Origin of the sequence: Bifidobacterium sp. UBA4282, assembly GCF_002394995.1 — a bacterium.
Lineage (GTDB): Bacteria > Actinomycetota > Actinomycetes > Actinomycetales > Bifidobacteriaceae > Bifidobacterium > Bifidobacterium pullorum_B.
The window spans coordinates 1-57,671 of sequence record NZ_DGVO01000017.1 but is presented as its reverse complement, the minus strand read 5'-3'; the positions used below and the strand labels follow the sequence as shown (position 1 = coordinate 57,671).

The 57,671-nt window shown below is 64.2% G+C and carries 45 protein-coding genes, 3 tRNA genes and 1 pseudogene (1 of these 49 running past the window's edge); 18 read left to right on the top strand and 31 right to left on the bottom strand.

Annotated features, from left to right (window positions below; all coding sequences use genetic code 11):
- The 9 genes from B4C31_RS02220 to B4C31_RS02180 all read right to left on the bottom strand — a co-directional run.
- Nucleotides 1-1,453: the 5' portion of an MFS transporter gene (locus B4C31_RS02220; protein ID WP_291531154.1), read on the bottom strand. Its footprint begins 107 nt before the window's first position; the window shows 1,453 of its 1,560 coding nt (coding positions 1-1,453); the start codon lies at nucleotides 1,451-1,453; its stop codon lies beyond the left edge, outside the window.
- 236 nt (nucleotides 1,454-1,689) lie between these two features.
- Nucleotides 1,690-3,252 carry an MFS transporter gene (locus B4C31_RS02215; protein ID WP_291531153.1) on the bottom strand — a complete coding sequence of 521 codons (1,563 nt, stop codon included), beginning with the start codon at nucleotides 3,250-3,252 and terminating at the stop codon, nucleotides 1,690-1,692.
- Nucleotides 3,253-3,444: 192 nt separating this feature from the next.
- Nucleotides 3,445-4,959: a sucrose phosphorylase gene (gene gtfA, locus B4C31_RS02210; protein ID WP_291531152.1), complete on the bottom strand. Its 1,515-nt coding sequence runs from the start codon at nucleotides 4,957-4,959 to the stop codon at nucleotides 3,445-3,447.
- A 162-nt stretch (nucleotides 4,960-5,121) separates the two neighbouring features.
- Nucleotides 5,122-6,276 carry a LacI family DNA-binding transcriptional regulator gene (locus tag B4C31_RS02205; protein ID WP_291531151.1) on the bottom strand — a complete coding sequence of 385 codons (1,155 nt, stop codon included), beginning with the start codon at nucleotides 6,274-6,276 and terminating at the stop codon, nucleotides 5,122-5,124.
- Nucleotides 6,277-6,501: 225 nt separating this feature from the next.
- Complete coding sequence (locus tag B4C31_RS02200; RefSeq protein ID WP_291531150.1) at nucleotides 6,502-6,873, bottom strand: fluoride efflux transporter FluC; 372 nt, start codon at nucleotides 6,871-6,873, stop codon at nucleotides 6,502-6,504.
- Nucleotides 6,870-7,697: a fluoride efflux transporter FluC gene (locus tag B4C31_RS02195; protein WP_291531149.1), complete on the bottom strand. Its 828-nt coding sequence runs from the start codon at nucleotides 7,695-7,697 to the stop codon at nucleotides 6,870-6,872. Before B4C31_RS02195 ends, B4C31_RS02200 begins: the two co-directional genes overlap by 4 nt.
- A gap of 130 nt (nucleotides 7,698-7,827) precedes the next feature.
- On the bottom strand, nucleotides 7,828-9,129 hold the full coding sequence (locus tag B4C31_RS02190; RefSeq protein ID WP_291531148.1) for an adenylosuccinate synthase: 1,302 nt from the start codon (nucleotides 9,127-9,129) through the stop codon (nucleotides 7,828-7,830).
- A 199-nt stretch (nucleotides 9,130-9,328) separates the two neighbouring features.
- Nucleotides 9,329-10,417: a class II fructose-bisphosphate aldolase gene (gene fbaA, locus B4C31_RS02185; RefSeq protein WP_291531147.1), complete on the bottom strand. Its 1,089-nt coding sequence runs from the start codon at nucleotides 10,415-10,417 to the stop codon at nucleotides 9,329-9,331.
- A gap of 171 nt (nucleotides 10,418-10,588) precedes the next feature.
- Nucleotides 10,589-11,023, bottom strand: coding sequence for a hypothetical protein (locus B4C31_RS02180; protein ID WP_291531146.1), 435 nt, complete (start codon nucleotides 11,021-11,023; stop codon nucleotides 10,589-10,591).
- Between the two features lie 449 nt (nucleotides 11,024-11,472).
- Between B4C31_RS02180 and B4C31_RS02175 the strand changes: the two are divergent.
- A pseudogene (locus tag B4C31_RS02175) lies at nucleotides 11,473-11,640 on the top strand (polysaccharide deacetylase family protein); the annotation flags it as partial.
- 74 nt (nucleotides 11,641-11,714) lie between these two features.
- Here the strand turns inward: B4C31_RS02175 and B4C31_RS02170 are convergent.
- The 5 genes from B4C31_RS02170 to B4C31_RS02150 all read right to left on the bottom strand — a co-directional run bounded on the left by B4C31_RS02170 (nucleotide 11,715) and on the right by B4C31_RS02150 (nucleotide 19,286).
- A tRNA-Gly gene (locus tag B4C31_RS02170) sits at nucleotides 11,715-11,788 on the bottom strand.
- Nucleotides 11,789-11,859: 71 nt separating this feature from the next.
- Nucleotides 11,860-12,816, bottom strand: coding sequence for a zinc metalloprotease HtpX (gene htpX / locus B4C31_RS02165; protein ID WP_291531144.1), 957 nt, complete (start codon nucleotides 12,814-12,816; stop codon nucleotides 11,860-11,862).
- Nucleotides 12,817-12,997: 181 nt separating this feature from the next.
- Nucleotides 12,998-14,443 carry an FAD-dependent oxidoreductase gene (locus B4C31_RS02160; RefSeq protein WP_033508912.1) on the bottom strand — a complete coding sequence of 482 codons (1,446 nt, stop codon included), beginning with the start codon at nucleotides 14,441-14,443 and terminating at the stop codon, nucleotides 12,998-13,000.
- Nucleotides 14,444-14,678: 235 nt separating this feature from the next.
- The gene (locus B4C31_RS02155; protein WP_291531143.1) at nucleotides 14,679-17,057 is read right to left on the bottom strand and encodes a heavy metal translocating P-type ATPase; all 2,379 of its coding nucleotides are present in this window, start codon (nucleotides 17,055-17,057) and stop codon (nucleotides 14,679-14,681) included.
- Nucleotides 17,058-17,435: 378 nt separating this feature from the next.
- Nucleotides 17,436-19,286 carry a S1C family serine protease gene (locus B4C31_RS02150; protein WP_291531142.1) on the bottom strand — a complete coding sequence of 617 codons (1,851 nt, stop codon included), beginning with the start codon at nucleotides 19,284-19,286 and terminating at the stop codon, nucleotides 17,436-17,438.
- Nucleotides 19,287-19,630: 344 nt separating this feature from the next.
- On the opposite strand from B4C31_RS02150, the gene tgt reads away from it, so the two are divergent.
- The 3 genes from tgt to B4C31_RS02135 all read left to right on the top strand — a co-directional run bounded on the left by tgt (nucleotide 19,631) and on the right by B4C31_RS02135 (nucleotide 22,095).
- Nucleotides 19,631-20,932 carry a tRNA guanosine(34) transglycosylase Tgt gene (tgt, locus tag B4C31_RS02145; protein WP_291531141.1) on the top strand — a complete coding sequence of 434 codons (1,302 nt, stop codon included), beginning with the start codon at nucleotides 19,631-19,633 and terminating at the stop codon, nucleotides 20,930-20,932.
- Nucleotides 20,933-21,028: 96 nt separating this feature from the next.
- Nucleotides 21,029-21,904 carry a nitroreductase family protein gene (locus B4C31_RS02140; protein ID WP_291531140.1) on the top strand — a complete coding sequence of 292 codons (876 nt, stop codon included), beginning with the start codon at nucleotides 21,029-21,031 and terminating at the stop codon, nucleotides 21,902-21,904.
- Nucleotides 21,905-22,009: 105 nt separating this feature from the next.
- Nucleotides 22,010-22,095 (top strand) — tRNA-Leu (locus B4C31_RS02135).
- A gap of 147 nt (nucleotides 22,096-22,242) precedes the next feature.
- Here B4C31_RS02135 and B4C31_RS02130 read toward each other — a convergent pair.
- On the bottom strand, nucleotides 22,243-23,007 hold the full coding sequence (locus tag B4C31_RS02130) for a hypothetical protein (RefSeq protein ID WP_291531139.1): 765 nt from the start codon (nucleotides 23,005-23,007) through the stop codon (nucleotides 22,243-22,245).
- Nucleotides 23,008-23,046: 39 nt separating this feature from the next.
- A tRNA-Ile gene (locus B4C31_RS02125) sits at nucleotides 23,047-23,120 on the bottom strand.
- Nucleotides 23,121-23,236: 116 nt separating this feature from the next.
- On the opposite strand from B4C31_RS02125, the gene B4C31_RS02120 reads away from it, so the two are divergent.
- The 3 genes from B4C31_RS02120 (at nucleotide 23,237) to B4C31_RS02110 (ending at nucleotide 26,981) form a co-directional block, all read left to right on the top strand.
- The gene (locus B4C31_RS02120; RefSeq protein ID WP_291531138.1) at nucleotides 23,237-23,746 is read left to right on the top strand and encodes a GNAT family N-acetyltransferase; all 510 of its coding nucleotides are present in this window, start codon (nucleotides 23,237-23,239) and stop codon (nucleotides 23,744-23,746) included.
- Between the two features lie 260 nt (nucleotides 23,747-24,006).
- Nucleotides 24,007-25,335 carry an ATP-binding protein gene (locus B4C31_RS02115; RefSeq protein WP_291531137.1) on the top strand — a complete coding sequence of 443 codons (1,329 nt, stop codon included), beginning with the start codon at nucleotides 24,007-24,009 and terminating at the stop codon, nucleotides 25,333-25,335.
- A 404-nt stretch (nucleotides 25,336-25,739) separates the two neighbouring features.
- Nucleotides 25,740-26,981 (top strand): Nramp family divalent metal transporter, encoded by a 1,242-nt coding sequence (locus tag B4C31_RS02110; RefSeq protein WP_414631828.1) that lies wholly within the window; start codon nucleotides 25,740-25,742, stop codon nucleotides 26,979-26,981.
- 70 nt (nucleotides 26,982-27,051) lie between these two features.
- Here B4C31_RS02110 and B4C31_RS02105 read toward each other — a convergent pair whose 3' ends face one another.
- From B4C31_RS02105 to B4C31_RS02075, 7 genes are all read right to left on the bottom strand, one after another.
- Nucleotides 27,052-27,954 (bottom strand): DMT family transporter, encoded by a 903-nt coding sequence (locus tag B4C31_RS02105; protein ID WP_291531136.1) that lies wholly within the window; start codon nucleotides 27,952-27,954, stop codon nucleotides 27,052-27,054.
- A gap of 136 nt (nucleotides 27,955-28,090) precedes the next feature.
- Nucleotides 28,091-28,762 (bottom strand): response regulator transcription factor, encoded by a 672-nt coding sequence (locus B4C31_RS02100; RefSeq protein ID WP_291531135.1) that lies wholly within the window; start codon nucleotides 28,760-28,762, stop codon nucleotides 28,091-28,093.
- A 55-nt stretch (nucleotides 28,763-28,817) separates the two neighbouring features.
- The gene (locus B4C31_RS02095) at nucleotides 28,818-29,204 is read right to left on the bottom strand and encodes a hypothetical protein (RefSeq protein ID WP_291531134.1); all 387 of its coding nucleotides are present in this window, start codon (nucleotides 29,202-29,204) and stop codon (nucleotides 28,818-28,820) included.
- 71 nt (nucleotides 29,205-29,275) lie between these two features.
- Nucleotides 29,276-30,226 (bottom strand): hypothetical protein, encoded by a 951-nt coding sequence (locus B4C31_RS02090; RefSeq protein WP_291531133.1) that lies wholly within the window; start codon nucleotides 30,224-30,226, stop codon nucleotides 29,276-29,278.
- The gene (locus B4C31_RS02085; RefSeq protein ID WP_291531132.1) at nucleotides 30,223-31,305 is read right to left on the bottom strand and encodes a HAMP domain-containing sensor histidine kinase; all 1,083 of its coding nucleotides are present in this window, start codon (nucleotides 31,303-31,305) and stop codon (nucleotides 30,223-30,225) included. Before B4C31_RS02085 ends, B4C31_RS02090 begins: the two co-directional genes overlap by 4 nt.
- Before the next feature lie 102 nt (nucleotides 31,306-31,407).
- Nucleotides 31,408-31,785, bottom strand: coding sequence for a hypothetical protein (locus B4C31_RS02080; protein WP_291531131.1), 378 nt, complete (start codon nucleotides 31,783-31,785; stop codon nucleotides 31,408-31,410).
- Between the two features lie 41 nt (nucleotides 31,786-31,826).
- A complete protein-coding gene (locus B4C31_RS02075; protein ID WP_291531130.1) occupies nucleotides 31,827-32,009 on the bottom strand; it encodes a hypothetical protein in 183 nt (60 codons plus the stop codon).
- 126 nt (nucleotides 32,010-32,135) lie between these two features.
- On the opposite strand from B4C31_RS02075, the gene B4C31_RS02070 reads away from it, so the two are divergent.
- Nucleotides 32,136-32,855 (top strand): LytR/AlgR family response regulator transcription factor, encoded by a 720-nt coding sequence (locus B4C31_RS02070; protein WP_291531129.1) that lies wholly within the window; start codon nucleotides 32,136-32,138, stop codon nucleotides 32,853-32,855.
- Nucleotide 32,856: 1 nt separating this feature from the next.
- Entirely contained in the window at nucleotides 32,857-34,203 is a 1,347-nt protein-coding gene (locus tag B4C31_RS02065) for an ATP-binding protein (RefSeq protein ID WP_291531128.1), read from the top strand.
- A gap of 164 nt (nucleotides 34,204-34,367) precedes the next feature.
- On the opposite strand, the gene B4C31_RS02060 is transcribed toward B4C31_RS02065, so the two are convergent.
- The 5 genes from B4C31_RS02060 to B4C31_RS02040 form a co-directional block, all read right to left on the bottom strand.
- On the bottom strand, nucleotides 34,368-37,361 hold the full coding sequence (locus B4C31_RS02060; protein WP_291531127.1) for a glycoside hydrolase family 3 protein: 2,994 nt from the start codon (nucleotides 37,359-37,361) through the stop codon (nucleotides 34,368-34,370).
- A gap of 42 nt (nucleotides 37,362-37,403) precedes the next feature.
- On the bottom strand, nucleotides 37,404-38,039 hold the full coding sequence (locus tag B4C31_RS02055) for a hypothetical protein (protein ID WP_291531126.1): 636 nt from the start codon (nucleotides 38,037-38,039) through the stop codon (nucleotides 37,404-37,406).
- 115 nt (nucleotides 38,040-38,154) lie between these two features.
- Nucleotides 38,155-39,675: a family 43 glycosylhydrolase gene (locus tag B4C31_RS02050; protein ID WP_291531125.1), complete on the bottom strand. Its 1,521-nt coding sequence runs from the start codon at nucleotides 39,673-39,675 to the stop codon at nucleotides 38,155-38,157.
- Nucleotides 39,676-39,856: 181 nt separating this feature from the next.
- Nucleotides 39,857-40,918, bottom strand: a complete 1,062-nt coding sequence (locus B4C31_RS02045) for an alpha/beta fold hydrolase (protein WP_414631827.1) — start codon at nucleotides 40,916-40,918, stop codon at nucleotides 39,857-39,859.
- Between the two features lie 17 nt (nucleotides 40,919-40,935).
- Entirely contained in the window at nucleotides 40,936-43,494 is a 2,559-nt protein-coding gene (locus B4C31_RS02040; RefSeq protein WP_291531124.1) for a prolyl oligopeptidase family serine peptidase, read from the bottom strand.
- A gap of 179 nt (nucleotides 43,495-43,673) precedes the next feature.
- Here B4C31_RS02040 and B4C31_RS02035 point away from each other — a divergent pair, with 179 nt between their 5' ends.
- The 7 genes from B4C31_RS02035 to pknB are packed head-to-tail and all read left to right on the top strand — an operon-like array spanning nucleotide 43,674 to nucleotide 52,477.
- Entirely contained in the window at nucleotides 43,674-44,372 is a 699-nt protein-coding gene (locus B4C31_RS02035) for an FhaA domain-containing protein (protein WP_291531123.1), read from the top strand.
- A gap of 28 nt (nucleotides 44,373-44,400) precedes the next feature.
- On the top strand, nucleotides 44,401-44,916 hold the full coding sequence (locus tag B4C31_RS02030) for an FHA domain-containing protein FhaB/FipA (RefSeq protein WP_291531122.1): 516 nt from the start codon (nucleotides 44,401-44,403) through the stop codon (nucleotides 44,914-44,916).
- 5 nt (nucleotides 44,917-44,921) lie between these two features.
- Entirely contained in the window at nucleotides 44,922-46,529 is a 1,608-nt protein-coding gene (locus B4C31_RS02025; RefSeq protein WP_291531121.1) for a BofC C-terminal domain-containing protein, read from the top strand.
- A complete protein-coding gene (locus B4C31_RS02020; protein ID WP_291531120.1) occupies nucleotides 46,526-47,953 on the top strand; it encodes an FtsW/RodA/SpoVE family cell cycle protein in 1,428 nt (475 codons plus the stop codon). Before B4C31_RS02025 ends, B4C31_RS02020 begins: the two co-directional genes overlap by 4 nt.
- The gene (locus B4C31_RS02015; protein WP_291531119.1) at nucleotides 47,950-49,416 is read left to right on the top strand and encodes a peptidoglycan D,D-transpeptidase FtsI family protein; all 1,467 of its coding nucleotides are present in this window, start codon (nucleotides 47,950-47,952) and stop codon (nucleotides 49,414-49,416) included. The genes B4C31_RS02020 and B4C31_RS02015 overlap by 4 nt, the downstream gene beginning before the upstream one ends.
- Entirely contained in the window at nucleotides 49,413-50,438 is a 1,026-nt protein-coding gene (locus B4C31_RS02010) for a serine/threonine-protein kinase (protein ID WP_081883163.1), read from the top strand. The genes B4C31_RS02015 and B4C31_RS02010 overlap by 4 nt, the downstream gene beginning before the upstream one ends.
- A complete protein-coding gene (pknB, locus tag B4C31_RS02005; RefSeq protein ID WP_291531118.1) occupies nucleotides 50,435-52,477 on the top strand; it encodes a Stk1 family PASTA domain-containing Ser/Thr kinase in 2,043 nt (680 codons plus the stop codon). Before B4C31_RS02010 ends, pknB begins: the two co-directional genes overlap by 4 nt.
- Nucleotides 52,478-52,646: 169 nt before the next feature.
- Here the strand turns inward: pknB and B4C31_RS02000 are convergent, their stop codons facing one another.
- A complete protein-coding gene (locus B4C31_RS02000; RefSeq protein ID WP_291531117.1) occupies nucleotides 52,647-53,762 on the bottom strand; it encodes a class E sortase in 1,116 nt (371 codons plus the stop codon).
- The gene (locus B4C31_RS01995) at nucleotides 53,759-54,511 is read right to left on the bottom strand and encodes a DUF881 domain-containing protein (protein ID WP_291531116.1); all 753 of its coding nucleotides are present in this window, start codon (nucleotides 54,509-54,511) and stop codon (nucleotides 53,759-53,761) included. Before B4C31_RS01995 ends, B4C31_RS02000 begins: the two co-directional genes overlap by 4 nt.
- A 79-nt stretch (nucleotides 54,512-54,590) precedes the next feature.
- On the opposite strand from B4C31_RS01995, the gene crgA reads away from it, so the two are divergent.
- Nucleotides 54,591-55,085, top strand: a complete 495-nt coding sequence (gene crgA, locus B4C31_RS01990; protein WP_291531115.1) for a cell division protein CrgA — start codon at nucleotides 54,591-54,593, stop codon at nucleotides 55,083-55,085.
- Between the two features lie 680 nt (nucleotides 55,086-55,765).
- Here crgA and B4C31_RS01985 read toward each other — a convergent pair.
- Entirely contained in the window at nucleotides 55,766-56,083 is a 318-nt protein-coding gene (locus B4C31_RS01985) for a hypothetical protein (RefSeq protein ID WP_278802989.1), read from the bottom strand.
- Nucleotides 56,084-56,197: 114 nt separating this feature from the next.
- Between B4C31_RS01985 and B4C31_RS01980 the strand changes: the two genes are divergently transcribed.
- Entirely contained in the window at nucleotides 56,198-57,559 is a 1,362-nt protein-coding gene (locus B4C31_RS01980) for a class I SAM-dependent methyltransferase (RefSeq protein WP_291531114.1), read from the top strand.
- Nucleotides 57,560-57,671 lie beyond the last annotated feature (112 nt).

The following is a 57,671-nucleotide window of genomic DNA, read 5'->3' as shown; positions in this document are numbered from 1 at the left end:
CCAGCGCGCCCAGCAACGCGCCGACAATGACGCCGACCTGCGAGGCCAGGTTCAGCACGGCCAGATTTCGGCCCGCCATACGGATGTCCGGCAGCACCGCAGCCGCCTGACGCTGGCTGATGCCGTCGAAGATCACATAGGCGCATCCGGAAAGCAACGCATACGCGATCACGCCGGCCGCCGACGGCGCCACGCACGGCACCGCCAGACCTACGACATACAGCCCGCAAGCCAGCACCGACGGGATACGGCCGTCCTCCCAATGGTCCGCCACCGGCCCCAGCACCAGCGTGGCGATCAGTCCGCCGACGAACGAGGCGACCGCCACAGCCGCCATCACCGGCACCGCGGCATCGACGTCGCCGCCGTTGACCGCATACAGCACGATGTACCACAGGAACACGCCCGTCAGCGAAACACCGACGGTCATGACCAGACGCGCAACGAGCACACGAACGAAATTCGGCGCGCCCTTCGGCATCTGGTAGTGGGAAAAGAACTCATGCTGTTCGATGGCTCGCGAGCGCAGCTCCACGCTGGAACGCTCGCGCGGCAGCACCAACACCACAACCACAGCGGCCACAACGAAGCAGGCCGCGCACAGCCGGATCGCCACGGACGGTGTCCGGATCAGCAGCACGGCGACCACGGCGCCCAGCAACTGTCCCACGGTCAGCCCGATGCCGCGATATGCGTCCGCACGGGATCGGAACTTGTCCGGAATGCGTTCGCCGAAGGCGGCGGCGATCGGCGTGGACAGCATCACGTATCCGATCTGCACCAGGCACCACACCAGGGTAAGAAGCACCACGTTCGTGGCCGCCCCCAACGGCAGCGTGAACAACGCGGCCACGGCGCCGCCGCCGAGGATCCATGGCGTGCGCCGTCCGATTTCCATCCGCGTATGGTCGGACAGCACGGCGACCACGGCATTGGACAGCACCGACACCACTACGCCGACCGCGACCAGCAGCGCGAGCGGCAGGGTACGGCCGGCACCGGCGAGCCGGTCGACGAGCACCGGGACGAGCACCGTGTTCAGTGCGCCCAGCGGCGCGGCGCACAGCACCGCGCCCAAGGCGAAGCCGATGTTCATGCGCGTCATCTCCGCGGCGGAGGGACGATAGCCGTCGGCGTCCACCATCGGGTCGCGCAGGTCCAGGAACGAGGACTCCAGGTTCGGCACGGCCGTATCGATGCGCGCCGCCGCGGCCATCGGCGCGCCCTCCGCGCTCATCTGCGCGGCCTGCACCTCAGGCCGGTCGCCGGACGCCTCGGGCTGACGGGGGTTCTGCCTGACCGTCAGGCGCGCGAGCGCGGCCTTGTCCTCCGGGGTCAGCGCCTTGTCGAGATCGGGACGGTCGTCGATGCCCGGACGCACGAAGATCTGCCCGGGCAGGGGCGGCGGTGTGGGCGTCGGATTGTCATGGTGGTTCTGCGGTTCGTCGTTCATCTCTCGTCTTTCCCTCACGGTATCAGCGGCACGTGTGCCGGCATCCGCCGAATTCCACGCGCGTCGAGTCCGTTTCCAGCGTACTCATGGCGGTCAACGAGAGACGGCATACGCGTGTGCCGGGGCGTCCCGCCGATCGGCACGGCGGACGCCCCGGCACAGCGCGGAGAGCGACCAAGCAGACGAGCCCTCACATTCGACGGAACCGGCGAACCCGAGGGAACCGACGCAGTCGGTCAGCGCACGCCGCGGATGCGCATGATCAGCGCGGCGGCGACGAGCACGACGACGATGCACACCGGGAACACGAGCTGGTAGTTGTCGGTCAGGGCCACGACCGTGGAGGTCAGGGCCGAGCCGATGACCGAGCTCAGCGTGTTCGCCATATTCAGCACGCCCAGGTCCTTGCCGGCTTCCTTCGGGTTCGGCAGAATCGAGACGTTAAGCGCCTGGTCGATGGCGTTGTAGGTGCCGTAGCCGAAGCCTGCGATGGCCGCGAACAGGTACATGCCCATCGGGCTGTGCAGGATCCACGGCATGGCCGCACCGACGGCGAACAGGCAGCTGGCGAGCGCAACCGGGATCTTGCGCATGGCCAGCCGGTCGGAGATCGGACCGGAGACCAGCGCGGCCAACAGCGAGGCCACCATCGTGATCACGGACATCACGGCGATCACGCCGGCGGCCGCCTCCGACAGTCCAGCCGCGTCCAGACCGGAGTCGGAGAAGACATAGTACTTGACGATGTACAGCTGGTAGCCGGTGATCATCTGGTAGCCGGCCACCATCATCATGCGGCCGAGCAGCGCGTAGTAGAAGTTGCCGGAGCCTTTGCCGTGCGGCGGCACGAAGGCGCGCAGCACGTTGCGCAGGTTGAGCGGGACGCGCTGTTCGTCCAGGTTGGAGGCCTCGCGGGGCCAGATGCCGACGACGATGATGCCGACCAGGCCGAAGCCGAGGGCGCCCAGGCTGAAGCCGAGCGGGATGTCGTTGATGAGCATCGAGCCGACGAGCGCGCCGGCGGTCTGGCCGAGCACGCCGCCGCCGCCCATGAACGAGGAGACGGTGCCGCGGAACTTGTCGGGCACGCGGTCGGCCATCGTGGCCACGAACGGGGCGTTCATCCAGTTGTAGAACAGCTGGATGCCGCACCACAGCAGCAGGATCATCGGCAGCGAATCGGCCACCGTCAGGCCGAACACGCACAGGCCGCACAGCACGCCGCCGCTGGCGATCCACAGCGTACGCTTGCCGAAGCGGGAGCGGGTCAGGTCGGAGAACGTGCCGAACACGATGTTCGCCACCAGCGCGATGACCGAGCCGACGGCGTTGATCAGGCCGATGAACGAGGCACGCTGGTCGGGGGCGATCTGGTCGACCAACTGCGGCACGAGGATCGACGAGAGCGCGGTCCACACGATGCCGGTGAGGATCAGACTGAACGTGAAGCCGGCCCCGAGACGGACGACATCCTTGATGCTGACGCGTTCGCCGTTGGCGGCGACCATCGGGTCGCGCATGTCCAGGAACGCCGAGCCGGGGTCCGGCAGTTCGATGCGGTTGCCGCCGATCATGTTTTCGGCGATTTTGGCGGACTGGACGCCTGCGTCCGTGGCGTACGGGTCGGCGGCGATCGTCTCGGTGTCCTTGGGGACCGCCAGACGGGCCACGGCCGCCTTGTCGGCGTCGCTCAGGACCTTGTCGTAGTCCGGCCGGTCGTCGATGCCTGGTCGAACGAAATGTTGCCCCGGGATCGGCGGCGGGGTCTGCGCCCCGTCGTTATGCTGTTCGTCGCTCATATGAATTCCCTCTCTCTTGTCATGCGCGATGACGTCGCGCAGTGGTATCGGTCGGGGCGGTCGCAGCACGAGATCGCTTTAGTTTTGCGGCACGGACGACCGTCATGACGAGGCCCGTCCCCGGGACGATCCGGAAGAACGGGCGAACGCGTAGATCCGCGACGCCGGCGGACGGCATCGCGGATCTTGGTCTCAGGCGACGACCGGCGGGTTGTTCAGCAGGTCGTCGGTGGCGTGCGCGCCCTCGTCATCGGTCCAGACCAACGAGGCGACCGGAGTGGCGTTGTCCGCGCCGAGACCGCGACCGGGTTCGAAGGTGAGCGAGGCGGACGAGGTCCGTCCCCGCCAGCGGAAGGTGATCGACGTGTCGCCGTCCGTCTCGTGGGAGAACTCGCCGTCGAAAGCGTCGAGCGTGTTGCGCAGGCGGCATAGCGCGTTCAGGGCCTTGACCACCGGACGTTCAAGGTTCTCGTCGATCTCGGCGACCGTGTAGTAGTGGCGGTTGATGTCACGACCGACGTGGGTGCGGTTGAGCAGATCCATGTCGTTGCCGCCGGCCAGCGCGCCGACGTAGTAGACCTGAGGCACGCCCGGCAGGAAGAACTGCACGGCGCGGGCTGCCAGATAGTGCTGGTCGTTGCAGCCGAGCGCGGAGTAATACGTGCTGTTGACCTGGTACAGGTCCAGGTTCGAGGCGGCGGCGCCGGTGGCGGCCGCGGATTCGCCGTGCGTGTTGGCGTGGATCGTGTTGACCAGGGCGTCCACGTCCTCGTCCGGGATCAGGCCCTTGAGGCTGCGGTCCAGCTGGTCAGAGCCGATGTCGATGACGCCGATGCCGTCATGGGTGTCGAGCACGGTGACGGCGTTGTTCGGGCGGACGGCCGTCCAGTGGGCGACGGGCTCGACGTGGCCGGTGAACAGGCTGTGCAGGAGCAGCGGCGGCAGCGCGAAGTCGTACACGCGGTCGACCTTCGAGGCGATTTCGATCTGCTTCCTGTAATACGAATGCACCTCGATGAGGATCTCCAGGCCGCGCTTGGCGCCCTCCTCGCGCAGCCGACCGATGAGTTCGAAGGTCTTCGGAGTCATGAAGCACGAGGAGTCGGCTTCCTTGGCGCCGTAGCCCACCGCGTCGAGGCGGATGTAGCTGACGTGCGAGGCGGCCATCCGGTCAAAGATCGACATCAGGTACGCCCAGCCCTGCTCGGAGTCGGTGTCGATGTCGACCTGCTGCGGGGTGAACGTGGTCCACACCAGACGGGTCTTCCCGCCGCAGGTGTAGTGGGTGAACGGCAAGCCCGGACGCGGGCGGTAGATGCCGGCCAGCTCCTCCTCGGTGGCGCCGTCCGGATAGACGGTGCTCATCATCAGGAACATCGGGAAGTACTTGGATTCCTCGCCCTTGGCGAGCACGTCCTGGAACTGGCTGGATTCCCAGCTCATATGGTTCACGATCGCGTCGACCATGATGCCGTGGGTCCGGGCCAGCTCGGCCACGTCGTCCCAGTCGCCCAGACGGGGATCCACCGCGGTGTGGTCGATCGGGTCGAAGCCCGCGTCGGCACCGTCGAACGGCGTGAAGAACGGCAGGATGTGCACCCCTTCGTACACCCCGTCGAACCGCGTGCGCAGGATGTCGGTCATCGAGACCAGCGTGCCCGCCCCCAGACGATCGGCATACGTGATGAGTTGGACCTTGTTTTTCATTGACAACTCCTTGAACAGTGATGATGCCGGCCGGACGCCCCTTGCGTCGAACCGGTTCGACCCAGTGTAACGGCAGGGCAGGCGCACGGCAACAGGCATCGCAATGGCGTGTCGAACCGGTTCGACGCCATAGCCGGGGTATCATTCGTGCACGCCGGACCGTCAGCGCGTGGTCTCGCCCGGCACCAACGCAACCGGCACCAGGTCATCGATCATCCGCAGCACGCTGGCCACCACGTCCGCCCCGGCATCAGCCTCATCGACGTCAGTCCCGCCTCCTACCGCATCGCCCGCGGCGCCATCGCCAGCAGGCCCCGCGGCTCCATAACCCCCGGCGATTGCATCGTCCATCCGCCCCGCAATCGTATCGGCGATCGCATCGAAGTCCTGACGGACCGCGGTCACGCGCAGACCCGCGGCTTGCGCCAGGTACGTCCCGTCATACGCAACAATCTGGAGATCCTCCGGAATACGCAGCCCGAGTCGCAGAGCCTCCTGCACGCAGAACGCCGCACCGACATCCGAGCTGACGATCGCATCGACCTGCCCCTCGGCCGCACGCGCGCACACCACCCGTGCGGCCTGCGCGTAAGCCTGCATGTCATGCACCTCCCCGGCCTCCAGGTATTCGTGCACCGTTCCGGCGGCGCGCAGCTCACGTTCCAGGGTCAAGTGGTAGCGCGCGGTCGGGAAGGTGCTGGCGGGCCCGTCGCCTCCCCCGATCGCGGCGTGCTCGGCCATCCATCGCTGCAGATCATGGAACTGGGCCCGCGGACCGCCCAATGTCACCACATGCCGCGTCCCCGTCCGCACAAGCAGATCGGCGACCAGCCTGCCTCCCTGTTCGTGGTCGGAACCGACCGAAGCAATGCCCTCGCCCAGATACCGGTCGAACGCAACGACCGGCCGGCCGATCGATGTCCAATAGCCCGGGGCGTGCGAGGTATGCGCACCCATCACGATGCCATCCATCATGCGGCGGCGCAGCATGTCGACGTACTCCACCTCACCGCCTTCGGCGTCCGCCGTCGAGCACAGCATCGTACGCAAGCCGCGGGCCGCGAACGCGCGCTGCAGCGACGCCGTCAGCGTCGAGAAGAACGGGTGGCGGATCGTCGGCACGATGACGCCGATCAGCGACGTCCGCCCGCTGTACAGGTTGCGGGCCAGCTCATTGGGAATGTAATCCAGCTCCCGCATCGCCGCCTCCACACGCCCGCGCATCTCGGCGGACACGTACCCGGTCCCATTCACGACCAGCGAGACGGTGCTCAGCGATACGCCGGCCTTCCTCGCCACATCGCGCATTCCGACCATGACGCACTGCTCCTTATCCTTGTATCCGGCACCGCGCACCATCCGTCACCGCTGAGCCGAATGGTGCGCGACGCGGCTCGTCACATATGCGTTCGAGTTTAACCGCGTGAACATACCTCGACAACCACCGCCCTCGAGGCACGGCGGAGGGTCGCACCGAGGACGGGGACACGCCCTTCGGCACGCGACGTCGCCCCAGGGTACGGCAACGCCCGCTCGGCCGGTTCAACGACCGAGCGAACCGACCATCCAACCCAATGCCACACAGACGACCGGCACCACCACCGTGGCCACTAGGTACCAGCCGGCCATCGCGAACCTGCCGCCGCGCGTCAACGACACCACCTCGTTGATCGCGGTCGAGAACGTGGAGAACCCGCCGAGGAAGCCGGTCACGAACAGCAGGTAGGTGGACTGCTCCACCACCATGTTCGTGTAAGCCGCTGCAGCCACACCCGCACAGAACGTGGCGATCACATTGATGATAAACGTGGACAGAGGGAACACACGATCCCACCAGCGCTGAATCGACGTGTTCAGCACGAACCGAGCCACGGCGCCCAACCCACCGCACAAACACACCAGCAGGACGGTCATCCTCGCACCTCCCCGGTGAACGGATCCGATACCAGCGGAATCTCCGCCGTATCGGGTTCGGGCTCGATCATCGACGTGGACGTGGTAGGCACCGGCGTCCCAGCCGCCGCAGCGGTCGATTCAGTGACGCCCGCCGACTCCGGAACCGGCACCACAACAGGCGAGTCCACCGTAATCGGGGTGTTCTCCACAGCGGTCACGATGGCGAACGGCAACGCCGCATGTCTGCCGCCGGACTGCGTGGAGGCGAACGCCGCGGCCACCACCTTGGCCTGGCGTTTGGCGCTGGCCGCCAATCCCAGCCGCACACCGAACCACGACACCAGCAGGCCGGCCACGAACGACGTCAACATATAGATCAGGAAGCCCGCAATATGCCCCTGCTGCAACGAGGTCAGCTCCTCGATCACCATGGCGGACAACGTGGAGAACCCGCCGCACATGCCCATGCCGACGCCGCGGCTGGTGAGTTGACGGACGCGCTTGCGGATCCACGACGCCTGGGCGACATACGTGGTCAGCGCGGCGTAGATGAAACACGCCGCCATATTCGCCAGGAATGTGGCCAGATGGAAACTTGAGGCGATCGCGTCGGACTCCGCCACCGGAATCAACTGGCCCAGCCCGTAGCGCATGCCGGTGCCGATGCAGCCGCCGACGAACACCACCACATAGATCATCACGTCGGCCAACGGGTTGAACCGTGGATGCACGGCCTTGATCGGGGCCAACGGAATCCGCGGGGGTACGGGGTCCGACGCGGGTGCGGTGACGGTGGCCACATCGCCACCGGCCACAGCGCCCGGCTGCCGTTCCTCGGACATCGTCGCCTCCTTCCTGCTCACTCACCGCGCGTCACCCTCAGCCGCGCGCCATTGACGGCGGTCGCGACGCTCATGAACCACTCCCAAGCCCCGCGCACACCGCAGCGGAGCCTTGTGGGCAATCGTCATATCAGTCGAGCAGCGAGTGCACCGAGATGATGTGGTCACGCTGCGGGCCGGTGCCGATCACCGAGATGCGGCAGCCGGACAGCTCCTCCAGACGCTTGACGTAATCCTGCGTGGCCTGGGGCAGGTCCTCGAATGCGTGCACCTGGGAGATGTCCTCGGTCCAGCCGGGCATCATCTCATAGATCGGCTTGACGGCGGCGAATGCAGCCTGGTCGCACGGCATGTCGTCGTAGCGGGTGTGCGTGCCGTCCGGGTTCTCCACGTCGTAGGCCACGCAGATCGGGATCTCCTTGAGGCCGGTCAGCACGTCAAGCTTGGTCAGCACGATGTCGGTCAGGCCGTTGACCTGCACGGCGTACCGGTTCACCACCGCGTCGAACCAACCGCAGCGGCGGGCACGGCCGGTGGTCACGCCGAACTCGTGGCCCTGCTGCTGCAGCCACTTGCCCTGCTCGTCGAACAGCTCGGTGGGGAACGGGCCCTCGCCCACGCGGGTCACATAGGCCTTGGAGACGCCGATCACACGGCTGATCTTGGTCGGGCCGACGCCGGTGCCGGTGCAGGCGCCGCCGGCGGTCGGGTTGGAGCTGGTCACGAATGGGTAGGTGCCGTGGTCCACGTCCAGCATGGTGGCCTGGCCGCCCTCGAACAGCACCGTCTTGCCGGCGTCGAGCGCCCGGTTCAGCACCAGGCTCGTATTGGCCACGTACGGCTTCAGGCGTTCGCCGAGCTTGAGCAGCTCGTCGGTGGTACGGTCCACGTCGATGGCGCGGCGGTTGTACAGCTTGACCAGCATCTGGTTCTTCTGGTGCAGGCTGGCCTCCACCTTGTCATGCAGGTGCTCGGCGTTGAACAGGTCATGCACGCGGATGCCGACGCGGTTGATCTTGTCCGCGTAGGCCGGGCCGATGCCGCGGCCGGTGGTGCCGATCTTGCGCTTGCCCAGGAAGCGTTCGGAGACCTTGTCGATCACGCGATGGTATGGGGCGATGATCTGAGCCGATTCGCTCACCAGCAGGCGGGAACAGTCCAGGCCGCGGGATTCCAGGCCGTCGATCTCCTCGAAGAGCACCTCCGGATCCACCACCACGCCGTTGCCGATCACCGGCGTGACGTTCGGGTTGATGATGCCGCTGGGCAGCAGGTGCAGCGCATACGACTCGTCGCCGACCACCACCGTGTGGCCCGCGTTGTTGCCGCCGTTGAAGCGGGCGACGTAATCGACCTTGGTGCCGATCAGATCGGTCACCTTGCCCTTGCCTTCGTCGCCCCACTGAGCGCCGATCAACACGATTCCAGGCATTCCGCACCTCCTTATGCACCCGCGATCCCGTCCGGTGCCGCGCCCTCATGCACGCTTGCATGCGTGGTACGCCTCCCGAACATCGGCGCGCTCGGCATGTCCGGCACACCCTGACATGTCTGGCACGCTTTGGCGGATACAGCCACATTTTCGCCACAAGTAGCGTACCCTGAGCCCTATACCGGGCGGGGGCGGGGCGCTACTTCAGCGCGCGGCCGGCGGAGCCGAGCTGCACGCAGGCCTCCACCACGCGGGCGGCCATGGCGTCTTCGGCCTCGCGGCCCCAGGAGCGCGGGTCGTACAGCTTCTTGTTGCCCACCTCGCCATCGACCTTGAGCACCGCATCGTAGTTGCGGAACATGTGACCGGCGATCGCTCGGGAGAACGCGTACTGGGTGTCGGTGTCGATGTTCATCTTGACCACGCCGTAGGAGACGGCCGCGGCGATCTCCTCGGGCGAGGAGCCGGAACCGCCATGGAACACGAGCGCGAACGGCTTGCCCTCCGGCAGGTCGGGAATCGTACAGGAGGACACGCTTGAGGCCCCCAGGCTGCCGAGACGCCCGTCATGCGTGGCGTTCCACACCTCGGTCTGGATGTCGCGCAGCAGCTCGGGACGCAGCTTGACCACGCCCGGCTTGTATGCGCCATGCACGTTGCCGAACGTGAACGCGGCCATGTACCGGCCATGCTCGCCCAGGCCGAGGCGTTCGGCCACACGCAGGCCGTCGGCGGGCGTGGAGTACAGCTTCTCGTTGATTTCGGCGGAATGACCATCCTCCTCGCCACCGACCGCGCCGATCTCGATCTCGAGCACGGTCTGCGCGCGCACCGACTTCTCCAGCAGTTCGGCGGCGATATCAAGGTTCTCCTCAAGCGGCACGGTAGAGCCGTCCCACATGTGCGATTGGAACGTCGGTTCCTGGCCGTGGCGGACCTGGTCGATCTCATGGTCGAGCAACGGCCGCACCCATTCGTCCAGGTACTGCTTGGCGCAATGGTCGGTGTGCAGGGCGATGGTGATGTTCGGGTATTGCGCGGCCACCTCGTGCGCGAACGCCGCGAATGCCAGCGATCCGACGACACGGTCGTGCACGGTTTTGCCGGAGAAATAGGCCGAACCGCCGACCGACACCTGGATGATGCCGTCGGATTCCGCTTCGGCGAATCCCTGCAGCGCCGCGTTGAGCGTCTGCGAGCTGGTCACGTTGATCGCCGGATACGCGTACCCCCCATGGCGCGCGGCGTCCAGCATTTCGGCATATCGTTCGGGAGTTGCAATGGTCATACTGCCATTATCCCGCGCCGTAACGGGCACCGGGCCGCGCTCCGGCGAAATTCACTGTGTGTTCGCTCACACTACCGGCACCCATCGCATACCAGAACCCTGCCGCACGCATGCATCCGCCCCGTATCGTCGGCATTGCCTGGCACGAGGCGGGTGCAGTCCGCCACTCGCCTATTGCCTAACGACGACGATATCGCCGGCGTGCACCTGTTCCCGGGACACCCCGCGCAGCATCAGCCCCACCATATCGCCCTGCCGCGCCACGTCGACGCGCTTGCGGAACGCCTCGATGCCCACGATCGTGGTCTCGCCCACCACTGACGCGCCGTCCGCTCCCACGATGATTGCGGCAGCACCGCTCCGGCACGCCCCGGACGCCACCTGTCCGACGACGACCACGCCTCTGCCGGCGATAGTGAACACGTCCGCGATCGGCAACCGGAACTCCCCGGTCGCACTCCCCGCCGCACCGGTCGCACCGACCGCGCCAGCCGCCTGCGCCGTCCCCGAAGGTCCGGCCGCGCCTGCGGAACGTGCGTCAACCGCCCCATCCATGCTGACCTGCCCCGTGTTCTTGGGCTTCCTGAATCGGTCGAACAGTCCCATACCATCCTCCTTGGCGGCTTTGCCTGGCGTCTGCGCACGATCGCGCACAACCAGACTATCAGCCATCGACCTGCCCCAAACACCGTCGTCCACCCCCATACCGGTCCGCGCACAAAGTCCACCCGCTCGTATCATGGTGTGGACACCCAGTGGAGCGAGGGGATTATGGAACGAATCGAGGAACTGTCGTTCGATGGCATTGCGCGCGGAGTACCGCATCACGGCAATGACGCTCCGCGCCGTCCACGCCGCCGGTGGCCAATCGTTCTGACGATCGCCCTGACGACATTGCTGTTGGCGTGCGGCGGCGCGTGGGCGTATTGGATGTGGGATCACCACTGGCGGCTGGTCCCGGTCCGAGTGAACGACGCGACGTTCAAGGTCCGCGTCGATACGACGTTGGGCGCGTTGCTGGCCGACAACAACGACTTCGGCCATAAGCCGGGGCGATCGTCAAGACGGTGCTCGACAACGCGCACAACGGCGCGATCGTACTCATGCATGACGGCGGCGGCGACCGCTCGCAGGATATCGAGGCGCTGCCGGATATCATCGACGGACTGCGCGAACAGGGCTACGAGTTCGTGACCGTCGAGCAGTTGGCGGCAATGGCGTAAACGCCGGCTGCGGAATGCAACCAGCATTCATATGATACGTAAACAGTGATATTTGCAACAATGACAATAGACAGTGGAGCGGGCGACGGGAGTCGAACCCGCCTCTAAAGCTTGGGAAGCTTTCATTCTACCGATGAACTACGCCCGCAAGTCGGCCCGCTTGTGGCAGGCACAAAACCATAGCGTACCACGAATCCCCGAACAGGTGAAACGCGACATTCAGTAACGGATCTGTGCACCGCCCGCACCAGAACCCGCGTCGATGCCGGCGCCCCGCATCTCCTGCGCCATCTGCATCAGACGGGCGATGCGCTCGTCGGTCGGCGGATGGGTGGAGAACAGCTTGCTGAACCCGACCGCGGAGAACGGGTTGGCGATCATCATCGACGAGACGGCCTGCGTGGCCGCGGTCTTCGGCATGCGATTGGCCTGCGCGCCGTAGGAGATCTTGTTCAGCGCCGAGGCGAGGGCCTCCGGGTCGCCAGTCAGCGCGCTGCCGTCCTCGTCGGCGTCAAACTCGCGGGTGCGGGAGATCGCCATCTGGATCAACGAGGCGGCGATGGGCGCCAGGATGGCGCTCAGCAGCACGCCGATCAGACCGAACGCGCCGGAGCCGCCGTTGTCCCGGTCGTCGTCGTACCGCTGCGCGCCGCCGAAGTACATCAGCGAATACCCGAGGTAGGTGATGACGGTGGCCATGGCGGAGGCGATGGCGGAGGTCAGGATGTCGTGGTTGTAGACGTGCATGAGCTCGTGGCCGAGCACGCCGCGAATCTCCCGTTCGTTGAGGATCTGCAGGATGCCCTGCGTGCAGCAGACCGCCGCGTGCCGTTCGTTGCGGCCGGTGGCGAAGGCGTTGGGGCTCATGGTGGGGGCGATGTAGATGCGGGGCATCGGCTTGCCCGCTTTAGCGGACAGTTCGCGCACGATCTTGTACAGCATCGGGGCCTCCTGTTCGGAGACCTCACGCGCATGCATCGAGGCGATGGCGAGTTTGTCGGAGAACCAGTAGGACCCGAACGTGGTCGCCAACCCGATGACGATATAAATGCCCAACGTGCCGCGACTGCCGCCGGTCAACCACCAGATCAGCATGATCACGGCCCACATCAGCGCGAACAACATCGTTGTTTTCAGGCCATTGTAATGGCCGCGCACCCGCAGATTGCCTTCCATACGGCTCAGCCTAAATTTATTGGCTGGATATTTGCTGGACGTACGCTCCGAACAAAAAACGCCCACCGCCGCTTGACGGCAGCCAAGCGACGGTGAGCGTCCATACATTCACGCACAGCCCGCACGTCATCCCGTTCAGTGGATAGCCCGCCGAACGGCCCAACGGCCCAACGGCCCAGACTCAGGCGTGGGCCAGTTCGCGCATCTGGTCGGGGTCGATGACCTTCTTGTGCTCGCGGCCTTCCTTCGCGCCCTCGGCACGCTCGAACGCATCGATCTTCTTCCAACCGGCGAAGTCGATCGGCTTGACGCCGCGCTCGGCCAGCAGACGGTCGATCGACTCCGGATCACGGTCCGGCGCCACGCAACCGCCCTCGGCAGCCTTGGAGAGATCCTCCAGCATGTTGGTCACGATCATCAGCGCATCGGACTTGGTCGAGCCGATCAGGCCCACCGGGCCGCGCTTGGCCCAGCCGGTGGCGTACAGGCGCTCACGCACCTCGCCGCCCTCGGCCTCGGTGGTGATGCGGCCGTCGCCGTTCGCGTTCGCCAGGTGGGCGCGACGCTGGTCGTAGGCGATGCCCGGGGCCGATGCCGGCTGGTAGCCGATCGCATGGTACACGGCCTGTACCGGGTAGTCCTCGAACTCGCCGGTGCGGTGCATCCTGCCGTCAGCGCCGGTTTCGGTGCGCTCCACGCGGATCGCCACAACCTTGCCGTCCTCGCCCAGCACCTCGGTCGGCGCGGAGTTGAAATGGATGTAGTACTTGCGGTCGGCCGGGTTGCCCTCGAAGTCGACGTCGCCGTCGTCCTCCATGTCTTCGGCCATCTCACGGATGGCGAACAGCTCCTCCACCATCTGGCGAGTGAGCTTATCCTTGCCGGCCTCCTCGATCGTATCGTCATCGAGCTCGAAGTCGTCCTCGTTGATGATCAGCTGTACGCCGGGCAGCTTCTCCATCTCGCGCAGCTCCTGCACCGAGAACTTGGCCTGAGCCACGCCACGGCGGATGAACAGGTGCAGCACGCGAGCCTTGTTGGCCTTGATACCCTCATACACGTTGTCGGGAATGTCGGTGCGGGCCTTGAGATCATCGGCGTTGCGCATGAGCTCGCGCGCCACGTCCATGGCCACGTTGCCGCCGCCGATCACGGCGACCTCCTCGGCTTCCAGCGGCCAGGTGCGGGCACCGGTCGGATAGCCGTCGTACCATTCTACAAACTTGGCGGCGCCGTACACGCCATCCAAGTCGGCGCCGGGCAGGCCCAGCGGCTTGTCCTCCACGGCGCCGGTGGCGAACAGCACGGCGTCGTAGCGGGCGAGCAGCTCGTCCAGCGTCACGTCCTTGCCGAACTCCACATCGCAGTACAGGTGGATGTTCGGGTTGTCGAGCGTCTTCTCCAACGCGTCGGCGATGAACTTGATGGACGGATGGTCGGGGGCCACGCCGTAGCGGACCAGGCCGAACGGCACCGGCAGCTTCTCGAACAGATCGATGCGGGCGTTCTCGCCCAATCCCAGCTCGGCACCGGTCTTCTTGAGCTGGCGCAGGAAGATATCGGAGGAATAGACGCCGGCCGGGCCGGCGCCGATCACAGCAATGCGAAGTTCATTGTTCTCAGTCACGCGACCAGCCTAGCGCAACACCTCGAATCGCACTAGGCCTAGACCGCATGACATTCAACGAATCCTCACGAGCCGCACTCAGTTGGGGATTTTCCCGTTCAGTTGGAAACCTACTCCCGTTTCGGCCGCCAGGAGGACCACTATTGTCGTCGTTCCGCCGGCTTGCGCTCCGGAAAGTTCCCAACTGAATACCACAATCCCCAACTGAATGGAATCAGCGGCTGGGCAATGGCATTCAGTCCTTATCGATGAGCGCGGTGAGCGCCCACAGGATCGACACCACGTCGATGGCCTCCTGCATCAGTGCACCGATCACCACCGGGATCAGGTTGAACGCGGCGGCGATCATGCCGACCAGCGCCAGTCCGAGCCCCAGGCACACGGCCTGGATCATCACGCGCTTGGTGCGCCGGGAGATGGCCACGGCCCGCGGCACGGCGGCGATGTCATCATTCATGATCACCACCTGCGCGGATTCGGAGGCGGCGGTCGAGGTGCCGTCGGTGATGGCCATGCCGATATCGGCGGCCGCCAGCACCGGGGCGTCGTTCACGCCGTCGCCCACCATCATCGTGATGGACCGCGTGGTCGATTCGCCCACGAACCGCGCGATCAGCTTGTCCCACCACGGCTGACGCTTCGGGTTCTCCCGCTTCGCGTCAACGATGGCCTGCACCTTGCCCTCCGGGAACAGCTCGGCATGCACGTCATTGATGCCGACCTCCGAGGCGATGATGTCCGCGGAGGCGCGCTTGTCGCCGGTCAGCATGGTCAGGCGCTCCACACCCATGCCACGCAGCTTGTCCAGGGACTCCTTGGCATTGGCGCGCGGCACGTCCTTGAGCACGATGCGTGCCGCCAGTTCGCCGTCGACCGCCACATAGGTAGCCATCTCGTCGGGAGCGAGCTCGCCGAACATCTGCGCCACGGTGAGCTTGCGCGCGGCCAGGGCCGACGCCTTGGCCTCCTGACGCCTGCGCGCGGCGTCAACGGTGGCCCGGAAACCGCCAGCGTTCGCGGCGCCACCCGCCGCATCCGGCGTCGCCGCGTCCTGTGCCGCGCCCGCTCCGTCTTCCGCCGCGGTCACGAACGCGAACCGTCCGACGCGGATCCGATGCCCATTGACCTCGCCGCTGACGCCGTTGCCGGCGTCCTCGGTCACACCGCGCACCACCGGGTAGCTGCGGGCATCCACCAGCCATTCGTCCTCCGCAGCCGGCGCCTCGCCGTTCGCGGCGCGTTCCTTGAGCCGGTCCATGACGGCCGTGCCGCCCGTGGTGATGCCCTTGGCCAGGATGTGCACCGAGTACGATTCCACAACGCCGGCGTACATCAGGATATGGTCGGCGTCCAGCCCCGTATACGGCCAACGCCCGGATCGCGCGGAGGCGACCGAACCGTCCGCTGCCGGCGACGCCGTGTCAGACGATTCCGCGCCGGCGATCTCCACGCGCACGACCTGCGGCTTCTTGACGGTCAGCGTGCCGGTTTTGTCGAAGAACACATGCGAGACGTGGCCGAGGTTCTCCAGCACCTCCTGCGTCTTGATGATGATGCCGGCCTTGGCGAGCCGACCGGTGCCGGCGATGTAGGCCACGGGTGCCGCGATAAGCAGCGGGCACGGGGTGGCGAGCACGAGCACCTGCGCGAATCGGGTCGGATCGGCGGACACGATCCAGGCGGCGCAGGCGATGACGAAGGAAATCACCGTGAACGGCACGGCCATCAGGTCGGCGGTTTTGACCACGGTGGCGCGCGATTCCTGCGCGGACGAGACGAGTTCGATGATGCGCTGGTACTGCGAATCGCGGGCGAGCTCGGTGGCGCGCATGGTCAGCGTGGCCGAACCGTTGATGGCGCCGGACATCACGCGCGCACCGGCGAACACCTCGCGCGGCACCGGTTCGCCGTTGATGTTGCTCAGGTCCAGCGTGGCCGAGCCGCTGAGCAGTTCGCCGTCGACGGGCACAGTCTCGCCGGGCAGTACGATGAGCACGTCGCCCAGCCGCACCTGGTCCACGGGCACGGTACGGTACGGGGCGTGGGCGATATCCGCACCGGCGTCCCCCGTCGTCCGCGCGTCCGGTTCCGGAGCGTCGGCGGCCATCACCCGGTCGATGCGGGACATCGTCCGTGCATCGTCGTCGGATCCGGACGCGCCTTGCGCGCCGGAACCCACCCCTGGCAGGTCGGCGACGTGCGCGATCTGCGGCGCGGCCTCCATCAGCGCGGTCAGGTTGTTCTTGGCCTTGTCCTCGGCGTACGCCTCGATGGCGGAACCGGAGAACACCATCAGCACCACAACCCAGCTGGCCCAGTATTCTTCCACCGCCAGTGTGGACAGCAGCGCGACCACCGCCAGGATGTCGACGCCGACGTGACCGTGGCGGATGTCGTCGATCATGCCGCGCAACGTATCGATGACGGTATAGGCGACCAGCACGATCACGATCCACTGACCGATGCTCGGATCGACGAACCAGAACGGCTTATTCCACGGACGGAAATCCCACAACAGGACAATGGGCAGAGCCGACACAATCACAATCGGCAGCATGGGAACGAGCTTGCACACGTTGAGTATCTTGTGCAACACAGCGATGAATATCTTCATCGTCTCTCCTTACGTCGGTATCGACCGTACGGACGTTCCGCACAGCCGGTGCTTGATTCACGCCTTGTTAGCCCATCGACGACATGAATCGCACGACACACGGCGTAAAGATCAACAATTCATCTTCAGTTATTGAGGTTGCGGCCCGCCCCTGCGAGCGCATGTATGAGCGTACCAGCAGATCGCCGCGACTCCAACTCACGCGCCCCGCCAGCGTGTCAGCCACACGCCCTCCAAGCCACGAACCGCACGAAAGTCGTGCCGTCGCCTTGCAACCAAAACGGCACCCCGGCCGCCGAACCGGTTCTCACCGGTCGTTGGTCGGGGTGCCGTTCCGAGGTGGGCGCGGGACGTCACATCGTGACGCCCGCGTGCGGTTTACCAGAAACCGAACGGATCGAACAGGCCACCGTCATCGTACCCGTTGCCGTTCTGGTCCTGCTGACCGTTCTGGTCCTGCTGGTTCTGCTGATCCTGCTGATCGGAGCCGTTGTTCTGCTCGGTGCGGTTGCTGCCGTTGACGGCCTCCTCCTGCTGGTCGAGCGTCACGTCCACGTCCATGGTCTTGCCGCCGCGCACGATGGTGAGGGTCGCCGTGTCGCCAAGCGACGCAGCGCGCACGAAGCCGAGCAGCGAATAGTTGTTATTCACCGCGTTGCCGTTGAACGCCACGATCGTGTCGTTGGCCTGCAGACCGGCCTTGTCCGCCGGGCTGCCGGACACCACGGCCTTGCCGCCGGTGCTCGGCGTGGTGATGCGGGCGCCGCCGCGGACCACGCCGTCAGCCTCGACCGTGTCGCTGGTGATGGTCACGCCCAGCGCCACATGCGTGGCCTGGCCGTTCTGGATGATCTCGTCGGAGACGCGCTTGACCAGGTTCGACGGGATGGCGAAGCCGATGCCGATGGAACCGGCCTCGCTGCTGGAGCTGGCTGTGGAGGCGATCGACGAGTTGATGCCGATGACCTGTCCGGCCGCGTTGAACGTCGGGCCGCCCGAGTTGCCGGGGTTGATGGCGGCGTCGATCTGTACGGCATTGGTCACGATCTGCGAGTTGTTGTCGTCCATCACGCTGACCGGGCGGTTCAGTGCGGAGACGATGCCGGTGGTCGCCGTGTCGTCGTAGCCCAGCGGGTTGCCGATGGCCATGACCGGCTCGCCGACCGCAAGCGTATCCGAATCGGCGAATTCGACCGGAACCAGCCCGTCGGGGGCGTCATCCAGCTGGATGACCGCCAGATCGGTGGTGGTGTCGGTGCCGGTGACCTGCGCGGTGTACATCTGGCCGTTCGAGAGCGTGACCTGGATGTTCTGCGCACCGGAGATCACGTGATTGTTGGTCACGATGTGGCCCTGCTCGTCGATGATCGCGCCGGAGCCGGCCGCCGTGCCGTTCTGCAGCGTGGTCTGGATCGAGACCACCGACTGGGAGACCTTGTCCGCCACGGCGGCCCAATCCACGGCCTCGCCATTGGTGATCGGCGCGCTACCGTCGCCGGACTTGCCGGAGTCGATGTTCTGCATCGAGCTGGTCGTCGGCACCTTGACCCAGCCTTCGGTGATCGCCATGTAGCCGACGCCCAGGCACAGCGCCGCGCTGACCAGGGCCGCCACCACGGCGATGATCACGCCGCTGACCGTACGGCTGCCGCCGGGGGTCGGCTTCGGTGCGCCGGAGCCCGGCACGGGCGGGAAGATCGACCCCTGCGGATTGTTCGGCCCGTTACCGTTATCCTGCGGGCCGTTGACCGGGGCCATGAACGGATTGGTCGGGGCGTTGTTCGGCGCGGTGCCGCCCTGTTCCTGATTGGCCGGACCGTTGTTGCCGTTCTGGAACGGGTTGCCGGTCAGATACGGGTTGCGGTTGTTCTGCGGCGGCATCTGCTGGGTCGGTGCGGACTGCGGATGCTGCTGCACGGCCGGCTGCGTGGGAGTGGGACCGTATGCACCGTATTCAGGTGCGGGGCGATACGGCGACTGAGGGGCCGGGGCTGCGGCCGGTGCCTGGCCTGCCGACGCCGCGCTCGATGCGGATTCAGCCGCCGCCGGTGCCGCAGTCGGGATTGTCTCCGTGGGCTGCTCGGCGTTCGTGGCCTCGCCGCCGGTGGTCATGGTGAACTGGTCGCCCTCCACGATCTGCGGGGTCTGGTTCGGCTGTTCGTTGTGCGGCTGTTCGCTGGATTGCGGCGTCTGCTGGTTCGGCCAGCTGCCGTTGTTCTCTTCAGCCATTGCTGCTCCTTGGTTTCGTTCTGTTCCTTATGCCGTTATACAAGCGGCGGTCAACCTGCTCGGCTCACCGCCGTCTCGGAATCGCTATCTATGAGTTAAGGGAGCGCTTCTGGAAGTTTTCTGAATGTTGGTTGGAAGCTTTGCGCTAACCAGCATGGTATTCGTTGACACCCGGGCCGCACGGAGTCGACCGAGCCGGCGTCTTGCGCTCGAATTGCCCATATACCAACGATTCCGACCGATTCCCGACAGCCACGCGTCCACATCGCCCATCGCCCCTCCCTCCCCCGATGTGACGCAGCTCACCGCCGGCTTTCGGCAGTGCTTCGCCTAGAGTGAACGGTATGACCAGTCTGCTTGAGCATCCCCGCGGCGCGGAACCCGGCAAGCCCGGCGACCGCGGCGCGTTCTCGTTCGAAACCATCACCCGGCTGCCCGACTCCCCCGACGGCAAGGGCCGCGGCGGCGCACGCTACGGCCGCACCGGCATCATCCACACCCCGCACGGCGACATCCGCACGCCCGCGTTCGTGCCGGTGGCCACCCAAGCCGCGATGAAGGCGGTGCTGCCGGAGACGATGAAGGATCTGGGCGCGCAGTGCCTGCTGTCGAACGCGTTCCACCTGTACGAGCGTCCGGGCGAGGATGTTCTGGACGCGGCGGGCGGTCTCGGCCGGTTCATGAACTGGGACGGGCCGACGTTCACCGATTCGGGCGGGTTCCAGGTGCTCTCGCTGGGCGCCGGGTTCAAGAAGACGCTGGCGATGGACGTGACCGGCATGAAGTCGGATGACGTGATCGCCGAAGGCAAGGAGCGTCTGGCGTTCGTGGATGAGGACGGCGTGACGTTCAAGTCGCCGCTCAACGGCTCGTTGCACCGCTTCAGCGCCGAGATCTCGATGGGCATCCAGCACAAGATCGGTGCCGACATCATGTTCGCGTTCGACGAACTGACCACGCTGATGAACACGCGCGGCTACCAGGAACGGTCGGTGGAGCGCACGTTCCGTTGGGCGCAACGCTGCGTGGCCGAACACCAGCGGCTCACCGAATCACGTCTGGGCAAGCCGTACCAGGCGCTGTACGGCGTGGTGCAGGGCGCGAACTACGAGGATCTGCGGCGGCGGGCCGCATCGCAGATCGCCTCGCTCGACTTCGACGGCGTCGGCATCGGCGGTGCGATGGAGAAACGCATCATCGGCGACATCTGCGCGTGGATCTGCGACGAGATGCCGGAGAACAGACCGCGCCACGTCCTCGGCATCGCCGCGGTCGACGACATCTTCGCCTGCGTGGAGAACGGCGGCGACACGTTCGACTGCGTGGCCCCCGCCCGCTGCGGGCGCAACGGCGCGATCTTCACACGCGACGGCCGGTACAACGTCAAACGTGCCGAGTTCAAAACCGACTTCGGGCCGCTGGAGGAGGGCTGCGACTGCTACACCTGCCAGCACTACTCGCGTGCCTACGTGGACCATCTGCTGCGCGCCCGCGAGTTCAACGGGTTCACGCTGGCCACCATCCACAACGAACGGTTCTTCGTCAAGCTGCTCGACGACATCCGCGCCTCGATCGACGGCGGATACTTCGACGAGTTCCGCGACGCGACGCTGACCCGGTTCTACGCCAACGGTTCACGCGGCTGAGCCGAGCCGATGGGCCGAAGCGATAATTCGAGCCGATAATCCGAATCGATAGTCCGAAGCTACTCGACAATCCGAAGCGACAGGGAGGACTGCATCATGAACCTGCTCGAAGCGATGGAACAGCGACACGCCATCCGCGCCTACACCGATGAACCGGTCGACCAGGCGATTCTGGACATCCTGCGGGCCGAAATCGACGCGTGCAATCAGGAGAGCGGCCTGCACATCCAGATGGCCGCCGGACTCGACGACGCGTTCCTCGGATTGAAGACGCACTACGGGCGGTTCACCGGCGTGCACAACGCCATCGCCCTGATCGGGCGGCCGGTGCGCGACGGTGCGGCGAGCAAGCACGACGCAGCAACCGAAACCGCAACAGGTACGGCCGAGCCCGGCGCAACGACCGACACGATGCCGAACGGTGCCGCGGCCGCATGGCACAAGGCCGCCGCCGCGGATGAGGCAGCCACCGACCTTGGCGAGATCGCATTGCAGGAGCGGGTCGGCTACTACGGAGAGCGACTGGCGCTGCGCGCCGTACAGCTGGGATTGGAGACCAGCTGGGCCGTGCTGGACGATGCGGACACGGCGGAACACCCGTGGTGGTGCCTGCACCCCGGGGAGAAGATCGTATGGGTGCTGGCGTTCGGCCATGGTGCACGGCCGGGCGGGCGACGCCGCAGCAAGCCGATCGAGGAGCTGTGCCGAATTCCGGACGGCATGGCGATGCCCGACTGGTTCCGCGCCGGCATGGAGGCCGCGATGCTCGCGCCGACGTCGCTGAGCCAGCAGCCGTTCCTGTTCACGCTGCACGAGGACGGCACGGTCAGCGCCGAGGCGACAGAGGGCCTGTTCGCGCACGTGGGGCTGGGCTGTGCGAAGTACCACTTTGAAGTTGGCGCAGGGCGTGAGAACGTTCGTTGGCGCGATGCTGCATCCGCCGGCGAAGGAGCTGTCAACGCGGCCGACTAGCGAACGGAGAGACCGCCTTTGCTTACGAGCAAGATCTCCTGCGACACATCGCGACACGCCGATTTGTGCATTCCGGCAATCAAGTGGTAAGTTAATCACTTGTCTGCGAGTGTGGCGGAATGGTAGACGCGCTGTCTTCAGGTGGCAGTGAGTGTATGCTCGTGGGGGTTCAAGTCCCCCCACTCGCACCAGCGAAAAGGGCTGGAACCCAAGGGTTCCGGCCCTTTTGCTTTCTCGGAACACGGTGCCGACATGGCATATTCCGCACAGCCGGCAGCGGCCGCTGTTGCGCAGGATCACGAACCGCGGGTACGGCAGCGACAACCCGTTCCTTGGTCTCATAGTCCCCGGTGTCCGGTCATGTCGGGCAGCCGGTCGATGTCATGCAGGCGGTCGATGTCGTGCAGCCGGTCGGCGGTCACGCCATCCTCGTGCATGGTGTCGCTGTATATGACCACCGGCCCCTCGGGCGGGTCCGCGACGAACCGGCGGACGCATGCCCACTGGCGGCGGCTGATCCCACGGAACGCGAGCGGGTTGACCAGCAGCATGGGCCCCGCGCCCTCATGCCCGTGCAGCATCAACGCGTTCGCGACCGACGCCTCCTCGTCGTCGACCCACACGATCGGACGAGGGCTCCCGCCCGCATCCGCGACGCGCAACTGACGAATCACCTCATCCACGACCGCGTGCAGCTTGCCACCCATACGCCCCCTGCCGGTGAGCGGATCATACCAGTGCGTGTTATGCACCACATCCGGATCCCAGCCCAGCAGGCCGTCCAGGACATGCACGTACGGCTGCCACGTGCTCAGCCAGCGCAGGTCGATCACACCGGACTCGGCCAGTTCGTACAGGTTCGCGGCCAGCTCGCGCGACCAATGCAGATGCCACGTGCCGCCCCTGCGGCCCAACCGCACGGTCTCCACACCATCCAAACGGAACGCCCGCTCCGGACCGAAATCGTCGGTCATACGCCCCCGGCACTCGACCACGGGCGCCACACCCACGTCCTCATACCTGACGCCGATCGCATCCGGGAACGCGTTAAGCACCCCATCAAAATCCAACAACACAATCGGCGCCGACGAATCATCCACCATCGGATCCTCCTTCAACCATGCAATCGAACAACATACAAGTACCCCCGACGGGACTTGAACCCGTGACCAACGACTTATAAGATCGCTGCTCTAACCCACTGAGCTACAGGGGCGCGGAAAAGAGTTTTTCAAGAACGGAAACGAGCAACCAACCCGCTTCGGCACGATGCGATGACAATCTCAGCTATCGTATTCGACCGTTCGGTCGCCACGCCCACGACAAAGGCGCATGGTGAACGGACACGACGGAAAACGGCATCCGGGCGTGCAAGCGCACGGCGCTGGCCGTCATCATTGCGAACATCGCGACGCCGCGCTCGTCAGCGACTTGGTCGCGGTGTGGGAGCGGTCGGTTCGCGCGACGCATACGTTTCTGACCGACGATGAGAGCAATCGCATCAAGCAATACGTACCGCAAGCCATCGCCGAAGTACCGGAGTTGGTCGTCATGTACCCTGACGGCGACAGCTCGGACCAGACGCCCCTCGCGTTCATGGGCGTCGCCGATGGACGGCTCGAAATGCTGTTCGTCGACCCCGATCATCGTGGACACGGCATCGGCAAGCAGCTGCTTGAACACGGCATCGCCCATCACAACGTCAGCGAACTCACTGTGAATGAGCAGAACCCGCAGGCGATCGGGTTCTACCAGCACATGGGATTCGTCACATACCGGCGCACCGAGCAGGACGAAGAGGGTGGCCCCTACCCGTTGCTCTACATGCGTCTCCACCAGTAGATTCGCCCTTACGAAGAACCGATTCCCGCGAATCCTTTCAAGCATTCCCTGAGTACGCGATTCTGGCACGTGCCACGAACAGCAGCACCGTCCACAGTCACGTAGTATCGCTTCCCCAAACGGCCAGAATCCGACTTTGTGTGCAAAAGAAGGTTCTCGAAATCTATCTTTATGTAAAAAACAGGTTGTATGGAATTCGACTTTGTGCAGAAACAAGCTAAAATGAAATGCATCTTTTTGCAGCACGAAGGATGGGGCACATGAAACGAAAAGCATACGACGAGTTACTCGCCTGGAAATCAGGCAAGACGAGGCAGGCACTTCTTGTGACCGGAGCCCGTCAGGTAGGCAAGACGTATATTGTCCGCGAGTTCGGACGAACGGAATACGAACAGCTTATTGAATTCAATCTGGCGCTCGATGACGCAACGAGAGAATCGTTCCTATCCGCGCGGAACCCCGAAGACCTTCTGCTCCGCATCTCCATCGCCGCGCACGGTCCCCTGATTCCGGGGAAGACATTGATCTTCATTGACGAAATCCAGCACTGTCCGAACATCATCACCTTCATCAAAGCACTGGTGGACCAAGGCACGTATGACTATGTGCTTTCCGGCTCCCTGCTTGGTGTTGAATTGGAGAACATACGTTCATACCCGGTTGGCTACATGACCGAACTACTCATGTTCCCCATGGATTTCGAGGAGTTCTGTTGGAGTATGGGTCTCACGGAACAAGCGTTCGATGTACTACGCAACTCCCTACAGGAAGAGCAACCCGTCCCCGACTACTTGCACGAGCGCATGTCCGGGCTATTCCATAGATACCTATTCACCGGAGGCATGCCGGATGCGGTCAGCGCCTTCATCCGAGACAGGACCATCGACAATGTACGTCGCGTACAATCCGACATCCGACGTTTTTACAATCGGGATATCACGCAGTACGCACCTAAAGATCGCAGACTCGTCATTCAGGAGATTTATCAACTGATTCCCAGCGAGCTCAACAACTCGACTAGACGATTCAAAATCGGAGATATTTCTGATGTAAAACGCTTCAGCCAGATCAAAGACGAATTCCTCTGGTTGTCACGGGCAAACGTTGCTCTGCCCGTATACAACGTCGAAGAGCCGCGAAGCCCGCTGCTTGCTTCCAAAAGACGCAAGCTGCTCAAATTGTTCTATTCCGACGTAGGTCTACTGACAAGTACATACGACAAACAGTCAACCCTCGGCATACTCGACGGTCTTGGCGCAGAAGGACGCATGAATTATGGCGGAGTCTATGAGAATGTAATCGCACAGGAGCTGACCGCCCATGGGTTCACGCCATACTATTTCACCAGCAAGTCTATGGGGGAGCTGGATTTCCTCATTGAAGACGCGGCAGGCAAAGTGCTGGTATTGGAAATCAAATCCGGCAGCAGGTTCCATTCGCATGCAGCCTTGGACAAGGCTCTCAATACTCCCGGATACGCCATCGACAGCGCATACGTTCTCGCGGAAACCAACGTGGAGCGTGATGGCAAGATCCTGTATCTGCCTGTGTATATGGCCAGTCTGCTGCAACGGCCACGGTTGGTATAAAGGGCGGGTTCGCACCACCTCGGGGATTCGCATTCGCAGGCCCGGTTTTTCAACCCTCCTGATTGCGTAACGCGAGATAGCGCGAACCGCCCCTAGGGCATCGACCGATAGAACGCGTCCAGCTGACGGTGATTACGGATGATCACGGTCCTGTCCGGCCAGCGGTCGCGAATGGCCCGCAGCGCCTCACGGTGGGAGCGGCTCCATCCCGCACGGCCGCGCCGCCGTGTGACCTCGCTCACAACTGGTTTTACGCACAGCGAACAACCCCGCCCTGCCCGCCGGGAATTCCCAGCATTACCAAGGCATCGCGACGCCGTTCGACCATCGGCGCCCCAGCCCCAGCCGTCGCGGCGATTCATGTTTACTTGACGGAGGTATGACAAATCGTGGAGGTGATGCCGATGGACACCCGAACCGCGCCGCAGGGTACGGCGATGCCCACGCCCCGACGTACCCTCATCGGCATGCTCGGCCCGGCATTCGTGGCGGCCGTCGCGTATGTGGATCCAGGCAATATGGCGGCGAACATCACGGCGGGAGCCCGGTACGGCTATCTGCTGGTGTGGGTGCTGGCGCTGGCAAACATGATGTCGGTCCTCATCCAATACCAGTCCGCCAAACTCGGCATCGTCACCGGCAAATCGCTGCCGCAGCTGCTCGGCGAGCGGATGGGCGACGCGGGTCGGTTCCTGTTCTTCGCCCAGGCCGAGGTCATCGCCATCGCCACCGATCTGGCCGAACTGATCGGCGGAGCGATCGCGTTGCACCTGCTGTTCGGACTGCCGTTGTTCATCGGAGGTTGCATCATCGGCGCGGTCTCCACGCTGCTGTTGCGATTCCAGGGCGGACGCACGCATCGGTTGTTCGAACGGATCGTCATCGGCCTGCTGCTGGTCATCACGCTCGGTTTCATGGCCGGTCTGCTGGTCGATCCGCCGAAGCCGGCCGCGGTCGCGCAGGGACTGGTGCCACGGTTCACGACCACCGACTCGGTGCTCACGGCCACGTCGATGCTGGGCGCGACGGTGATGCCACACGCGATCTATCTGCACTCGACGCTGGTCAACGACCATTACGCCGACGGACGCATCAGACCCGACACACGCACGCTGCTGCGCGGTTCAAAAATCGACGTGCTGTGGGCGCTGCTGCTGGCCGGCACCGTGAACCTCAGCCTGCTGGTGCTGGCCGCGCACTCGCTGCACGGCACGGCCGGAACCGATTCAATCGAAGGCGCGCAACAGGCGATCGCGGCCGCGCTCGGTCCTGTGGTCGGCACGATCTTCTCGATCGGACTCTTGGCATCCTCGCTGAGCTCCACTTCGGTGGGTACCTACGCCGGAGCCGAGATCATGCGCGGGCTCCTGCGTCTCACCCCTCCGATGTGGGCGTGTCGGATCGTCACCCTGGTGCCGGGCCTGGCCGTGCTGTGGTTCGCGCCGAATCCCACGCAGGCGCTGGTGGTCGGTCAGGTGATTCTGTCGATCGGCATCCCGTTCGCGATCATCCCGCTGCTGCGCTACACCCACGATCGCACGCTGATGGGCGAATACTCCGATGGTCCGGTCAAGCATGCGGTGTTCATCGCCGTCACGGGGCTGATCATCGCGCTGAACGTGGCACTGATCTTCCTCACGCTGTAAGACGGTTTACCCGTTTGCCCCTCACCATTATGCGAGCCGGGACGCCAGCCTGTGCCGGGGCCGACCCAGGCTACCGCACTAGGAACACCATGGCCAGGATCATCGCGAAACCGACCAGATCCGCCGGGGTGAACACCGCGCCGGTCAGCAGCACGGCGGAAATGGTGGCCAGCACCGGCTCGCTGGTGCCGAGCATCGTGGCGCGCACGGCCCCGATGCGCATCACGCCGGACATGTACAACCAGTAGGCGCCGAAGGTGCCTCCGACCACGGTGAACACCATCAGCCCGACGCCCAGCGCATCCAGCTGCGGCGCGTGCGCCCACGGCCGCACGACCGCGCACAGAATCACCCCCGAGATCAGGAACATCAGACCATTGACGGTGAAGTTGCCGTACCGTCCCATCACCTTGACCGGAAGGATCGACATCGTGGCCGTGGCCAACGCGTCTCCCAGCCCCCACATCAGGCCGGTGAGCGGCAGGGTCAGCGTGGTCAGGTCGCCGCCGGTGGCGATCAGCACGGTGCCCATGAATGCGAGCGCCACGCCCAGCGTCTCCCGTTTGCCGGGCAGGCGGCGTCCGCGCAGGCACACCCACGCGAGCACGAACAGCAGGTTCAGGATCTGCAGCACGGTGGCGGTGCCGGAGTTGGTCCATTTGATGGCGTTCAGGTAGGTGATCTGCGTGGCCATCACGCATACGAGCGCGCCGAGCAGATAGACGGGGTAGGAGCGCACGTCGCGTACGGCATCGGACAGCAGTTTCGGTTTGGTCGCGCCCGCGGCTACCAGGAACAGCATGCCTGCGCAGACCTGACGGATGCTGGCGATCCACAGCGGGTCGGCCCCGTATTCGGACATGAGGATCTTCGACACCGTTGCGTTGATGCCCCACAGCGCACCGCCCAGCAGGGTTACGCCGATGCCGATGAGCAGCGATTTCGGGGTTCGTTCGAACGTCGCACGACGCATCGCAGGTTTCCTTCTTCTCACGATCCGTAAAACTCCGCGTGCGATTCTACCGCCGTCCGCGTCACGCCGCGCCCATACCGGCGGAAGCCTCAGCGTCAGCAGACTTGTCGCTGACAACGCCCTGTCGATAAGGCGATTAACGCGGCACTGCCTTATATCCAAGCCCGTGGATGGTCACGATATCGAAATCGTCGCAGTCGGCGAGTTTCCGCCGCAAATTGGCGATGTGCACGTCCACCGCCCGTGGGCTGGATTCGTCACTGTCATCCCAGAACTCCTCCATAAGCTGTGCTCGGGAGAACGCCTGCTTGGGGTAGCTGAGCAGGTGATGGAGGATTTTGAATTCGCGGACGGTCAGGGGGATCTCCCTGCCATCGAGTGTGGCCGATGCTTGATCGACATCCATGGTGAACTTGCCGATAGACAGATGGCTGTCCTCCAGAATACGTGAACGCCGCAGCAGCGCCTCGATGCGCAGCACCAGTTCGTCGTAGTCGATCGGTTTGACCATGTAGTCGTCCACGCCGCTGCGGAACCCGTGGCGTTTGGCGGCGATGTCGTCGCGCGCGGTGACGAAGATAATCGGCAGGTTCGGGTCGATGCGGCGCAGCTGCTCGGCGAACCGGAAGCCGTCGATGCCGGGCATCATGATGTCAGAGATCACCACGTCGAACAGACGGCCACGCATCGCATCAGACGCCTCGCGTACGCCGGGTACGCCGGTCACGTCGTACCCGCTGTCGCGCAAGTACATGCAGGTGATGTCGTTGAGCTGCCTGTCGTCCTCGACGACCAGTACGGCGACCATGACGTTCTCCCTTCGCTCATATGGTTGGACGGTCCCGTCCGCATGCCGCGGCGGTTCACGCCTGTTCCCGCGGCCCGGACAGTTCGTCGGCCAGTCGCAAGATCTCCGGGGCGACCTTGGCGCGGTCCCGGGCCACGAGCCGCAGGTAGACGGGATAAGTCGCCGCGACCGCCGCGATGCCGATCACGCCGACGATGACGCCGGGCACGAACCACATCCCGGCCCACACCATCGTGCAGCACATGCCGACACCCAGCAGCAGGAAGCCGGCCACACCCAATGTGAGGGATATGATGGTGCCGCGTCGCGTGGTGCCGCGATCCAGACGCCGCAGCCGTTCCATCGCATCCTCGTCCCGGGATAGGTATCGGCTGCGGATTGCGTCGATCTCCTCCTGCTGTTTGGCCGAATATGTATAATTGAACGTCGTCTCGTCGCTCATGTCTCGCCTTCCTTCACTGTCTCGCCGCCATCCGTTTGCGGCCACTCTACCGCGATGTTGTTGGGTAATTGTTAGCCTGTACGCCCCGACACGCCGGCGCGCAGCCGCCGCGTGGCGCGGACGATCATGTACGCGCCGAGTATGGTGACGAATCCGCAGATCGCCGCGCCCGACAGGGCAATCATCAGCGGACGGAAGTACGCCGAGTTGCCGCCGTCGCCGAATTCGCCGAGCATCGCGATCTCCAGCGAGAACATCGACACCAGCGCGGAGACAAGGTTGACATGTCCCGACGCCGCGATGGCCGGACTGGCGAGCCGGCGATAGCGCACGACGTTGATGATCGCCAACGTCATGCTGTAGAAGGAGTACAGAGCCATGACATAGATCAGCGTGCCCGCATATTCGAATCCCCCGTCGTCATGCAGGACCAGCACCACCAGGCCGATCAGCACCACGTTCAACGCCACCAAGACGATGCCGCATAGCCGGTAGCGCCGCAGCTCGGCGTCCGTGTTCCGCCCGAAGCCGTGGGTCCGCGCGTAGCGCACCAATGAGAAACGCATCACCGACAGCATGATGTAGTAGGCGGCCAGCATGCCGAACCACACCGAATGGTAGTAAAAGCCGGACAACGCGTTCATCGCCGAGTAGAGCAGGTTGATCGCGAGCGAGCCGAGCAGCGAAAGCCTCAGTCTGAACGGCAGGTCGTCCTGCAGGCGACGCACGTAGATGTTCCGGCGGAGCAGCTCATTGCCCCGACGCGCCAACGACACGATGCGGGCCACGACCACGACCAACGCGTACGCGGACACGACGTACGCCACGATCGAGAGCGGATGGTCGTCGTCGAGCACCATGAACGCCAAGGCCAGCAGCACGGTGCCGGCGATGACGCTGACCACCGTCACGACCGATCCGGGCCGTACGATCCGCAGGATGACGCGGTGCGCGGCCTGCAGCAACGGACCGGGTTCGCGTTTGCCGTCCGTCCGCGCGTGGGTGCGCTTGTCGCCACTCATGCCGTCTCCCGTTTCAGCGTCACCGTGAACGTGCTGCCGACGCCCACCTCGCTGCTCACCGCGATGTCGCCGCCGACGATGTCGATGACGCGTTTGACGAGCGCCAGGCCGAGACCGTTGCCCTGCGTGGCATGCGAGGTGTCGCCCTGGTAGAACTTCTCGAACATGTGCCGCCCGACCTCCGGGGCGATGCCGCAACCGGTATCACCCACGCGCACGATGGCGTGGCCGCCCTGTGCGTGCACGGCCACCGACACATGGCCGTGCGGTTCGGTGAACTTGATCGCGTTGGACAGCAGGTTGTTCCACACCAGTGCCAGCACTTCGGCGTCGGCGGTCACCATGACGCCGTCCTCGATGTCCACATCGAGTTCCAGGTCCTTGGCCTCCCACGCTGTCTCGAAGCCCAGCAGGCATTCGCCGAGCTGGCCGCCGAGGTCGTAGGTGCGTGGCGCCGGGTAGATCTGCTGGTTCTCCAGCTTGTTGAGCCGCAGGATATTCGTGATCAGGGTTGACAGCCGGTCCGAGGCCTCGACGATCGCGGCAGCGCACTCCGCGCGGCGCTCTTCCGGCAACCCGGGTTTCTGCAGCAGTGTTCCGTAGCTGCGAATCGCGGACAGCGGGGTTTTGAGTTCGTGCGAGACGTCGGCGATGAAGTCGGTGCGCAGCGTCTCCGTACCAGCCAGTTCCTCGGCCATCCGGTTGAAGCAGTCGACAATCACGTTGAGATCGCGACCGCCGGCCAGATCTGACGAGTGCGGCACACGCACCGAGAAGTCGCCTTGCATGATGCGCTCCGACGCCTCGACGATCCGCCGTACGGGACGTTCGACCGCGAAGCGCCGGCGTACGCTGTCGATCACCGTGCACAGCAGGCTCAGCAGCAACACGTTGACGAAGGTGATCGTCGCCGCCCCCGACAGCTGCCCGCGATTCCACGTCGCGCCGGTCGCGTCCTCCAATGCGTTGAGGAACAGCAGCATGCAGCAGCTGATGACGACCGCCATCAGGAGAAAGAACATCAGGTATCCGCGCAGCGTCAGCATCATCCGACGCATCAGTCCTTCACGTCCAGCCATTCACATCACCTTGTCTGAAAGCCCCGTCGGCCGCCGCCGACCGACCCCCGGAACCCGGACGCCGTCATGACGTCCGGGTTCCATACAACCGTCCGGCCGGTCTTACCTGATGCCCTTGCAAACCGGGATCAGGCACAGCAACATCACGATGCCGAGCAGACCGACCACGATTCCCGGCACCAGCAACGCCGCGCCCCAGAGCATCGTCATGCACATGCCGGTGCCGAGCACCAGCACGCCGGCCACGCCGAGCAGCGTCGCACCCACGGTCCGGACGCCGGGTCGCGCAATCATCGATTTGCCTTCCATGGTGCGCCGTACCATCAACATGGCCACCAGTACCGCCAGGCCAACGGCCGAAACCACGACGCCTTGGGCGAACGCGCCCCACTCCGTCAGCAGGCACATGCACATGCCGAGTGCGAACAGTACGCCGCCAATTGTGCCCATAATCATCGACACGAAGTTCTTCTTTTCCATCTCCGGCAAACCTCCTACGGTCATCTTGTCCATTCGAATTCTCAAGGCGAGATCCCCGCCCGGTATTGATGACGGTACGACCGTACTGTTGGTCGTTTATCGGCGACATGTTGATGAAGTGTTAAGCGCGGTGCCGACGGCATGACCGTGGCCACGGCATCGGCGGCAGCCTTGCCGCCGGCGCTGTTGGTGCGCTTGAGTTCGTCGCGGATCTCCTGCAGCACCGCCAGCGTATGCGTCGGATCGCCCTCCGCATGCCCCGACGGCGACGTCGCGCCCGCTAAAATGGATGATTGGACGCCGCGGCCGGCAGGCCGCCGCAATGCCGCCGCGACGCAAGGAGGGACGCCATGATTCGCATCGCCATCGTCGAGGATGAGACCACCTATGCGGACACCCTCCGCGAGTATCTGGACCGGTATGCCGCCGAAACCGGTTGCCTGTTCGCCGTCTCCGTATACGCCGACGGCGAGGATATCGTCCAAGGCTACCGTGCGGATTTCGACATCATCCTGATGGATATCGAGATGCGGTCGATGGACGGTATGACCGCCGCCAAGCGCATCCGCGAGTCGGATGACGATGTGGTCATCATGTTCATCACCAACATGGCGCAGTATGCGATCCAGGGGTATGAGGTGGACGCGCTGGACTACGTGCTCAAGCCAATCTCATATTTCGCATTCTCCAAACGTCTGGAACGAGCCATTTCCCGCGTGGCCGCGCGCAGTCGCGCAGGCAGGTCAATCGTCATCTCCTCGCGAGGCAGTTCCAGTCGCATCCCCGTGGACAGCATCCTGTGGATCGAAAGCCATGGCCACCGGCTCACCTACCACACGACGAACGGCGAATACGAGTCGACCGTCAATTCAATGAAAGCAGTAGAAGAGTCACTTGCCGGAGACCATTTCTTCCGCTGCAACAAGTGCTATCTGGTGAATCTGGCCCACGTCCGCGGCATCGCCGATGGGGATGCCTTGGTGGGCAGCGACCGCATCGTCGTCAGCCAGTCAAAACGCGGCGCGTTTGTGAAAGCGCTGACCGAATACGCCGGGGAGACGGTCAGCTGATATGGATGAAGTGATGAGCATGGTCGGTGAAATTCCCGACATTCCCAAGGCGTTCACCGCGCTGGCCGAATGGCTGGCGTGCGTAACGTATCTGACGGCATGCGTACGGCGGCCGCCGCAGCTCCGGCAGTGTGCGATATTGGGTTGCGGTCTTGCGGCGCTGCTTGTTGTGCAGTACGCCATCGGGATTGTGCCATTGTGGCTGTGGATTCCGGGAATGCTGGTGGCGCTGGCGGTAATGTATGGGATTATCCGACTGTGCCGGCCGACCAACCGGGCGACGAGTGTCTACTGGCTGATGCGGGCGTTCGTATTCGCTGAATTTGCGGCGGCGATTGAATGGCAGCTGTTCGTATTCGTGGAACGCAACTATGCCATGCCGTCCGGCGCATGGTTCGGCGCGCTGTTTCTGATTGTGACGTACGCGGTGCTGTTCGCGGCGGCGTTCGCACTCGAACTGCGGCACGACGACGGTTCGCTGACCGCGACCGCCCGGGAACTGGCGGCGCCGGCGATCATCATGGTCACCAGTTTCGCGCTGAGCAACCTGAGCTATGTGGCCACCGACACCCCGTTCAGCAGTCCGTTGGCGACGGAGGCGTTCAACATCCGCACGCTTGTCTGTCTGGGGGGCGTGGCGTTCCTGTACGCCTACCATGTGCAGCTCAGCGAATCGCATGCCAAGGAGGAGCTCAACGCGATTCGCAACGTGCTGAACATGCAGTACGCGCAGTACCAGCAGTCCAAGGAGAGCATTGCGATCATCAACCACAAATACCACGATTTGAAGCATCAGATCGCGGTGCTGCGAGCCGAACGGGACCCGGTGGCGCGCGAGGCGCACCTCGACGACATCGAGCAGGGCATCAAGGAATACGAGGCGCGGTTCAAAACCGGCAATTCCGTGCTGGATACGGTGCTCACCGGCAAAAGCCTGACCTGCGCGCAGCACGGCATCGAGCTGACCTGCGTCGCCGACGGACAGCTGCTCGATGACGTGAGCGTGATGGATGTCTGCACGATCTTCGGCAACGCGCTCGACAACGCCATCGAATACGAGCAGACCATTGAGGACGCCGAACAACGGCTGATCCACATCACCGTCTCCAAACTCAACGGATTCGCGGTCATCCGCGTGGAGAACTGGCTGAAGCCGGAGGACCGAAAGACTTCGCAAGGCAGCAACGCCCACGGCACACTGCCGTCTACCACCAAACAGGACAAGCACTATCACGGGTTCGGTTTGAAAAGCATCCGCCACTGCGCGCAGCAGTATGGCGGTGAGATGATGATCGCCCGACGTGACGGCTGGTTCGAGCTCACTGTGCTGATTCCGCTGAAACAATGACATTCAAGGTCGGAAATCAAAAGAAACGGACGGCACAAAGATAAGTACAGCAAGCAACAACGGCAAGCATCCATACATCAATACAGGAGGGGCTCCATGACGAAGTCGTCACGGAGCCCCTCCAATGATTTCAACGCTGACACGTAGTGTCGTTCAGCGCCAAATCAGGCCTCGTGTTTGCGGTATCCAATGTTGCGCAGAACCAATGCTGCCGCACAAGCCACAACAAGGACACCTAGTTCCGCTGTAGCGATGCCCACATACAGGTGCCAGTCCAACACGGTGGACCCGATCAGCAGAGCACGGGAATCCATGTAGAGGATGTTATGTGCAGTGCGCTGCAGATAATAAATATCCGCATCAGTTTCACAACGAACGTCTACGCCGCCGCCGATAAGCAGCCACGAGTCAGTGCCAGCACGCAATGCAGCGTCAGCGGACTTACGCACCAACTCATCCTCAGGCATGTCCGTTACGGCCTTGCCTCGGAATCCCCATTCATTGCGAAGCACTTCGGTCATCAGTTCCTCCGAGGTGCCCACCCAATCATCGCCGATGAAATTCATGCTGTTCATCAGCGCCGTGGTGCCACCATCTTTCACTGCCATCTCGAACGGCTTCAAGTAAATTTCTCGAATTGCCTGCTCGTTGCTATATGTGTGCAACCGCCCCGAGCGTTCGGTTTCCTGATCGTTCAGAGCAAAATGCTTGATATAGGTGTTCAAGCCCTTTTCATTGGCCACCGCAGTCACGATGGAAGCCATCTTGCCAGACAGATACGAATCTTCGGAATAATATTCGTAATTACGTCCCGAGAAGGCCCAGCGATGCATGTTCATAGCAGGGGCGTTCCAACCGGTCAGACCAAGCGTATGGCACTGATCGGCCATCTGGCTGCCGAATTCGTTGGCCAAATCCTGGTTAAACGTTGCCGCAAGCAATGGGATACTGGGGTAAGCCACACCAGTCAGGCTAGAACCGAACATCCATGCGATGCCTAACGGACCGTCGGCATCCGTGGTTTCGGGCTTGTCGATCGACTTAATCTCCGGAGAGGAATAAGCGGAGTCCTCAACCAACGACTGCAGCTCATCAAGCGTCAACTGCGAGACAAGTTCCTGCCACTTGTCGTCGTCATACGGCACATCGGTCATATCGGCCAATGTCAGGTCGCCGTCAACCGCGTAATCCTCGCCTTCGACATAGGTCTTGTCAACAACGTCATCATATGCGGCGTCGTAGGCATTCGGATCGTCTTCAAACGCGGTGGACTTGATTTCAGAACTCACAGATTGCATTGCTTCGGCATAATTGGCGAATCCGTTTTGACGCGATAGGTAAATGCCACGGGCAGCGTCAGCAAACTGATTGTAAGCCTGCTGATCGTCACTCGAGCGCTTGTTCTCTCCCGAGAAGAAGTACTGATCGCGCAAATTTACACTCGTCTGAGCATATGCCGTATGGGCATCGGAGCGCACGGAAAGCACATATTCGCCGGCATCCAACATATATGCACCCTGCGTGTCATCGCCATTGTCATACGAGCTGTCATATGACGCGAGATCCTCCATGTTGATCTCGATGCTCACGGTTTCGGACTCACCGGGCTGCAATTCTCCGGTCTTGCCGAAGCCCGCAAGGGAAACCGCTGATTTTTCGACGCCATGTTCAATGTCGTAATCGGTGTAAGGCACCGTTGCGTAAATCTGAACCGCATCCTTGCCAGCGACTTCACCAGTATTGGTAACCTCAACGTCTACCGTCACCGTATCATCAGGACCGACTTCGGAACCGTTCTCGGCACCACCGACAATCTGCTGAGAGAACGTCGTGTACGAAAGACCGTATCCAAACGGGAATGCGACGATTGAATCATAGTCGTTTCCGTAATCGTAGGTGACACCGGTTTTGGTATTAGTCACCACTGCCTGTTCGGCATAGGCGGTTTCATACCACTTGTATCCAAGGTAAATGCCTTCGACGTAATCGACATAATGGCTACCTTCGCGATTGGATGCTTCCTGATTGCCGAAGTTTTCGCTAACCGGGTTACTGCGATTGTCATATACCCACGTATCGGGCAGGTTGCCAGACGGGTTGACTTCACCTGCCAAGATCTTGCCCAACGCGGAGAAACCGTACGGTCCAGGCAGACCAGCCCACACGCAAGCGTCCACATTGTACTCATCGAGGAAGCCCATCTCCATTGCATTGGCAGTGTTGATAACAACAATCAGCTTCTCGAAGGTCTCACTGGCACGCTGCATCAAGTCACGCTCATTGGCGCTCAGCTGCAGATAGTCGTATCCGTCAGGAGATTCGTAGCTTGTCAGGTCATCGCCTTCGCCGCCCGAACGACCGAGCACCACGATGGCAGTATCCGAATACTTCGCCATGTTGTCAAACGAAGCATCACCTTGGAACGCGTTGACGGGCACCTCGTCGTTCGACAAACTAACGGCTTGGAATCCCATATCGCCGCTCTGAGGTTGATCCACGGAATAAACGCCCGCATCCAACGGCGCCGAGTTAATTTCAAAGCCAGCTTGCTCCAACGAACTCACGACTGACACCGAGTCTGCTGCATGCACACCGCCAGATCCCGAACCGCTGTAAACAGGATTGTATGCCGCTGCACCCAGCAAATTAACGCGGGCGTTATTCTGAACGTTGATCGGAAGCGTCCCGTCGTCATTCCGCATCAGCGTCATTCCCTCGCTACCGATTCGATCGATCAGATCGAACCAATCCTCTTTATCGGTCTCGACAGTCACCGCATCACGGTCGGTTTCCGTAAACACGCTATCGATATTCGCCGAATACATACCGGTCAACACGTTCAGTGCCACAGCTACCGCCAGCAAAATCGCCATGCCAACGCCAAGTACCGTATTACCAGCAGCACGCTTCTTCGTCATCGCAAAGCCGCTGACAATGCGTTTGCGAGCGCGCAAAACCACAGCTACGACAGCAGCCACCGCAATGACTCCCAGCACAACTACCAGCGCAATGCAATAGTTGATGAACGTCTGCGCGGATGACGGCTCCCCAGATGCAAATGCAGGCACACTGCCGAGACCCATTACGCCTATGGCCGCAATGGTCGACACGGCACAGGCACGTATTCTTCGACCAGTTCGGTCGAACTTCTTTTTCATCGTTCTCCTCCTTTGGCTCAGTTGATGAAAAAAGCGAAGATGTCACCGCTGTTTGAAGATGAGCTTCATGATCAGGTAGAACACCCAGAACGAGATGGCGCAGTTGATGAGCATGGACACCACGTCGGCCACGGTCGCGCCGGCGCCGGCACCCATCACGTCGATGCACCATCCGTACAGCGGAGCCTTGTACAGGCCCTGCAGCGCCGCGGCGCCGATGGTGATCACCACGTAGGCGAGCACGTACCAGGCGGCGGCCTTCCACACGTTGCCGGTGGCTTTGAAGGTCACCTTGCGTTGTGTGATGAAGTTGATCACCTGCGCGATGGCCATCACGATCTCCACCGCCAGGAAATAGGCCAGGCCGCCGCCACCGCCGGATGCGATGTCGCCGGCCGCGTAGTCGAACACGTAGTACGGGCTGCCGTCCACATTGCTGCCGACGGGCAGCACCTGGAAATTCGTGTCCACCAACGTCGTCATGCCGAACACGGCCTTGAGTACCGGCATCAGAATCAGCTGCAGCACGGTCACCGCGTTGCACACGACGAAGAACATGATGAACTCGGCGATGCCGTGATGCTTCGTCTCGAACGCATGCCACCACCTCGTGGCCGCACCGGCCACGCCCGAGGCACGCACCGCGGTCCGCCCCTGGGGCGGGGATTGTTCCGTCATCGGAACTCCTTTCCATAGATTGGTTGTCGTCGTACCGAATGGTTGCCGTCCGAAACGCAGGCTCGCGCACCGCCGCCAGGCGGCCTCGGCGGATGCTGGGAGGGGCGTCGGGCCGTCATCCGCGATCCGCGATGGCGAACGCGAGCAGGTCCGCCGCCCCGTCGCCGTGATAGGCGGCATACAACGCCCCCACGCCGTCCGGCAGCGTGCCGTCGGCGTGCACCGTCGTCCAGTCGCGCCCGTCGGCGTCGACGCGGATCCGGGCGACGGTCGCGCCGTCCTCGCCGGATGTCGCGGTGCGGAATTCCAGTTCGCCATGCGCCCCGGCATCGGTCCTCACACCGTCGCCGTGATGCGCCCGCACGGTCACGGACACCGTCACGTCGCCGCCGGAGCCGAAGTCGAAGTACTTGTAGCCGGCGGTCGCGCCGTCGCGCATGTTGGCGATATACTGACAGGCGTTCGGGTCGCCGTCGCGCTCGTCCTGGGTGAGGTACGGATGGGCGGCCAGGTCCCTGCGTGGCTTGCCGGTGTCGTACCGGCCAGTGCCGTCCTTGCTCCACAGGTTGCAGGCGATGCGCGCCTCGTATTCGCCTCGGCCGCTCAGTGGGCCGCCGTTCAGCCCGCAGCTGGTCATCTCCGCCTGTTCGAACCGCAGCGTGCCGTCCTGGTCGCGCGTCCAGCGGAGCTGTTCGGCGCAGGCCTGCCGTGCATAGGAACTGCGGTTGGTCTGGCGGTGGTAGAAGATGTAGAACTCGTCGTCGATGCGCAGCATGCCGCCATGCGTGTTGCCGGTGTAGTTGCGGGCGTGGCGTTCGTCCGGCACGCCGGGCAGGCCGACGTCACCGTTGCTCACCAGCGTGCCGCCGTAGCGGAAGCCGCCGTCCGGCCGGTCGGAGACCGCATAGCACAGCTCGTGGTTGAGCCGCGACGAGTACACGAAATAGTATTTGCCGTCGTATTTGCGCATCGAACTGGCTTCGAAGAACTCATGGCCGGGGAACGATCCGGGGCCCTGCTTGGGGAACAACAGCTTCTCCGGGGTCGCAATCGTGACCATATCCGGTTCGAGCTCCAGCATGTAGCCGCCGTCGAAGCCGCGGCGGCCTCCGGTCACGATCGCCGGCACCGGCGTATAGAAGCCGGAGTACAGGTAGATGCGGCCGTCGTCGTCCACCAGCACGCCCGGGTCGAACGGGAACGAGTCACCCTTGCGGCGGCCCCATACGGTGCCGTCGGGATAATGCACGTGGCCGTAGTATTCGTACGGGCCGGCCGGGTCGTCGGCGACCGCGACGCCCATCACGCCCATGAAGTCGAACGCGTAGTACAGGTAGTAGCGTCCGTCGGGACCGACCGCCACGTCGGGCGCGAACAGCAATCGCAGGCCGAGCCGGTTCCTGGGATCCTGGTTCTTGCGGTAGATCACACCCTCATAGCGCCATTCGCCGATGCGCCGCGCGGAGCCGGCCGGCAGGATCGGCGCCGACCAGCACGCGTAGTCGTTCATGCAGAACATCGGCGCGCCGAACCGGTCATGCGATCCGTACACGTACACGCGATTGCCGAACACGTACGGTTCGCCATCCGGGATATATTCCCCGCAGGGAAGATACGGGTTGAACAACTGCCCCATCGCCTTCTACTCCTTTGTGTTAGTACATTCATTGAACCAACGGGAGTGGCGTCTTCGCGGCGCAATTGCACGAACCGCGGTTTTATTGCACGAGCAACGTCCCATCCGTGTTCCCCGTCGTCCTGCTCGTCGGGGTGGTCGCGCTGCGCCAGCTCATGCACGCCGCGCGCCGCGGCACCGCTCAGCACTGATCTTCGAGCGGCTCCACAGGTTCGTCCAGGAACGCGAAGATGCGGTGGTAATAGTCCTCAAGCACCGCATTAGGCATCGAGAAGATCTCGTGCACCGAATCGGGGAACCGTTCGAAGCGCACCCGACCGCCACCGTCACGCACGCGACGCGCGAACAGCTCCTCCGGCTCATTGCGGACCCACACATCGCGTCCGGCCTGGAACAGCTGGATCGGCGTCTCGATGCGGGCGCAGGCCTGCGGGTCCAGGATGGCGCGCGAAAGCCGCAACGCCTCACGCACCCACTGGTAGCTGGCCGCGTTCGTCCGGTATTCCGGGGTGTCGCATCGCTGCCTGTGGTACCAGCGGACGCGCGCCTCGCTGGCCCCCCGGTAGGCGGTCATGTCCAGTTCCCCGGTGAACCGTTTCTGTCCGACCACCCGGCTCTTCCCGAATCCCACGCGGCAGGCGATCTCGGCCGCGGCGGACGCCACCGTATTGGGGATGCCGGCGGTCACCGGGGCAATCATCGGGCAGGAGAGCACCGCCTTGTCGAACAGCGTCGGACGCCGCTCCAGCACGGCCGCCCCGATGCCGCCGCCCATCGAATGCCCATACAGCGCCATCGGGCGGTCTCCCGCGTACCGGAGACCGACGGTTTCGGCGAACTTGGCCAGATCGGCCACGTAACGCCGCCAGTCGTCGATCCACACCACGCTGGGGTCATCCACGTCGCGGGCCGAATACCCGTGCCCGCGGTGTTCGAGCACGCATACCGAATAGCCGTCGAGCAGGAAGTACCAGATCAGCTCCGAGTACTTGCGCGCGTTCTCGGTGAACCCGTAGGAGAGGACGACGGCGCCACGGAACGTGGCGGTGGCGCCGTCCTCATGCAGATCGTCGAACTTCGCGGCGTCATAGCACAGGTAGTGCAGCCGCCCGGGACAGTCGAGCGCGGGCAGGCCCTCCGTCCGGGCGGGCGCCATCCACCCCTCCTCGCAACAGGCGGCGAGCGCGGGCAGCACCGTCGTGCGCATCCGTTCGTCGTATCGGGATTCGTCGATCAGGTCCATGGTTATGACTGTAGCGCTCAGCGCATGTCCAGCGCGTCGTAGAGGAAGTCGCGCTGGAGGATGAGCAGGTTCTCGGCCACCGTCTCGTCGTTGGTCATGTGGGTGATGCCCGTCAACGGCAGGAAGGTGTGCGGGCGACCCGCCGCCATCAGCGCCTGGCTCAGCCGCAGCGAGTGGGCGATGGTGACGTTGTCGTCGGCGAAGCCGTGGATCAGCATGAGCGGCCGGCGCAGCTTGGGGGCGTCCTCCACGATGCCGTTGCGGCGGTAGACCTCCGGGTCCAGTCCCAGGTAGCGCTCCGTGTAATGGGTGTCATAGAGCGTCCAATCGGTCGGGGGCGCGCCGGCGCAGGCGGCGTGGACGACGTCGGGCGCGTCGAGTACGGCGAGCGCGGACAGGAAGCCGCCGTACGACCAGCCGATCATCGCGACCTTGTCCAGGTCGGGCTTGGGGCAGGCGAGCGGACCGTTCCGGCGCACGAGGTCGAGCTGCGGGACGGTGGCGCCGGAACCGCAGACGACCAGTCTGGCGCCTTCCCGCGGCGTCCAACACACCGACGGCACGGCGGCGTCGGCTGACCACAATGCGGGCAGGGCGCGCACGGCTTCGACCTGATCGGCCAGGGTCACGTCCTTCATGGTCTCATAGATGGCGCGATCCCACTTGGGTCCGCGGCCGGGAGTACCGCGGCCGTCGACGGTGACGACCAGGAAGCCCTGGTCCGCCCACCACTGGGATTCCCAGTAGTACGCCTGGCTGAACAGCACCTGTTGGGCGCCGGGGCCGCCGTACGGCTTGAGCAGCACCGGCAGGGTCTCCGACTGCGCATAGGGGCTGTTCTCGCTGGGGGCGGTGATGGCGGCGAGCAGCCGGTGCTCGGACGGCAAGGTGACGAACGTGGTGTTCGGCGTGATGCCGGGGTCGGCGGCATGGTTGGCGATGGCGGCGACTGCCTTGCCGCCGGCCATGACCGGTTCGCCGGCCTCGGCCGAGGAGACGGGATCCACGGTTTCGGGCAGACACAGGCTGTGGCTCATCATGGCGTAGGGTGCGCTCATGTCGCGTCCGGAGAGGACCATGCCCTTGCCGCAGCGGGAGGCGGTCCATATGCCGGGGCGTGAGGTCCACTGGGTGACGGCCCCGTGGTAGTCGAAGCTCACCACGTCGCAGCTGCGGGCGTCGTACAGGTCGGCGTCGTCGCCGAGTCCGGCTTCACCGGCCAGTTCCGGGGTGCGGGAGACGACGGCGAGCACGTCGGTATCGGTGACGTCCAGGACCTGCCGCACCTGCCAGCCGACCGGCGTGAACGGCACACCGTCCACGCTCAGCCGGTTCGTGTCGTGTGCCATGTCGTTGACCGCGCAGATCAGGCGGCCGTCCGGAGTGAACGCCGGGGTGCCGTGGACCAGGTCCAGCCACTGCGGGTTCTCATGCTCCTCCAGCACGCGGGTGGCGATCGGTTCGCCGATGACGGCCTCGGTATCCACGCCCGCGTGGAAGCCGGCGGCCTTGAGCTGCACCTCGAGCACCTGGTCGTGGTGCTGCAGACGGTCCTGAACCAGCAGGAGGGGCTCATGGCCCTTGCTCCAGTTGACGGCGGCCAGATATTCGTAGGTCTCATGATCCCAGTCAATGTCGGCCACGTTGCAGACCTGCACACGCGGTTCGGTGAAGTCCGAGAAGGCAAGGGGGTCCTCCTCGTCGGAGGGGACGGGGGCGGGCTGAGGTTCGGCGGCGGGCAGGACGGTGAAGTCGACGTAGGCCAGGGAGACGATGGCGTTCCTGGTCAGGGCGCGGGCGTAGCGGCGGGCGACGGCCGGCTTGGACGGGTCGGCGGGGTCGCTGATGTGCCACAGCGGCTCCGGTTCCTCGTCGGTGGACTGCACGAGCAGCGCACGCGAGTCCGGTGACCACCAGAAGCCTTCGTACCGATCCATCTCCTCGCCGGCCACGAACTCGGCCAGGCCAACGGACTGATCCGGATAGGTGCACTCGTCCTCGTCGATGCCGATGACGGCCCAATCCTCGTCCTGGGAGGCGTCGGCGCCCAGCGCGATCACGCGGACCTCGCTGCCGGTGGTGTAGGCGATCAGCTGGCCGTCCGGGGAGATGCGCGGCATGATGACGGACAGCTGCGGGTCGGCGAGCGCGACCTCGCGGGTCACGCCGCCGGTGCCGTCCGCGTTGATCTCGGTCACGAACAGCTGGCCGTTGATGGTGAACGCCACACGGCGTCCGGCGGCGTCCACCGAGTAGGAGACGATGCCCTGGCCGCCTTCGCGGGCGCGTTCGCGGCGGGCCTTCTCCTCCTCGGAGACCTCTTCGCTGTCGGCATCGGCCAGCAGCCGGCGCGGGTCGGCGAGCAGCACCTCGCGGTGTTCGGCGCCGTCGGCGGACCAGACGCTCAGCCACAACGCCGTGACCAGGTCCTCGGGGCCGTCGGAGCGCAGGAACAACGCGCGGGTGCCGTCGCCGATCGCCTGCGCGGAGCGCGGGGCGCCGGAGGTGAAGCGCAGGGTGCGGGCCTTGCGGCGGGGGAATGCGGCTATCGCCTGTGATGCAATCAACTCGTCCATATGCCCCAACCTACCCGCCGCCCCGCCCAGCAGACACAACCCAATGGGAATAACGTTGCATCACGCCGGCTTTCCCCACCTGACCCGTATGCATGGGCGAATTGTGCAAGTATTGCGGCCGAAATTTAGGGAGGTTCGCGCCTTTGCGTAGGATAGGTGTGGAATAGAAAGGTGTGACTATGAGCGTTCTCGACCGTTTTGAGAAAAGCGTGGAAAACGCGGTCAACGGAGTCTTCTCCAAGTTCGGGTCCAAGGACCTGCAGCCCGTCGACCTCTCCAGCGCCCTTGAGCGCGAGATCGACGCCGAGGCCATGCCGGTCGGGCGCGACCGCACCGTAGCGCCGAACGAGTACCGGTTCAAGCTGAGCACCCCGGACTTCGACCGCATTGAGCAGTGGGGTTCCGAGGCTCTGGCCAACGAGCTTGCGGACAATCTGACCCAGTACGCCAAAAGCCAGCATTACGCCTTCGTGGGCCCGGTGGTGGTGATCTTCGAGGAGGATCTCGAACTGAGCAAGGGCAGCTTCAACCTGAGCTCGGAATCCGTGCAGGGCAACGCCGTGCCCGTGACCACCGACGATCAGTCCGAGGACAGCCCGGTGCTGGAGGTCAACGGCAACCAATACCTGCTCACCAAGCCGCAGACCGTCATCGGCCGCGGTTCAGGCTGCGATATCGTCATCGACGACCCGGGCATCTCCCGCAAGCACCTGGAGATCGACATCACCGACAACGGCGTCATCGCGCGCGACCTGGGATCGACCAACGGCACGTATGTGGAGGGCCATCAGGTGCCGGCCGCCACGTTGCTGGACGGCAACACCATCACCATCGGCCGCACCCGCATCCTGTACTGGGCCTCGCAGGAGCAGGCGTAACCCGCCCGCGCAGGAGCCATAATCTGGTATGTTCACCGAACTGACATTCGCGATTCTCAAGTACGGGTTTCTAATCCTGCTGTGGGTGTTCGTCTGGCTGACGGTGCGTTCGCTGTACAAAGACATTGAAACGCTGAGCCCGCGCAAATCGCGCGCGCACCGACGCAAGACCCGTCAGGCCCGGAAGGCCGCGGCCTCGCCGACCCCAGTGCCGACGCCCCCCACGCATGAGATGCCCGTTTCCCACGCCGCGCCGACGCTGCTGGTCATCATCGACGGGCCGTTGGCCGGCACCTCCGTGCAGCTGAACGCCGGCGCCATCACGCTCGGACGGGCCGCGTCGAACTCCGTGGTGCTGGATGACGAATTCGTCTCCTCCCACCATGCCCGGGTTTACCCCGATGTCTCGTCCGGCCAGTGGGCCATCGAGGATCTCGGCAGCACGAACGGCACCGTGGTCAACCAGCAGCGCATCTCGGCACCCACCGTGCTCGCGCCCCGCGTTCCGGTACGCATCGGCGCCACCACCTTCGAATTGAGGTGACGATCTTGCCTTCCGATACTTCGCAATCGTTGTTCCTGTATTCCACCACCGTTTCGGATGTGGGCACGGTCCGCAGCAATAACCAGGACTCATCGTTCGCCGGTGAGCATCTTGTGGCCATCTGCGACGGCATGGGAGGCCACGCCGGCGGCGACACGGCCTCCACGATTGCGATCCGTTCGCTGGCGCATATCGAACGCGACGACACCAAGCTGGACGTCCATTCCTGCGCCACGATGATGGAGACCTCAGTCCTGGCCGCGCACGACGCCATCGTCGGCAAGGCCAAACGCGAACGCAAACTGGCCGGCATGGGCACCACCGTGACGGCGGTCGCGCTGGTGGAGGGGTACTGGGTGCTCGCGCATATCGGTGACTCCCGCGCCTATCTGCTGCGCGACGGCCATCTGATCCGCATGACCCAGGACCACAGCTACGTGCAGCATCTCATCAACACCGGCCGCATCACCGAGGCCGAGGCGCGCAACCATCCACAGCGCAACGTGGTCATGCGCGTGCTCGGCGATTTCGACATCGACCCGAGGCCCGACATCGCCATCCGCAAAGCCCACGCGGCCGACCGCTGGCTGCTGTGTTCGGACGGTCTGAGCGGCGTGCTGGAGGATTCCACCATCCAGGAGATCCTGTCCACGGTCGCCGATCAGGGCGAATGCGCGCAACAGCTCGTGGCTATGGCACTGCGGGCCGGCAGCACCGACAATGTGACCGCGGTGATCGCCGACGCCACGTTGGCGTTGGACGCCGACGCCTTCGACCTGCCGCATCAGACGCCGCTGGTGGGCGGGGCCGCCAGCGCCAGTCTGGAGCCGATCGCCGACATCATCAACGAACCGGTGTCCACCGCCCCCGCGCTGCGCAGCGGCAAGGATTCGCCGGCCCAGCGTGCGGCCGCGCTGACGCAGGAGGCGCATGAGGCCGCCGTGCAGCATACCGTGCAGCCGTCCACGGTCCGTGAGGAGACCGGGGACCTGCAGGAGCCCGATACCGGCGAAATCCCCGTGGTGCAGAAGCGCGACGGACGCCTGACCGCCGACCCGAACGATCCCGACGTGGCCAAGGCGATCCACCGTGAGCATGACAAGCGGGAGCGCATCTCCCGTGCCAAGGTGGTCCGCGCGCGCATACTCATCGCATTGGGTATCGTGGCGATGCTGATCGCGCTGGCCGGCGCCGCCGTAGGCGGGTATCTGTGGTCGCAGACCCAGTATTATCTCGGCGTCGCGGATGGCCAGATGGCCATCTACCAGGGCGTGCCCACCAACCTGTTCGGGCTGGAGCTCTCCCATCCGGTGGAACGCACCGGGCTGGACGTTGACGATCTGCCCGAGAACTGGCGGACGCAGCTGGACCGCGGCATTGTGTTCGACGATCTTGACGACGCACGCGCCCATGCCGAGCAGATCGAGCAGGAGAGCCGTTCGCTGGCGCAACAGTCGCAGGACGATGACGAGTCGTCCGAGAATGCCAAGACCACGGACACCGAAGCCACGGACACCGACACCAAGGGCGACACGACCGACGACGCCAAGTCCGCCGATTCTAAGTCCAACGGCACTAAGACTTCCGAGCAACAGGACGGAGGCGAGCGATGATCGCCATCCGCTTCCGTCAGATCGCCCTGCTGCTGCTGGCCATGGCCATCAGCCTGCTCGCGTTCTTCCAGATGTTCGAACGCACCACCGGTTCGTTCCCCGTGCAGTACGCGCTGATGCTGGGCGCGGGCATGGTCCTGTACCTGGTGCTGTGGGGGCTGATGCTCCGCTTCCAGCCCTACGCCAGCCAGACCATCATGCCCTGCGTGCTGCTGCTCACCGCCATCGGTACCGCGATGATCGCGCGCATCGACCAGGCGGCCGATACCGCGGTGGCGTTCCGCCAGCTGATCTGGATGTGCCTGGCGCTGGTGCTGTGCGGTCTGCTGGTGGTGTTCATGCGCGACTACCGCGTGCTGCGACGGTTCTCCTACGTGAGCATGGTGGTCGGTCTGGTGCTGCTGCTCTCCCCGATGATCCCCGGTCTGGGCATGGAGATCCAGGGCGCCCGCATCTGGATCAACATCTTCGGCCTGGGCACGATCCAGCCGGGCGAGTTCGCCAAGCTGTTCCTGGCGTTCTTCTTCGCGGCGTACCTGTTCGACCACCGCGACCAGCTGGCGGTCGGAGGCAGGAAGTTCCTCGGGCTGCAGCTGCCCCGCATCAAGGACATGGGTCCGATCATCATCGTGTGGCTCGCGTCGATGGGCGTGCTGGTGCTGCAGCATGATCTGGGCACCTCGCTGATGTTCTTCGCCATGTTCGTCTCGATGCTGTACGTGGCCACGGGCCGCAAGAGCTGGATCATCATCGGCGTGATCGCCTTCGCGGCGGGTGCCGTGCTGGCCGCCCAGATCTTCGCCCATGTGGGCTACCGCGTCGACGCCTGGCTGCGCCCCTTCGACCAGGAGATCTACGACCGGTACCCCGGCGGTTCGGCGCAGATTGTCAGCGGCCTGTTCGGACTGGCCTCGGGCGGATTACTCGGCACCGGACTGGGCCAGGGACACCCCTCGCTGACCCCGCTGGCCAACTCCGACTTCATCTACGCCTCGCTCGGCGAGGAACTGGGCCTGACCGGCCTGCTGGCGGTGCTGATGCTGTACCTGCTGGTCATCGCATCCGGGCTGATCACCGCCATGCGCATCAAGGACGGGTTTGGCAAGCTGCTGGCCTCCGGTCTGGTGTTCACGATGGCCTTCCAGGTGTTCACCGTGGTCGGCGGCATCACGCTCGTCATCCCGCTGACCGGCCTGACCATGCCCTATATGGCCGCGGGCGGATCCTCCCTGATCGCCAACTACCTGCTGGCCGCACTGCTGATTGTCATTTCCAATGCGGCGAACAAGCCGGAGCCCGAGGTGAGCACCGACACCTTCCAGTATGAGGCGCTGGCCGTGCTGCGCGAACATGAGCTCAAGGAGCGCGAGGCCGCCACGCAGCCCATCGCCCGGCCGCGTTCGGTGACGGGAGGTGCGGCATGAACAAGGCCCTGCGTCAGCTGTTCACCGCGGTCGTCGCGCTGTTCGTGATCCTCGGACTGTCCACAACCATCATCACGGCCATCAAGGCCGACGACCTGAACGCGGATTCGCGCAACACGCGCATGCTGTACCACACCATCGGCGCGCCCCGCGGCGCGATCCTGGCCTCCGACGGCACCGTGCTGGCCCAATCCGACCCGGTCAACGACCCGTTCTCCTACCAGCGGACCTACACCAACGGGCCGGTCTACGCGCCCATCACCGGATACTTCTCCATCACGCACGGCGTGGACCGCGGCATCGAGGCGTCGCGCAACGAACAGCTCAACGGCCAGGCCGATTCCCTGTTCTGGCAGCAGCTCAAGGACACCTTCACCGGCAACCAATCGCAGGGTGCGTCGGTGGAGACCTCCATCGACCCCACGCTGCAGCAGCTCGCCTATCAGCTCCTGGACGGCAAGGAGGGCGCCATCATAGCCAGCGATCCCAAAACCGGGCGCATCCTGGCCATGGCCAGCACCCCCAGCTACGATCCGAACCAGCTGGCCGTGCACGACGGCAACCAAGCCAACCAGGCCTACACCGACCTGGTTTCCCAGCAGACCAACCCCATGCTCAACCGGGCCACCTCCCAGCTGTTCCCGCCGGGTTCCACGTTCAAGGTCATCGTGGCCGCGGCGGCGCTCGAAACCGGTGACTACCAGCCCGACACGGAGATCCCCGCAGGCGCCAGCTACACGCTGCCCGGCACCAGCACCGACCTGACCAACGCCACGGCCGCCGGGAACGGCACCGATGGCAAGATCACGCTGCAGGACGCCCTGGCGCAATCGTCGAACACCGCCTTCGCCCAGCTCGGCGTCAGCCTCGGCGCGGATTCCATCCGGGACATGGCGGAGAATCTTGGCTACGACGACCAGATCCTCATCGACGGCTCCACCGCCACCGGCTCCCCCACCTACGCGGCGGCCTCCAGCTTCCCCGAGGACCCGACCGACGACCGGCTGGCCCTCGCCTCGATTGGCCAGGGAGACACGCTGTCCACGCCGCTGCAGAACCTGATGGTCGCCATGGCCGTGGCGAACGACGGCACGCTGATGGAACCCACCATCGTGGACCGCGTGCGCGCCAGCGACCTGTCGGTGATATCGGAGACCTACCCGCATAAGATGTCCGAGGCGTTCAGCGCCGACACCGCCAACAAGCTCACCCAGATGATGGAGCAGGTCATCCCGGCGGAGAACCCGTCGCTGGCCATCGACGGCGTCAGCATCGCGGCCAAAACCGGCACGGCGCAGATCGGGGAGAGCAACGAGGCCAACGACGCGTGGATCATCGGATTCGCCCCTGCGGACGACCCGCAGATCGCCGTCTCCGTGGTGGTGCACAACGTCAACGATTACGGTGCGCACGCCGCGGGGCCGCTGATGCGCGCGATGATGCAGGAGGCATTGAAGCAATGAAACTGATCGAAGGACAGCTCATCCATCGCCGATACCGCCTGGACAGCCGACTGGCCCAGGGCGGCATGGGCGAAGTGTGGAAGGGCTACGACATCCAGCTCGGCCGCCCGGTGGCCATCAAGGCGCTGCGGCGCGACACCTCGGACACGGAGGCCAAACTGCGCCGTCTGCGCGCGGAGGCCCACAACTCCGCCAATCTGGCACACCCGAACATCGCGGCGTTGTTCGAATACTACGAGCATGACGGCATCGGGTTCCTCATCATGGAATACGTGCCGAGCGCCTCGCTCGCCGACCTGTACCACGAGAGGGGCGCGATGGACCCGATCGAGCTGCTGCCGATCCTCGCGCAGACGGCGCGCGGCCTGTTCGTGGCCCATTCGCACGGCGTGATCCACCGCGACGTCAAGCCGGCGAACATCATGGTGTCGGATACCGGCGAGGTCAAGATCACCGATTTCGGCGTCTCCTACTCCACCAATCAGGAGCAGATCACCCAGGACGGCATGGTGGTCGGCACCGCGCAGTACATCTCCCCCGAACAGGCGCAGGGGCAGCAGGCCACCCCGCAGTCGGACATCTACTCGCTGGGCGTGGTGGCCTACGAGGGGCTGTGCGGGCACCGTCCGTTCACCGGGGCCACACCGGTCGACATCGCGGCCGCGCACGTGAACAATCCGGTGCCGCCGCTGCCCGACTCCGTGGACCTGCAACTGCGGCAGTTCGTCATGTCGATGCTGGAGAAGGACCCGCGGGACCGCCCCGCGGACGCACTGGTGGTCGCACGCACGATGACCCGCATCGAGCGGCGGCTGCTCGACCAGCAGACCGCGGCGGCCGAGACCATGACATTGCCGCCGAACAGCCGCATCCCGCGGCGGGTGTTCAGCGCCCCGCACGCGGCGGAAACCATCTTTCGCATGTCATCGACCACAGGCGCCTCGCCCGTGGCATCCATCATCAACAACTGGGCCGGCGGCCGTGACGCCGACGAGCCCGCACACCGGAGGGAACACGCATGAGCAGCATGATGCCCGACTCGCTGGCACAGGGGCGTTACCAGCTTGGTCAGTCCATCGGCCATGGGGGCATGGCCGAAGTCTATGTGGCGCTTGACACCCGCCTCGGTCGTACCGTGGCGGTCAAGGTCATGCGTGCCGATTTCGCCAACGACCAGATCTTCCTCTCCCGGTTCCGCCGTGAGGCGCATGCCGTGGCGCAGATGAACAACCCGAACATCGTGAGCATCTACGATTCGGGCGAGGAGGACATCCCCACCGCCAACGGCGGCACCGAGCGCGTGCCCTACCTGGTGATGGAGTACGTCAAGGGCCAGACGCTGCGCGACATTATCAAGGTCAACGGGGCGCTGAGCCAGCGCGACGCCGAACAGGTGATGCTCGGCGTGCTGAACGCGCTGGAGTATTCGCACCGCATGGGCGTAATCCACCGCGATATCAAGCCCGGCAACATCATGATCTCCGAGCAGGGCGTGGTCAAGGTCATGGACTTCGGAATCGCCCGCGCCCTGGACGATTCCGCCGCCACGATGACCAAGTCGCAGGGCGTGGTCGGCACCGCGCAGTACCTCTCCCCGGAGCAGGCGCGCGGCGAGACCGTGGATATGCGCTCCGACCTGTATTCCGCCGGTTGCGTGCTCTATGAGATGCTGACCGGCCGGCCGCCGTTCACCGGCGACTCCGCGGTGGCGATCGCCTACCAGCATGTCTCCGAGGTGGCGACGCCGCCGAGCGCCGTGGTGCCGGGCCTGCCGAAGATGTGGGATTCGATCTGCGCCAAGGCGATGGCCAAGGACCGCCAGAACCGGTACGCCACGGCGGCCGAGTTCAAGAACGACCTGCTGACCTTCATGAACGGCGGCGTGCCGGTGGCGGCCGCGTTCAATCCATTGACCGATCTGACCAATATGAAGGCGCGTCGTCAGGCCGAGCAGGATGCGGCCACGGTGGCGCTCAACCCGACCGCCGAGGGACAGGCCACGCAGGCATTCAACCCGGTCACCGGCCAGTTCGAGCAGGTGACGCCGCAAACCGGCAAGACCCGGGCCGAACAGCGCGCCGAAGCGGCCAAGGCCCGGCGCAAGCGCCAGCTGATCATCGGCGGCGTGATTGCTGCCGTGGTGGCCGTGATCGCGATATTCTGCGTCTGGTGGTTCGCGTTGCGCACGCCGCCGGTCGAGATGGTTACGGTGCCCGAACTGAACTCCTCGCTGAACGAGACCGGCATCTGTCAGGCCATCGAGGACGCCGGGCTGGTCTGCAAAAAAGCGACGGATACCAAATCCACCGAGGATGCGGGCACATTCACCCACGCCGATCCGGAGAGCGGCACCTCGGTGCCCAAGGGGTCGACCGTGACCGTCTACTTCTCCGATGGTCCCGATTCCACCGACGTACCGGACGTGTCCAACCGCTCGCAGGATGAGGCCCGGCAGATGCTGGAGGACGCCGGGTTCAAGGTGGCGTCCGCCACGCGCACCGAGGACAGCCCCAAGGTCGAGCAGGACCGCGTCACGCGCACCGACCCGGCTGCAGGCACCAGCGTTGACGAGGGCACATTGATCACCCTGTACATCTCCTCGGGCAACACCACGGTTCCGGACGGCCTGGTGGGCCAGACCGAGGACCAGGTGCGGTCGATCCTGACCGGCGACTACAACTTCAGCATCACGCTGCAGTCCGAGTATTCCGATACCATCGCCGCCGGTTCGGTGACCCGCGTCGACCCCGGCTCCGGTTCGACCGTGGAGCAGCGCGCCAACATCAGCGTCTGGGTCTCGCTGGGCAAGGAGCAGGTCACGGTGCCGACCTTCTCCACCGGCTCGGACACGCTGGCCACGGTGCGCCAGCAGCTGGAGGGACTCGGGTTCACGGTGAGTGTGAACGGCCCGGATGACGACACCGCCATTGTGACCGAGGTGTCCTCGATGGGCCAGCAGGTCGACAAGGGGTCCACGATCACCGTCACCACCAAGGCGTCATCGTCCACCGGCGACGATGACGACGACCCCGGCCACGGTCAGCAGCAGGGACAGCCGTAACGGCGGCGCAGTAGCGGCGATACGTCGTTGCGGATATGCGTAGGGCCTCCCGCGTCACGTGTGCGGGAGGCCCTTAGTTTGAGTGACAGCCCGGTTTCACCCGCATCACGTACGAGGAGGCCCTATCCTTCGATTACGCACCGTGAGCCGGACACGTCCGTTCGGCCGGCTACACGGCCACGTAGTTCGACATGTCGCGCAGGAACGGGATGTTCGCGGCCAACCACGGGTATCCCCATTCCAGCAGCGCACCGGCCGCCGCAACCGCCAACAGCAGCACCAACAGCCATCGGATCGGCATCACGCCGGGCTGGTGCCGCAGCAGCCAGCCGTAGAAGCTGACGTCCGGGCGCGGGCGGACACCCTCGCGCATCTCGCGCAGCACCGGCCAGCGCCAGGCCACGGCCGCCGCGATGAACAGCACCACGTAGGCGATCAGCGCCGCGATCACCACCGGCTGCATCGACCCCAGCTGCTCGATGGGCGTCGGCTGCTCCGTGTTAACGAAACGCACGGCACCCGACTCGTCGGTGGTCGTCAGCTCGGCGGGCACGCCGTCGGAGACCTTGGCCCAGTAATCGAATTCGCCGTAGCTGATCCACCGATGCGTGGCGGTGGTGTACTTCGGCTCGCAGGTGGTCAGCGTGATCATCCGCTTGGTGGGGGCGGCGCCGGGACTCTCCGGGTTCGCCGCAACGACCTCGGTGTGGTCCGGGGTCACGATCTCATACTCGGTGTAGTGGTACACGTACCAGTAATCCTGGGTGCGGATCACGATCGCGTCGCCCGGCTGCAGCTTGTCGACGTCGCCCAGCGGTTGGCCGTAGCCGTTGCGATGGCCCGCCACGGCGAAGTTGCCGAGCTCCCCGGGCATCTGGCTGGTGGTGTAGTGCCCCATGCCATGCTTGTTCAACTGCTCCAGCGTGGTACCCTCCACGATGTTGCGCTCCCACTGGTCACCGAAACGCGGGATGTAGATCTGCGCGATCAGATCGCCCTCCACGGCCTGCTCCGGCTGCACCGGCGGATCGCCCTCCTGCTTCGGGGCCACCTTGGTCTGCTCGCCGTCGGCGGCGGGGTTCTCCCACGCCACGGACTGCCGTGCCTCCACCTGCTCATGCTCGGCCTGCACGCCCGTCCACCACATCTGCCAGACGATGTACAACGCGCACACCGCCGCCAGCGTGAACAGAATCTCCATCAGTACGCCGAGCACATTCCAAACCACTCCGTGACGGCGTTTGCCGGCGACGGCCGCCGTCCCCCGATGTGATGCGTGTCTCATTGCTCAACTCCTTCGGTTTCCGTCACTGTCGCATACTGCAGCGGCTGCAGCAGGGCGGCCGCCTCGTCAAATTGCAGGTCGTCCTTCGTCTCCACCTTCCAGCCCAACCCGAACGCGCCGACATATTCACGGTAGGTCCGCACCGCCTCCGACTCGTCCAGCGCCGCCAGCATCTTATCCACCGGGCCGATCGCCGACACCGTGTACGGCGGGGAGTACTGCTTGCCCTGCAACAGCAGCACGTTGCCGGAGCAGATCACCGCCGAGCTGAACAGCACACGCTGGTCCTGAATCATCATCGACTCGGCGCCGCCCGCCCACAAGGCGTTGACCACGGCTTCGATATCCTGCTGATGCACCACATAATCGTTGATATTGGTGGCCGAGCCGGAACTGTCCACAGCCGTTTCCCATAACGGCGAATCATCGAGCGTCACCGTGACCCCCGGACCGTGTACGGCGGGCAGCGTGGTGCCGGAACCGGCCTCCTCGGAATCGGAGGACGGGGTTCCCACCAGATCGTTCAATGCGGCCAGGCGCGAGCTCAGATCGTCGACCTCGGTGCGCAGCTTATCGGCCTGTTCCACGCGCTGTTCGACCAGATCGGCGGTATCCGCCGTCACCAGCGTGGTCCGGTTCACCCGCAGATTGGTCATCAGCAGGTAGCCGGCCAGCGCCACGACAAGGAATACGGCCACCCCCCCGGCCCAAGACCGCCGGGCACCGTGTCTGCCCCCATGCCGTGCCATATGTCCTCCAGCCCAAGGTTTTCGTACGCCTGTTGGCCGCTTTCGAGTCTACCCACTATTATGACTTTTAGCCTATTGAATGGAGACTATGCTGATGGCTGACGAAGAGTTGCACGAAACCGACGCGCACGCCCAGGAAGACTGGCAGGATCAGGTCAAGGTCGTCGAGGACGAGACCACCACGGTCGAGACCGAAACCGCTACGGTCGAGACCGAGGATGCGCCGACGGACCGGACCGAAGACGAAGACGAAGACTTCGGCATCCCGATGGACAAGGTGGAGGCCGTGCTCAACGCCACCGCCGACAAGGCTGCGCTGACCCCGCAGATGCAGCGGATGATGCAGCGTCAGGCGGAGAACACCCGTCGCGTGGAGGAGTCCATCAAGGGCACCAAGTCCAATCCGCGCTGGTTCGTACCGCTGTTCTGCGCGTTCATGATCATCGGTCTGATCTGGGCCGTGGTCTACTACCTGACCGGCAACTATCCGATTCCGGGCATCGACGCGTGGAATCTGGCCATTGCGCTGGGCATCATCCTCATCGGCTTCCTGATGACGATGTGGTGGCGCTAAACGCCGTTGTTCGCCCCTGCTAGCCGGGGCGGTATTGTGAGGGTCGGTGTCCTCGGACACCGACCCTCACGCGTATTGCCGGAACTCACCTAACTCGCTTAAAAACCGCTCGCCGATTCTGGTGGCTCTTCCGAATTCTGGCGGTTCTGACGGTTCTTCCAGTTGTGCATGCCAATGGTTTTCGTGGTTGGACAATACGCCGGTTCGCATGATTTCAGGGTGGAGTCAGAAGGAGCCTCCTTGACTCCACTTGTACTCCATCCGCCGACGCAGGCTGAACCCCCACGATACGGCGACGCATAGCACCACCACAACAACGACGATTACAATCTCCATCGCGCCCCCTCCCGAAGAACATTGCATACACACAGCCCGATACACGCTGCAGCTTCCACGCTACTACCGAAACAGCCCCGAGCACGGGCCACACCGCATCCAGGTCGCAAAATGTCCGCTATGTGAATCCAACTTCGTTAAGACATCCGAATCAAGGCAAGACAAGGTCTCGTTGTAAGCCGGCTGGGTCTGATTGGAGGCGCCGCTACCGTTGCGGTCCGGGCGGTGCCTCTGATTTCATGTGCGTACGCAGTGAGGCACCACCCATCCTGAGGCGAGCCACACAGAGACCAGAAGAACCGATATATGTAGCGTTTTTCATTCGATTGAGTATTTTTGCTCAGTCATTGAGTATTTTTACTCAACGATTGAGCAAAAATACTCACCTTGCCGCCAATAGGCGGACTGCGACAAACGACACCGGTGTAGTTTTCCACAATCTGTGGATATCCGTGTGGATAAGTTGGGGATAGTGTGGGTATAACCGGTGGATAATGCCCCAAGTTATCCACAAAGTTATACACAAATCCACCAATACCAACGGTCTCACCGTGTGGAGAAGTGTGGACAGAGTTATCCACAATCCACCATGTTCCGTTGTGTGCATGTGGGTGCAGTATGGCCACCAATAACCCGTGGCGGTGCGTCAGCCATTTCATCATGTACATGTGAGCGCCGCTCACGCTCACGTCTACAGTCGCGCGTCTATCAGCGTTCCGTCATGTGCATGTGGATGCCGCGTATGCCGTTCGCATGACGCCGATACAATACTGCTCGTGGAAATCAGCCAGCAAACCCGTGAATTCATCCGCAGCCATCGCACGGACAATGTGCGGGATCTCGCGTTGCACGCCAAGCGCACACCGGATCTCGATCTGCCGTGGGCGCTGGACCAGATCGCGGGTTGGCAGACGGCCCGCACCAAACTGCCCCAATGGGCGGATACCGACGGCATCATCTACCCTCCCCACCTGTCGATGGAGCAATGTTCATCGGAGCCGACCGCCCGGTACAAAGCCGAACTGGCGACGCGGCTCATGGCACCGGACGGAGCTCCCGCCCCACGTCGTGGCCGACTGATTGACCTGACCGGCGGGTTCGGCGTCGACTTCTCCACCATGGCACGGAATTTCACCCAAGCCGTGTACGTGGAACGGCAACCGGATCTGTGCGCCATCGCCCGTCACAATCTTGATCTGCTGGAGTTGGGCGACGCGCAGGTCGTCAACGCCGACGCCGCCTCGTTCCTGGCGACGGCAGAGGACGCGGACATCATCGTCATCGACCCCGCACGGAGGGACGAGCACGGCGGCCGCACATTCGCCATCGCCGACTGCACGCCCGACATTCTGGGCATGCTGGACCTGCTGACCGCCAAGGCCGGGCATGTGCTGGTCAAGCTATCCCCGATGCTGGACTGGCACAAGGCCGTGGAAGATTGCCGCGGCACGGTGCGGGAGGTTCACATCGTTGCGGTGGCGAACGAGTGCAAGGAGCTGCTGCTGGTGCTGCGCGGGCAGCCCGATGCGGTGCCCGTCGAGGATGTGCCGGTGATCGTCCACTGCGTCAACATCACCGCGCGGGGCACGGAACGGTTCACGGTTATGGCCGATGCCGCGGGAGTCCATGCCGTCGGCACCGCCCGGCACCCGGATGATGCTGCGACCTGCGCAGCAAATGCCGAATCGATCAACGCCAATGCGGTCTGCACCGATTCCACGAATGGCGGGGCTGTCGTAGGAGACGGCCCAACCGGCAACGCAGGCGACGGACTGCCGTTCCGCTACCTGTACGAACCGAACGCGGCGATTATGAAGGCCGGATGCTTCGACGCCCTGTCGTCGGCGTTCGGGGTGCCGCAGCTGGCGACGAATAGCCACCTGCTCATCTCGGATACGCCGGTGGAGGGGTTCCCGGGGCGGGCGTTCCGGGTGGTCGCAATCATGTCCATGGGCAAGAAGGACCTCAAACGGGGGTTATCCGGGCTGACGCACGCCAATATCGCCACGCGCAACTTCCCGATGTCGGTCAGCCAATTGCGTAGCAAACTCAAGCTGCAGGACGGCGGCGACACCTACCTGTTCGCCACCACCGACCGCAACGCGCGACGTATCATCATCCGCGCCACACGCCTGTGACCAGCCGTGCCCGCCGAGCTTCGACCGGCTCCTGGTTCTCCACACGGCGCACGGCGAGTCCTGCACCCATAAGCCGACGCCCCCGCACTGAACTGCGCCCCGTTTGTTGGAC

Bases quoted from the DNA above. Each gene is read 5' to 3' on its own strand.
- B4C31_RS02215 (WP_291531153.1), bottom strand. From the start codon at position 3,252: ATGAGCGACGAACAGCATAACGACGGGGCGCAGACCCCGCCGCCGATC.
- B4C31_RS02150 (WP_291531142.1), bottom strand. From the start codon at position 19,286: ATGGCTGAAGAGAACAACGGCAGCTGGCCGAACCAGCAGACGCCGCAA.
- B4C31_RS01985 (WP_278802989.1), bottom strand. From the start codon at position 56,083: ATGATGAAATGGCTGACGCACCGCCACGGGTTATTGGTGGCCATACTG.
- B4C31_RS02030 (WP_291531122.1), top strand. From the start codon at position 44,401: ATGTTCACCGAACTGACATTCGCGATTCTCAAGTACGGGTTTCTAATC.
- B4C31_RS02015 (WP_291531119.1), top strand. From the start codon at position 47,950: ATGAACAAGGCCCTGCGTCAGCTGTTCACCGCGGTCGTCGCGCTGTTC.
- gtfA (WP_291531152.1), bottom strand. From the start codon at position 4,959: ATGAAAAACAAGGTCCAACTCATCACGTATGCCGATCGTCTGGGGGCG.
- B4C31_RS02140 (WP_291531140.1), top strand. From the start codon at position 21,029: ATGAACCTGCTCGAAGCGATGGAACAGCGACACGCCATCCGCGCCTAC.
- B4C31_RS01995 (WP_291531116.1), bottom strand. From the start codon at position 54,511: ATGGCACGGCATGGGGGCAGACACGGTGCCCGGCGGTCTTGGGCCGGG.
- B4C31_RS02095 (WP_291531134.1), bottom strand. From the start codon at position 29,204: ATGAGCGACGAGACGACGTTCAATTATACATATTCGGCCAAACAGCAG.
- B4C31_RS02105 (WP_291531136.1), bottom strand. From the start codon at position 27,954: ATGCGTCGTGCGACGTTCGAACGAACCCCGAAATCGCTGCTCATCGGC.
- B4C31_RS02070 (WP_291531129.1), top strand. From the start codon at position 32,136: ATGATTCGCATCGCCATCGTCGAGGATGAGACCACCTATGCGGACACC.
- B4C31_RS02195 (WP_291531149.1), bottom strand. From the start codon at position 7,697: ATGTCCGAGGAACGGCAGCCGGGCGCTGTGGCCGGTGGCGATGTGGCC.
- B4C31_RS02085 (WP_291531132.1), bottom strand. From the start codon at position 31,305: ATGGCTGGACGTGAAGGACTGATGCGTCGGATGATGCTGACGCTGCGC.
- B4C31_RS02110 (WP_414631828.1), top strand. From the start codon at position 25,740: ATGGACACCCGAACCGCGCCGCAGGGTACGGCGATGCCCACGCCCCGA.
- B4C31_RS02035 (WP_291531123.1), top strand. From the start codon at position 43,674: ATGAGCGTTCTCGACCGTTTTGAGAAAAGCGTGGAAAACGCGGTCAAC.
- B4C31_RS02040 (WP_291531124.1), bottom strand. From the start codon at position 43,494: ATGGACGAGTTGATTGCATCACAGGCGATAGCCGCATTCCCCCGCCGC.
- B4C31_RS02100 (WP_291531135.1), bottom strand. From the start codon at position 28,762: ATGGTCGCCGTACTGGTCGTCGAGGACGACAGGCAGCTCAACGACATC.
- B4C31_RS02000 (WP_291531117.1), bottom strand. From the start codon at position 53,762: ATGAGACACGCATCACATCGGGGGACGGCGGCCGTCGCCGGCAAACGC.
- B4C31_RS02200 (WP_291531150.1), bottom strand. From the start codon at position 6,873: ATGACCGTCCTGCTGGTGTGTTTGTGCGGTGGGTTGGGCGCCGTGGCT.
- crgA (WP_291531115.1), top strand. From the start codon at position 54,591: ATGGAGACTATGCTGATGGCTGACGAAGAGTTGCACGAAACCGACGCG.
- B4C31_RS02180 (WP_291531146.1), bottom strand. From the start codon at position 11,023: ATGGGACTGTTCGACCGATTCAGGAAGCCCAAGAACACGGGGCAGGTC.
- B4C31_RS02050 (WP_291531125.1), bottom strand. From the start codon at position 39,675: ATGGGGCAGTTGTTCAACCCGTATCTTCCCTGCGGGGAATATATCCCG.
- fbaA (WP_291531147.1), bottom strand. From the start codon at position 10,417: ATGACCATTGCAACTCCCGAACGATATGCCGAAATGCTGGACGCCGCG.
- B4C31_RS02055 (WP_291531126.1), bottom strand. From the start codon at position 38,039: ATGACGGAACAATCCCCGCCCCAGGGGCGGACCGCGGTGCGTGCCTCG.
- htpX (WP_291531144.1), bottom strand. From the start codon at position 12,816: ATGGAAGGCAATCTGCGGGTGCGCGGCCATTACAATGGCCTGAAAACA.
- B4C31_RS02045 (WP_414631827.1), bottom strand. From the start codon at position 40,918: ATGGACCTGATCGACGAATCCCGATACGACGAACGGATGCGCACGACG.
- B4C31_RS02060 (WP_291531127.1), bottom strand. From the start codon at position 37,361: ATGAAAAAGAAGTTCGACCGAACTGGTCGAAGAATACGTGCCTGTGCC.
- tgt (WP_291531141.1), top strand. From the start codon at position 19,631: ATGACCAGTCTGCTTGAGCATCCCCGCGGCGCGGAACCCGGCAAGCCC.
- B4C31_RS02020 (WP_291531120.1), top strand. From the start codon at position 46,526: ATGATCGCCATCCGCTTCCGTCAGATCGCCCTGCTGCTGCTGGCCATG.
- B4C31_RS02115 (WP_291531137.1), top strand. From the start codon at position 24,007: ATGAAACGAAAAGCATACGACGAGTTACTCGCCTGGAAATCAGGCAAG.
- B4C31_RS02190 (WP_291531148.1), bottom strand. From the start codon at position 9,129: ATGCCTGGAATCGTGTTGATCGGCGCTCAGTGGGGCGACGAAGGCAAG.
- pknB (WP_291531118.1), top strand. From the start codon at position 50,435: ATGAGCAGCATGATGCCCGACTCGCTGGCACAGGGGCGTTACCAGCTT.
- B4C31_RS02080 (WP_291531131.1), bottom strand. From the start codon at position 31,785: ATGGAAAAGAAGAACTTCGTGTCGATGATTATGGGCACAATTGGCGGC.
- B4C31_RS02120 (WP_291531138.1), top strand. From the start codon at position 23,237: ATGGTGAACGGACACGACGGAAAACGGCATCCGGGCGTGCAAGCGCAC.
- B4C31_RS02205 (WP_291531151.1), bottom strand. From the start codon at position 6,276: ATGGTCGGAATGCGCGATGTGGCGAGGAAGGCCGGCGTATCGCTGAGC.
- B4C31_RS02065 (WP_291531128.1), top strand. From the start codon at position 32,857: ATGGATGAAGTGATGAGCATGGTCGGTGAAATTCCCGACATTCCCAAG.
- B4C31_RS02155 (WP_291531143.1), bottom strand. From the start codon at position 17,057: ATGAAGATATTCATCGCTGTGTTGCACAAGATACTCAACGTGTGCAAG.
- B4C31_RS02010 (WP_081883163.1), top strand. From the start codon at position 49,413: ATGAAACTGATCGAAGGACAGCTCATCCATCGCCGATACCGCCTGGAC.
- B4C31_RS02130 (WP_291531139.1), bottom strand. From the start codon at position 23,007: ATGGTGGATGATTCGTCGGCGCCGATTGTGTTGTTGGATTTTGATGGG.
- B4C31_RS02090 (WP_291531133.1), bottom strand. From the start codon at position 30,226: ATGAGTGGCGACAAGCGCACCCACGCGCGGACGGACGGCAAACGCGAA.